General features: G+C 46.8%; 47 protein-coding genes and 3 tRNA genes. 12 read left to right on the forward strand and 38 right to left on the reverse strand.

The features are described 5' to 3' along the window. From KIT90_RS23780 to fkpA, 9 genes are all read right to left on the reverse strand, one after another. Nucleotides 1–109 (reverse strand): GTP-binding protein (locus KIT90_RS23780; RefSeq protein WP_005595135.1); only part of this gene is annotated, 109 nt, incomplete at its 3' end. Nucleotides 110–264: 155 nt separating this feature from the next. Further along, on the reverse strand, nucleotides 265–2,364 hold the full coding sequence (fusA, locus tag KIT90_RS23785) for an elongation factor G (protein ID WP_005438392.1): 2,100 nt from the start codon (nucleotides 2,362–2,364) through the stop codon (nucleotides 265–267). A 137-nt stretch (nucleotides 2,365–2,501) separates the two neighbouring features. Continuing rightward, complete coding sequence (rpsG, locus tag KIT90_RS23790) at nucleotides 2,502–2,972, reverse strand: 30S ribosomal protein S7 (RefSeq protein WP_005438390.1); 471 nt, start codon at nucleotides 2,970–2,972, stop codon at nucleotides 2,502–2,504. A 100-nt stretch (nucleotides 2,973–3,072) separates the two neighbouring features. Next, nucleotides 3,073–3,447: a 30S ribosomal protein S12 gene (gene rpsL / locus KIT90_RS23795; RefSeq protein ID WP_004399892.1), complete on the reverse strand. Its 375-nt coding sequence runs from the start codon at nucleotides 3,445–3,447 to the stop codon at nucleotides 3,073–3,075. A 178-nt stretch (nucleotides 3,448–3,625) separates the two neighbouring features. Beyond that, complete coding sequence (gene tusB, locus KIT90_RS23800) at nucleotides 3,626–3,901, reverse strand: sulfurtransferase complex subunit TusB (protein ID WP_005438388.1); 276 nt, start codon at nucleotides 3,899–3,901, stop codon at nucleotides 3,626–3,628. A 7-nt stretch (nucleotides 3,902–3,908) separates the two neighbouring features. Next, nucleotides 3,909–4,265, reverse strand: coding sequence for a sulfurtransferase complex subunit TusC (tusC, locus tag KIT90_RS23805; protein WP_005438386.1), 357 nt, complete (start codon nucleotides 4,263–4,265; stop codon nucleotides 3,909–3,911). Further along, complete coding sequence (gene tusD / locus KIT90_RS23810) at nucleotides 4,262–4,657, reverse strand: sulfurtransferase complex subunit TusD (RefSeq protein WP_005438379.1); 396 nt, start codon at nucleotides 4,655–4,657, stop codon at nucleotides 4,262–4,264. The genes tusC and tusD overlap by 4 nt, the downstream gene beginning before the upstream one ends. Nucleotides 4,658–4,659: 2 nt before the next feature. Further along, entirely contained in the window at nucleotides 4,660–5,376 is a 717-nt protein-coding gene (locus KIT90_RS23815) for a transcriptional regulator (RefSeq protein ID WP_005438378.1), read from the reverse strand. Between the two features lie 144 nt (nucleotides 5,377–5,520). Further along, nucleotides 5,521–6,303: an FKBP-type peptidyl-prolyl cis-trans isomerase gene (gene fkpA, locus KIT90_RS23820; RefSeq protein WP_009705500.1), complete on the reverse strand. Its 783-nt coding sequence runs from the start codon at nucleotides 6,301–6,303 to the stop codon at nucleotides 5,521–5,523. Between the two features lie 128 nt (nucleotides 6,304–6,431). Between fkpA and KIT90_RS23825 the strand changes: the two genes are divergently transcribed. Beyond that, on the forward strand, nucleotides 6,432–7,418 hold the full coding sequence (locus KIT90_RS23825) for a WD40 repeat domain-containing protein (RefSeq protein ID WP_285379074.1): 987 nt from the start codon (nucleotides 6,432–6,434) through the stop codon (nucleotides 7,416–7,418). Next, nucleotides 7,415–7,642 carry a SlyX family protein gene (locus KIT90_RS23830; RefSeq protein WP_005438375.1) on the forward strand — a complete coding sequence of 76 codons (228 nt, stop codon included), beginning with the start codon at nucleotides 7,415–7,417 and terminating at the stop codon, nucleotides 7,640–7,642. The genes KIT90_RS23825 and KIT90_RS23830 overlap by 4 nt, the downstream gene beginning before the upstream one ends. An 80-nt stretch (nucleotides 7,643–7,722) precedes the next feature. On the opposite strand, the gene KIT90_RS23835 is transcribed toward KIT90_RS23830, so the two are convergent. From KIT90_RS23835 to kefG, 5 genes are all read right to left on the reverse strand, one after another. Continuing rightward, complete coding sequence (locus tag KIT90_RS23835) at nucleotides 7,723–8,664, reverse strand: isoaspartyl peptidase/L-asparaginase family protein (RefSeq protein ID WP_285379075.1); 942 nt, start codon at nucleotides 8,662–8,664, stop codon at nucleotides 7,723–7,725. 130 nt (nucleotides 8,665–8,794) lie between these two features. Further along, on the reverse strand, nucleotides 8,795–9,364 hold the full coding sequence (gene slyD / locus KIT90_RS23840) for a peptidylprolyl isomerase (RefSeq protein ID WP_285379077.1): 570 nt from the start codon (nucleotides 9,362–9,364) through the stop codon (nucleotides 8,795–8,797). 88 nt (nucleotides 9,365–9,452) lie between these two features. Further along, the gene (locus KIT90_RS23845) at nucleotides 9,453–9,653 is read right to left on the reverse strand and encodes a YheV family putative zinc ribbon protein (protein ID WP_033005797.1); all 201 of its coding nucleotides are present in this window, start codon (nucleotides 9,651–9,653) and stop codon (nucleotides 9,453–9,455) included. A 35-nt stretch (nucleotides 9,654–9,688) separates the two neighbouring features. Beyond that, nucleotides 9,689–11,485 carry a glutathione-regulated potassium-efflux system protein KefB gene (gene kefB, locus KIT90_RS23850; RefSeq protein ID WP_009705496.1) on the reverse strand — a complete coding sequence of 599 codons (1,797 nt, stop codon included), beginning with the start codon at nucleotides 11,483–11,485 and terminating at the stop codon, nucleotides 9,689–9,691. Further along, on the reverse strand, nucleotides 11,469–12,056 hold the full coding sequence (gene kefG, locus KIT90_RS23855; RefSeq protein ID WP_005438364.1) for a glutathione-regulated potassium-efflux system ancillary protein KefG: 588 nt from the start codon (nucleotides 12,054–12,056) through the stop codon (nucleotides 11,469–11,471). The genes kefB and kefG overlap by 17 nt, the downstream gene beginning before the upstream one ends. A 177-nt stretch (nucleotides 12,057–12,233) precedes the next feature. Here kefG and KIT90_RS23860 point away from each other — a divergent pair, with 177 nt between their 5' ends. From KIT90_RS23860 to crp, 6 genes are all read left to right on the forward strand, one after another. Next, a complete protein-coding gene (locus KIT90_RS23860) occupies nucleotides 12,234–14,153 on the forward strand; it encodes an ABC transporter ATP-binding protein (RefSeq protein ID WP_285379081.1) in 1,920 nt (639 codons plus the stop codon). Continuing rightward, complete coding sequence (locus tag KIT90_RS23865) at nucleotides 14,150–14,629, forward strand: TIGR02444 family protein (RefSeq protein ID WP_009705493.1); 480 nt, start codon at nucleotides 14,150–14,152, stop codon at nucleotides 14,627–14,629. Before KIT90_RS23860 ends, KIT90_RS23865 begins: the two co-directional genes overlap by 4 nt. A gap of 100 nt (nucleotides 14,630–14,729) precedes the next feature. Next, complete coding sequence (locus KIT90_RS23870) at nucleotides 14,730–15,737, forward strand: hydrolase (RefSeq protein WP_285379083.1); 1,008 nt, start codon at nucleotides 14,730–14,732, stop codon at nucleotides 15,735–15,737. Nucleotides 15,738–15,802: 65 nt separating this feature from the next. Further along, nucleotides 15,803–16,015: a YheU family protein gene (locus tag KIT90_RS23875; RefSeq protein WP_005432763.1), complete on the forward strand. Its 213-nt coding sequence runs from the start codon at nucleotides 15,803–15,805 to the stop codon at nucleotides 16,013–16,015. 124 nt (nucleotides 16,016–16,139) lie between these two features. Beyond that, complete coding sequence (locus tag KIT90_RS23880; RefSeq protein WP_005438358.1) at nucleotides 16,140–17,009, forward strand: phosphoribulokinase; 870 nt, start codon at nucleotides 16,140–16,142, stop codon at nucleotides 17,007–17,009. 239 nt (nucleotides 17,010–17,248) lie between these two features. Further along, the gene (gene crp, locus KIT90_RS23885) at nucleotides 17,249–17,881 is read left to right on the forward strand and encodes a cAMP-activated global transcriptional regulator CRP (RefSeq protein WP_005381432.1); all 633 of its coding nucleotides are present in this window, start codon (nucleotides 17,249–17,251) and stop codon (nucleotides 17,879–17,881) included. A 225-nt stretch (nucleotides 17,882–18,106) separates the two neighbouring features. Here the strand turns inward: crp and KIT90_RS23890 are convergent, their stop codons facing one another. From KIT90_RS23890 to KIT90_RS23915, 6 genes are all read right to left on the reverse strand, one after another. Continuing rightward, nucleotides 18,107–18,898: a DUF1338 domain-containing protein gene (locus KIT90_RS23890; RefSeq protein ID WP_285379085.1), complete on the reverse strand. Its 792-nt coding sequence runs from the start codon at nucleotides 18,896–18,898 to the stop codon at nucleotides 18,107–18,109. 264 nt (nucleotides 18,899–19,162) lie between these two features. Next, nucleotides 19,163–20,620, reverse strand: a complete 1,458-nt coding sequence (gene astD, locus KIT90_RS23895) for a succinylglutamate-semialdehyde dehydrogenase (RefSeq protein ID WP_045412730.1) — start codon at nucleotides 20,618–20,620, stop codon at nucleotides 19,163–19,165. 28 nt (nucleotides 20,621–20,648) lie between these two features. Next, a complete protein-coding gene (gene astA / locus KIT90_RS23900) occupies nucleotides 20,649–21,668 on the reverse strand; it encodes an arginine N-succinyltransferase (RefSeq protein ID WP_045482611.1) in 1,020 nt (339 codons plus the stop codon). Between the two features lie 108 nt (nucleotides 21,669–21,776). Next, complete coding sequence (locus KIT90_RS23905; RefSeq protein WP_017190934.1) at nucleotides 21,777–22,988, reverse strand: aspartate aminotransferase family protein; 1,212 nt, start codon at nucleotides 22,986–22,988, stop codon at nucleotides 21,777–21,779. Nucleotides 22,989–23,349: 361 nt separating this feature from the next. Next, nucleotides 23,350–23,937, reverse strand: coding sequence for an aminodeoxychorismate/anthranilate synthase component II (locus KIT90_RS23910; protein ID WP_180826062.1), 588 nt, complete (start codon nucleotides 23,935–23,937; stop codon nucleotides 23,350–23,352). 189 nt (nucleotides 23,938–24,126) lie between these two features. Beyond that, a complete protein-coding gene (locus KIT90_RS23915; protein WP_285379086.1) occupies nucleotides 24,127–27,075 on the reverse strand; it encodes an ExeM/NucH family extracellular endonuclease in 2,949 nt (982 codons plus the stop codon). A 528-nt stretch (nucleotides 27,076–27,603) separates the two neighbouring features. Here KIT90_RS23915 and KIT90_RS23920 point away from each other — a divergent pair. Continuing rightward, nucleotides 27,604–27,978: a hypothetical protein gene (locus KIT90_RS23920; protein WP_041060829.1), complete on the forward strand. Its 375-nt coding sequence runs from the start codon at nucleotides 27,604–27,606 to the stop codon at nucleotides 27,976–27,978. 62 nt (nucleotides 27,979–28,040) lie between these two features. Here the strand turns inward: KIT90_RS23920 and trpS are convergent, their stop codons facing one another. From trpS to nsrR, 5 genes are all read right to left on the reverse strand, one after another. After that, entirely contained in the window at nucleotides 28,041–29,078 is a 1,038-nt protein-coding gene (gene trpS / locus KIT90_RS23925) for a tryptophan--tRNA ligase (RefSeq protein ID WP_005432761.1), read from the reverse strand. A gap of 116 nt (nucleotides 29,079–29,194) precedes the next feature. Then, nucleotides 29,195–29,881 (reverse strand): phosphoglycolate phosphatase, encoded by a 687-nt coding sequence (locus KIT90_RS23930; protein WP_285379087.1) that lies wholly within the window; start codon nucleotides 29,879–29,881, stop codon nucleotides 29,195–29,197. 122 nt (nucleotides 29,882–30,003) lie between these two features. Beyond that, complete coding sequence (rlmB, locus tag KIT90_RS23935; protein WP_285379088.1) at nucleotides 30,004–30,747, reverse strand: 23S rRNA (guanosine(2251)-2'-O)-methyltransferase RlmB; 744 nt, start codon at nucleotides 30,745–30,747, stop codon at nucleotides 30,004–30,006. Between the two features lie 72 nt (nucleotides 30,748–30,819). Next, nucleotides 30,820–33,306, reverse strand: coding sequence for a ribonuclease R (gene rnr / locus KIT90_RS23940; protein WP_009703491.1), 2,487 nt, complete (start codon nucleotides 33,304–33,306; stop codon nucleotides 30,820–30,822). Nucleotides 33,307–33,423: 117 nt separating this feature from the next. After that, complete coding sequence (nsrR, locus tag KIT90_RS23945; RefSeq protein ID WP_005451426.1) at nucleotides 33,424–33,849, reverse strand: nitric oxide-sensing transcriptional repressor NsrR; 426 nt, start codon at nucleotides 33,847–33,849, stop codon at nucleotides 33,424–33,426. Nucleotides 33,850–33,960: 111 nt separating this feature from the next. Here nsrR and hmpA point away from each other — a divergent pair, with 111 nt between their 5' ends. Further along, a complete protein-coding gene (gene hmpA / locus KIT90_RS23950) occupies nucleotides 33,961–35,145 on the forward strand; it encodes an NO-inducible flavohemoprotein (RefSeq protein WP_005451424.1) in 1,185 nt (394 codons plus the stop codon). Nucleotides 35,146–35,251: 106 nt separating this feature from the next. Here the strand turns inward: hmpA and KIT90_RS23955 are convergent, their stop codons facing one another. Further along, on the reverse strand, nucleotides 35,252–35,887 hold the full coding sequence (locus KIT90_RS23955; RefSeq protein WP_005451422.1) for a tetratricopeptide repeat protein: 636 nt from the start codon (nucleotides 35,885–35,887) through the stop codon (nucleotides 35,252–35,254). Nucleotides 35,888–36,117: 230 nt separating this feature from the next. Continuing rightward, entirely contained in the window at nucleotides 36,118–37,434 is a 1,317-nt protein-coding gene (locus KIT90_RS23960; RefSeq protein ID WP_005451418.1) for an adenylosuccinate synthase, read from the reverse strand. 173 nt (nucleotides 37,435–37,607) lie between these two features. Between KIT90_RS23960 and KIT90_RS23965 the strand changes: the two genes are divergently transcribed. Then, nucleotides 37,608–37,793, forward strand: a complete 186-nt coding sequence (locus KIT90_RS23965; protein ID WP_005432777.1) for a DUF2065 domain-containing protein — start codon at nucleotides 37,608–37,610, stop codon at nucleotides 37,791–37,793. A gap of 113 nt (nucleotides 37,794–37,906) precedes the next feature. On the opposite strand, the gene hflC is transcribed toward KIT90_RS23965, so the two are convergent. From hflC to tsaE, 8 genes are all read right to left on the reverse strand, one after another. Then, entirely contained in the window at nucleotides 37,907–38,887 is a 981-nt protein-coding gene (gene hflC / locus KIT90_RS23970; protein WP_005438334.1) for a protease modulator HflC, read from the reverse strand. 2 nt (nucleotides 38,888–38,889) lie between these two features. Next, the gene (gene hflK / locus KIT90_RS23975; RefSeq protein ID WP_045412746.1) at nucleotides 38,890–40,095 is read right to left on the reverse strand and encodes an FtsH protease activity modulator HflK; all 1,206 of its coding nucleotides are present in this window, start codon (nucleotides 40,093–40,095) and stop codon (nucleotides 38,890–38,892) included. A gap of 45 nt (nucleotides 40,096–40,140) precedes the next feature. Next, the gene (hflX, locus tag KIT90_RS23980; protein WP_005438331.1) at nucleotides 40,141–41,430 is read right to left on the reverse strand and encodes a ribosome rescue GTPase HflX; all 1,290 of its coding nucleotides are present in this window, start codon (nucleotides 41,428–41,430) and stop codon (nucleotides 40,141–40,143) included. 38 nt (nucleotides 41,431–41,468) lie between these two features. Next, entirely contained in the window at nucleotides 41,469–41,732 is a 264-nt protein-coding gene (hfq, locus tag KIT90_RS23985) for an RNA chaperone Hfq (protein WP_005438329.1), read from the reverse strand. A 192-nt stretch (nucleotides 41,733–41,924) separates the two neighbouring features. Further along, on the reverse strand, nucleotides 41,925–42,857 hold the full coding sequence (gene miaA / locus KIT90_RS23990) for a tRNA (adenosine(37)-N6)-dimethylallyltransferase MiaA (protein WP_285379089.1): 933 nt from the start codon (nucleotides 42,855–42,857) through the stop codon (nucleotides 41,925–41,927). Then, nucleotides 42,854–44,872: a DNA mismatch repair endonuclease MutL gene (mutL, locus tag KIT90_RS23995; protein WP_285379090.1), complete on the reverse strand. Its 2,019-nt coding sequence runs from the start codon at nucleotides 44,870–44,872 to the stop codon at nucleotides 42,854–42,856. The genes miaA and mutL overlap by 4 nt, the downstream gene beginning before the upstream one ends. Nucleotides 44,873–44,890: 18 nt before the next feature. Continuing rightward, on the reverse strand, nucleotides 44,891–46,615 hold the full coding sequence (locus KIT90_RS24000; protein ID WP_285379091.1) for a LysM peptidoglycan-binding domain-containing protein: 1,725 nt from the start codon (nucleotides 46,613–46,615) through the stop codon (nucleotides 44,891–44,893). Further along, entirely contained in the window at nucleotides 46,609–47,073 is a 465-nt protein-coding gene (gene tsaE, locus KIT90_RS24005; RefSeq protein WP_005438321.1) for a tRNA (adenosine(37)-N6)-threonylcarbamoyltransferase complex ATPase subunit type 1 TsaE, read from the reverse strand. Before tsaE ends, KIT90_RS24000 begins: the two co-directional genes overlap by 7 nt. 284 nt (nucleotides 47,074–47,357) lie before the next feature. Here tsaE and queG point away from each other — a divergent pair, with 284 nt between their 5' ends. Beyond that, nucleotides 47,358–48,485 (forward strand): tRNA epoxyqueuosine(34) reductase QueG, encoded by a 1,128-nt coding sequence (gene queG, locus KIT90_RS24010; RefSeq protein ID WP_285379094.1) that lies wholly within the window; start codon nucleotides 47,358–47,360, stop codon nucleotides 48,483–48,485. Nucleotides 48,486–49,013: 528 nt separating this feature from the next. On the opposite strand, the gene KIT90_RS24015 is transcribed toward queG, so the two are convergent. The 3 genes from KIT90_RS24015 to KIT90_RS24025 form a co-directional block, all read right to left on the reverse strand. Further along, nucleotides 49,014–49,090 (reverse strand) — tRNA-Met (locus KIT90_RS24015). 155 nt (nucleotides 49,091–49,245) lie between these two features. Then, a tRNA-Gly gene (locus KIT90_RS24020) sits at nucleotides 49,246–49,321 on the reverse strand. Nucleotides 49,322–49,356: 35 nt separating this feature from the next. Next, a tRNA-Gly gene (locus KIT90_RS24025) sits at nucleotides 49,357–49,432 on the reverse strand. Between the last annotated feature and the right edge of the window lie 70 nt (nucleotides 49,433–49,502).

The following is a 49,502-nucleotide window of genomic DNA, read 5'->3' on the forward strand; positions in this document are numbered from 1 at the left end:
CAAGTGTTGTACAGATAGCTGCAGTTAGAGTAGTTTTACCGTGGTCAACGTGGCCGATAGTACCAACGTTTACGTGCGGTTTTACACGTTCAAATTTTTCTTTAGACACAATCGTGTTCCTTCCTAGTTATGATTCGCCGTGATCATTATTGATCCCGACGCGCCAGAAATTGTTATTTTATGCGCCAACGCCTGTTAGCGCAATATTTGGACGCATTGATCTTTAAAAAAAGCTGGACTTTTTTTCAGCTCAAAGCGTTTTAATTAGTAACCACGGTCTGCAATGATTTTATCTGCGAAGTTTTTCGGTACTTCAGCGTACTCGTTAAACTCCATAGAGTAAGACGCACGGCCTTGAGTTGCAGAACGTAGGTCCGTTGCGTAACCAAACATCTCAGATAGTGGTACTTGAGCGCGGATGATCTTAATACCAGCCACACCATCGTCCATACCTTCGATCATACCGCGACGGCGGTTAAGGTCACCAACAACATCACCCATCCAATCTTCAGGAGTAGTTACTTCAACATTCATCATTGGCTCAAGAAGAACAGGCTGTGCTTCTAATGAACCCTTCTTGAATGCCATCGAGCCAGCGATCTTAAACGCCATCTCGTTAGAGTCAACATCGTGGTAAGAACCATCAAACAGAGTGGCTTTAATATCTAATACAGGATAACCCGCTAGAACACCGCTGTTCATTTGCTCTTCGATACCTTTCGCTACCGAGTTGATGTATTCCTTAGGAACAACACCACCCACAATTTCGTCAACAAAGACAAAACCTTCACCAGGTTCAGATGGCTCCAGTTTGATCCATACGTGACCATACTGACCACGACCACCAGATTGACGTACAAATTTACCTTCAACTTCCGCGTTGCCACGGATTGTTTCACGGTACGCAACCTGAGGTTTACCAACATTACAGTCAACGCTGAATTCACGTTTCATACGATCAACGATGATATCTAGGTGAAGCTCACCCATACCAGAGATCAGTGTCTGACCTGTTTCGTCGTCCGTTTTTACGCGGAATGATGGATCTTCTGCCGCTAGTTTACCCAGTGCAATACCCATCTTCTCTTGATCGGCAACAGAGCGAGGCTCTACCGCGATCTGAATTACCGGTTCAGGGAACTCCATGCGCTCTAGAATCACTTTGTGGTTCTGGTCACATAGCGTGTCACCTGTTGTAACGTCTTTCAGACCGATAGCAGCTGCGATATCACCAGCGCGAACTTCTTTTACTTCTTCACGCTTGTTCGCATGCATCTGTACGATACGACCGAAACGCTCTTTCTTGTCTTTTACTGAGTTGTAAACAGCATCACCTGAGTTCACAACACCTGAGTAAACGCGCATGAAAGTTAGCGTGCCCACGAATGGGTCAGTCGCGATCTTGAATGCTAGTGCTGAGAACGGTTCGTTGTCGTCTGCGTGACGCTCAACTTCGTTCTCTCTTTCGTCGATGCCTTTAATTGCAGGAACATCAACTGGCGACGGCAAGAATTCGATCACTGCGTCTAGTACTGCTTGAACACCTTTGTTTTTGAACGCACTACCACAAGTAGCCAGTACGATTTCGTTGTTTAGTGTACGAGTACGTAGAGCTTGTTTGATCTCAGCTTCAGACAGTTCACCTTCTTCAAGGTACTTGTCCATTAGCTCTTCAGTTGCTTCCGCTGCCGCTTCAACTAGGTTGTTGCGCCATTCTTCAGCAAGCTCTTGCATGTCTGCTGGAATTTCGTCGTATGTGAACGACATGCCTTGGTCGGCTTCATTCCAGTTGATCATTTTCATCTTGATAAGGTCGATAACACCACGGAAATCATCTTCTGCACCAACGTTCAGTTGGATTGGAACAGGATTCGCACCAAGACGGTTTTTAATTTGGTCCACAACGCGTAGGAAGTCAGCACCTGCACGGTCCATCTTGTTTACAAATACCATACGTGGAACGTGGTACTTGTCAGCTTGACGCCATACAGTTTCAGACTGAGGTTCAACACCAGATGAACCACAGAACACAACAACTGCACCATCAAGTACGCGCAGAGAACGCTCTACTTCGATAGTAAAGTCAACGTGTCCAGGGGTGTCGATGATGTTAACGCGGTGCTCTTGGAATTGTGCTTCCATACCACGCCAGAAGGTAGTAGTCGCCGCAGACGTGATTGTGATACCACGTTCTTGCTCCTGCTCCATCCAGTCCATGGTTGCTGCGCCATCGTGAACTTCACCGATTTTATGAGACAGACCAGTGTAGAACAGAATACGTTCAGTAGTGGTTGTTTTACCTGCATCTACGTGAGCACAGATACCGATGTTACGGTAGCGCTCAATAGGAGTTTTGCGAGCCACGATTGAATCCTCTTACTTAGAGATAGGGACTATTGCTATAGCTAAAAAATGCTATCCCCTAGATATAGCAATAGTTCCTAGCATATGCATAGGAACTAAAGAAGTGCTGCAAGGAACCTTGCAGCACTGAAAAGGTATTACCAACGGTAATGAGCGAACGCTTTGTTTGCGTCAGCCATGCGGTGAACGTCTTCACGTTTCTTAACCGCAGTACCTTTGTTCTCAGACGCGTCTAGCATTTCAGCAGCTAGGCGTTGAGCCATAGATTTTTCACCACGCTTACGCGCAGCTTCAACCAACCAACGCATAGCAAGTGCGTTACGGCGAACCGGACGAACTTCTACAGGTACTTGGTAAGTTGAACCACCTACACGGCGAGATTTAACTTCTACCGCTGGGCGAACATTTTCAAGAGCTTCTTCAAAAATAGCTAAGTGGTCTTTACCAGACTTTTCAGCCATAGAATCTAGTGCAGTGTAAACAATTTTCTCTGCAGTAGATTTTTTACCGTCAACCATTAGGATGTTAACGAATTTTGCCAGCAGTTCAGATTTGAACTTTGGATCTGGAAGGATCTTACGCTGACCAATGACGCGACGACGTGGCATGGATTTTCTCCGTTGTCTTCTTCAGGTTTTATCCAAAACTTTTCAGTTTTTTCAAAAAATTAAAAATAATTTAGTGTTTGGCCTTACTTAACGGAATCCATTAAGACTTAGGACGCTTCACACCGTACTTAGAACGACCTTGTTTACGGTCGTTAACGCCAGCACAGTCAAGTGCACCGCGAACAGTGTGGTAACGTACACCCGGAAGGTCTTTTACACGACCGCCACGGATTAGTACAACACTGTGCTCTTGAAGGTTGTGACCTTCACCGCCGATGTACGATGTAACTTCGAAGCCGTTTGTCAGACGTACACGACAAACTTTACGAAGTGCTGAGTTAGGTTTTTTAGGTGTAGTAGTGTAAACACGAGTACATACACCACGTTTTTGTGGGCACGCTTCTAGTGCAGGCACGTTGCTTTTAACAACTTGCTTTGCACGTGGCTTACGTACCAACTGGTTAATAGTTGCCATTAACTAGCTCCTGATTTACTTGAAAGTAAGCTTTGTGAAAAATCTATCCCTAACAGCGGTTGGCAGTTAGGGACGCAAAATTCTATGCAGCAGTGAGAGGTGTGTCAAGAAATATACGGATCTTTTTTGTTCAATTAGGGGAATTAGTCCGTAAAGCTCAATCGACAGGAAAGAAGGGTTAATCCCAAGTCAGAGATTTGGCTTGTTTTGCTGTTAGTTCAACAAAGCCAGCATAGCCAATCACCTCAATAGATGGGCTGATACGATTGCTCATACCGCGGGCTTCAATATCGCTTTGCAGCGCAAACACTGATGGACCTTTTACCTTGCTGAACGCCTTATGCTGAGGGTTCGCAGCGTACACGGCATCTTCAATCAACAAGACATCATCTTGCTCACTGTACAGTGCCATTGCATCGTCTAACGCAGCTACGGATTTGATGATATGTAACATGGCTTCCTCAGAATGACAGCAGTTTGCCCGCTTGTTGCAGTTTAGCTTTTAGTTGCTCAGTATTTAGAGCCTCTGCATCAATGACTAAATCAGCTTGAGCCAAGCCACGCTCGGCAAGCGAATCGGCACAAACAAACACTTGCTCAATGTCGTACAAGTCGAACAACTTCAGCATTGGTGCGTAGTCTTTGCTTAAGATGCCATTAGGCTCTTGTCCAAGCAGTAACTGATACACACCATCGCCAACAAATAGAACGGTGATATCTTCACAGTACGCAGATGCCGCTAGCAGCGCATCCACACCTTCACGTCCTGCATTGCTACCATGAGGTGCGCTACGAAATAGGTAAGTTAGCTGACTCAAAACTGCACCACTCTATCTTGGGTTAACATGGCTTCGGCTAAGCTCCCCAAACCGGCTTGCTCGAACCCTGTAGCTAGGTTGTTCTGTTCAAGACCGTGTTGATTCGCTTCATCTTCGCTGATGATACCGCGACGCAATGCCGCTGCCACGCACGTTTCCAAACGAACATCGTGCTGCTGTGCGAGTGATTGCCATGCTTTGGTTAGGTCAAACTCGTCGTTGGCAGGCACACTCAGAGCCGTACCATTGGTGACGCCATCTTGGTAAAAGAACACACTCACCAGAGTATGTCCTTGTTCAATTACCGCTTGAGCGAATTGGTATGCGCTGCGTGCCGATTGACTGCCGTAAACTGGACCATTCACGACCAGCGTGTAAGTTAATCCACTCACGCTTATTCGTCCTCAGTTTTACGCTGACGAATGTAAAGGTAAACGGTGTGTTTAGAAATGTTCAGACGGTCTGCGACGCGGTTGATGGCGTCTTTGATGTCGAAGATGCCTTTGTCGTACAACTCCATCACGATCTGACGGTTTTTGGTGTTGTTCGATACCGATTTGTCAGCGTTGATCTCTTCAATCGTGCGCTCAACCGTTTGGTCTACGAGTTCTTCAACATCGCTTGCGAAGTTAACAGAAGACGCCGCTTCTTTCGCTTCTTGCGTTGGCATGAACGATTGCAGCACTTGAGAGAAAGGCGCATCAAGGTTGACGTTGATACAAAGCAGGCCAATCACGCGGTTTTCGCCGTTACGAATAGCAACGGTGATCGACTTCATTAATACGCCGCCTTTTGCGCGGGTAAAGTACGAACGCGAGAAATTGCGCTCAGAGCCTTCGATGTCTTTCAACATCTTAAGCGCTAAATCTGTGATAGGAGAGCCCACCTGACGACCAGTGTTCTCGCCGTTAGCGATTTTGATTGCAGAGGTATTGAGATCTTCGAGTGAGTGAAGAACGATTTCACAGAAAGGACCGATCAGACTGGCAATGCCGTCCACGACCGCTTCGTAAGATCTCAAGATGATTTTATCGTGCTCGGTAAATGGCATCACGTTGACAGATTCCATTTCGAGCAACATTTCCGCATTTATTGTTTCTGTAGTTGTCATAAGCCTTCGAGCGAAAAATCAACAAATTGGTGTAAGTTTATCAGAAAATTTGAAAGGCAACCTAGCAAACTCACCAACTAGTGACCTAGAACAAAAAAGGTCCGTAAAACGGACCTTTTTTCATCAAGTTATCGCTAATTGTAATTATTGAGCAGCGTTGTCGTTCTCAATTTTTAGTAGCTCAACTTCGAATACTAGCGTTGAGTTAGCAGGGATGCTTGGTGTGTCTTGATCGCCGTATGCTAGCTCTGGCGGGATAACGAATTTGAACTTAGAACCCACAGGCATTAGCTGAACACCTTCAGTCCAACCTGGGATTACGCGGTTTAGTGGGAATGTTGCTGGTTCGCCACGATCGTATGAGCTGTCGAATTGAGTACCGTCAATCAGAGTACCTTTGTAGTGTACTTGAACAGTATCAGTGTCTTTTGGCTTCTCGCCTTCAGCTGGAGTCTCAACTTGGTATAGAAGACCAGAATCTGTCTTCACTACGCCTTCTTGTTTCTCGAACTCAGCACGGAAATCATCGCCAGCTTTCTTCGCTTCAGCTGCTTTTTCAGCCGCTTGCTTTTGCATAGTTTCAGCAACGCGCTTGTCTAGAGATTCTAGAGCTGCACGAGTTTCTTCTTCGTTTAGCGCTGCTTTGTCTTTAAATACGTCTTCGATACCTTTAAGAACTAGGTCTTTGTTTAGGTCGATGCCAATCTCGCTTGGTTTCTCAATGCTAGTGCTTAGGTAGTTAGCAAATGAAACACCGATCGCGTAAGCCGCTTTGTCATCGTCGTTTTTAAAGTGAACTGCTTTACCAGTTTCTGCTTGAACTTGTTCTGCTTGAGGTGCTGCTTCTGGTTTTGTTTCTTCTTTTTGACAACCTACCGCTAGCATTACTGTTGCAGCAAGTAGCGACACTTTTAAAACTGATTTCATTAAATTCTCCCAATAATGGCTTAGCCACTGGTTGTTGTGCACAAATCTTCTATGAGACTAGTGAAGACAATCGTTATACCAATATACTAGCTATATGTCTTAAGACACAAACCGGATTATTAGATGTGATGCAAAGAATTTCTCATTTATTCCTATATTTAATTGTCATCACCACGTTAAATGGATGCTTTTTTACCGATCGCGATGTTCAACGTTGGTCACTCGAACCACAAGGTTCCACCAGCTTTGCGCTCAGTCGAGATGGTCGATTCGCGCTGCTGTACTCCAAAGAGCACCAGTTGGTTCTTTGGGATTTGGAGCAAAACAAACAACTCGCAAAGCTGGGTGAACTCGATCAAGCTGCCAATGTGGTCTCCCATATTCGCATTTCGGACAATGGTCGCTATGCAGTCACAGCGAGCCAAATGAACTTCGCTGTGTGGGATCTCGGATGGACTCAAGCCGAAGGACTTTGGTCTATCGATGACGCGCTGATTCGAGACGTTGATATCACCAGTAACGGAGAACAAGTGTTGCTTGGCTTGTCCAACGGTAAAGCGATTCACGTCAACTTAGTCACTGGTCGCAGGCTAGAGTTCCTTGCGCACCAAGAAAAAGTCAATTCTGTCGCTATCTCACCCAACGGTCGCTTCGCCTTAACGGGTGGTAATGACTACAAAGCGTATCTGTGGGATACCGAAGCCGGGCTAGTATTGCGTACCTTTGAACACGACCAGCGCGTTGTTCGAGTTGCCTTGCAGAGAGATGGAAAACTGGCCATGACTTCAGACGGTGGCAACCAAGCCATTATCTGGAATTTAGAGACGGGTGAAGAAGTGACACAGCTAAGCAGTTGGTCTCGTCAGTTGATCTTCTCGACGGCGCGCTTCTCCGATGATGGTAACTGGTTAGTAACTGGCACGCCTTCCGGTCGTGTGATGGTATGGGATACTCACACGGGTAAACGAGTGGATAGATTTGAAGTCGAGCCGAAAAAAGATACTCGCCCTCCTCGTGCGGTCGTGTATGATGCAGCCTTTGATTCCAAGCAACGTATAATTACTGCCACTTCTGCGGGCATTGCCCAAGCTTGGCAGCTAGAGAACGGATCATGACAGAAAAACTTATTCAGCAATTGGAAGCTCGCATTAATGACTTAGAGTGTCAGCTTGCGTTCCAAGAACAGACAATTGAAGATCTGAACGGTGCCTTGTCACAGCAGCAACTGCAAATCACCAAGATGCTCGATCAAATGAAATACGTGGTAGGTAAAGTGAAGAATATGGATTCGTCGAATTTGGCCGATCCATCAGAAGAAACACCGCCACCGCACTACTGATTCATCCGAATCCCAGTGCAGTAACTAACACAAAGCCCAGACTCTTATCTGGGCTTTGTTGTCTTTAAGAAAGCGAATCGCTACTCGTCCGAGTAAATGTTTACGCTCAACTCACCTTGAGTGTTGATCCCTGCTCGGTACATACCAGAACTGTTCATCGCAAAGTGCAACTCACCTTGTGCATCAATGGCGATTAGACCGCCCTCTCCGCCCATCTCTTTAAGTTCACCTTGGATGATATGTTCACAAGCCGTGTGGACGTTTTCTTGCAAATAACGCATGCGCGCTGCGACATCTTCCGCCACTCGTTTACGAATAAAGAACTCGCCGACACCTGTCGTGGAAACCGCAACAACGCCATTCTCTGCCACCGTGCCGCACCCAATCAGAGCGGAATCTCCCACTCGTCCGTATTTCTTGTTGGTCACACCGCCAGTGCTGGTTGCTGCCGCTAAGTTACCGTGTTGGTCAAATGCCACAGCGCCGACGGTACCGTGTTTACGATCATCTGGGTAACGAGACTCGGAAAGGGCAAACAAGCCTTTCTCACGCATAGAAATCAGTTGTTCATAACGACGATCAGTGAAGAAGTAATCTTGCTCGGTGTACTCATGGCCTTGTTCGAAAGCAAATTTCTCAGCGCCCTCGCCGACTAACAGCACATGGTTGCTGTTTTTCATTACATCACGAGCAAGCTCAATAGGGTTCTTAATATGACGAACACCGGCAACAGCACCTGCTGCTTGGTTTCGACCATCCATCACAGACGCGTCCATTTCTACCATTTCATTATGAGTAAGAACCGAGCCTTTGCCTGCATTGAAATTAGGGGAGTCTTCAAGAACTTTAACCGCAGCAACCACAGCATCCAACGCTTCGCCGCCTTTTTCTAGAATTTGATGGCCCGCTTTTACCGCAGCTTCTAAATCCGCCAAGATGGATTGTTGCAGTTCATCACTCATCTGTTCACGTAAGATAGTGCCCGCACCACCATGAATCGCAATCGAGAAGGGTTTCGTCATCACTTTGTCCAACTGTTATTCCTTGTATGATTTGCACTACACCCTAGATAAACAAAAAGCGCAAGTTGAAACCTCAACTTGCGCTTTTCAAAGCTTTTCTAGATTAGGTTATCTAGTGAAGAGCGTGCGATTAGTGAGAACCGCAACCGCCGCCGCCACAACATTCGTGGTCGTCGCCTTTCTCTTCGCCACCACAGCAGCCGCCTTCTTTGTCGTCACCGCCACAGCAGCCACCACCTTGGTGGATGTGACCGTGCTCGATCTCTTCAGCTGTTGCTTCACGAGTAGCCATTACTTCTACTTCGAAAGTTAGAGTTTGGCCAGCTAGCATGTGGTTGCCATCTACAACAACTTCGTCGCCGTCTACTTCAGTTACTTCTACAGGGATTGGACCTTGGTCAGTATCTGCTAGGAAACGCATGCCAACTTCGATTTGGTCAACGCCTTGGAATACGTCTGCAGGAACACGTTGCACTAGTGCATCGTTGTGGTCGCCGTACGCATCTTCAGGAGCTACTGTTACTGAGAACTTGTCGCCAGCCACTTTGCCTTCTAGTTCGCTTTCAAGACCAGTGATCAGGTTGTTGTGACCGTGTAGGTAATCAAGAGGCGCGTCAGCTGTTGATTGATCAACAACAACACCGTCTTCCAACATTACTTTGTATGCAAGGCTTGCAACAACGTTCTTTTCAATTTTCATACTAACTCCAGGGAGATTAATTGACCTAACCAGAATGGGGTTAAGTACCGAGATGGTAGTATTATGGGGATCAATTAACGAAGTTCAATTACTCAGGCTTAAAAATCCCAATCATTTCTTGTTCTGAGTGTTTATTTTTTTCTACAGATTGCGGTTTACGCTGCTCGGTAAAATCACAGTCAACACACTCAACCAGTTCGATGTTATTCTCGATCCACCAGCGTAAGGTATCCTGCTGGCTGCATTTCGGGCAGCTTGCACCCGCGATAAAACGTTTCTTGGCTTTCACTTTTATTCCTTTTCCCGCTTGATGCTACGCGGGTACTACTTCCAATGATTTGGCGACTGTTGGTCGCTTTCCATTTCGCGACCAAAGATTTCTTCTAGTTCTTTACGTGCTTCTTTCGAGCGTTGAGCAAGTTCTTTGTCCTCATTGTGCTGAGGTAACAAGTCCTTGAGCATAGCATTATCTAACTTACGAAAGTGTGCTTCTGCCCGCTTTGCTTGATACGGGTGCATGCCTAATTCTACGAGCGCTTGGCGACCTAGATCTAAGGCGCCTAAAAAGGTTTCACGTGAGTAATTCTGCACGCCGTGATTCATCAACTGATACGCTTCCACACGGCTGCGAGCACGGGCGAGGATTTTTAATTTCGGGAAGTACTCACGACAAATGTCGACAATCGCCATCACCTCATCTGGTGAGTCGGTACAGATCACTAAGGCTTCCGCTTTATCTGCACCTGCGGCACGTAACAAATCAATCTGAGTCGCATCACCATAAAACACCTTATAGCCGTATTTACGCAGCAAGTGGATTTGGCTCGCGTCACTTTCTAGTACCGTTACTTTGATCTTGTTGGCGTACATCAAGCGTCCAACAATCTGACCAAAACGGCCAAAGCCTGCGATGATCACTCGTGGTCGACGATCAACAACATTGCTGGCCACGCTCTCTTCTTCTTGGTTCAGAGTATGAGCAAACCATTTTTTCTGTCCCATGAGCAGCAGTGGTGTCGTCACCATCGACAAACTCACCACGACCAGTAAGAAGGAAACTTGCTCTTTAGTTAAGATACCTTCTTGGCTTGCTGCGGTGAAAATCACAAACGCAAACTCACCACCTTGGCTCAAAATCGCCGCCATACGACTACGTGATTTAGCACGGACTCGAGCAGTGCGAGCTAAGACATACAGCACCAAACCTTTGACGACAACAAGAGCAATCACGGCACTAATAATCGCAAACGGTTGAAGTGCTAATAAGCCCAAATTAACCGCCATACCAACCGCAATAAAGAACAAGCCAAGCAGCAGACCTTTAAAAGGTTCAATCGCGATTTCTAGCTCATGACGGTATTCACTTTCTGCCAGTAACACGCCCGCAAGGAAAGTACCAAGTGCCATCGATAACCCCAGTTTCTGCATCGCAACAGAGATACCAAGTACCACTAGAAGAGCGGCAACGGTGAAGAGTTCACGCACACCACTCATTACCACAAAACGGAACAGTGGACGTAAAAGGAAATGGCCGCCCACTAATAACGCAGCCACACTGCCTAGTACCCAAATGGCATCTAACCAATCACCACCGCCTTGCCCACCAGCAAGTAATGGCAACATAGCGAGCATCGGGATGACCGCAATGTCTTGGAACAACAGCACCGCAAAGCCTGACTGCCCGGTTTCCGTGCCGGCTTGCCCCTGCTCTTCTATCACTTTGAGTGCAATTGCCGTCGACGAGAGCGCCAAACCCATACCAATGACGAGACTGACTTGCATGCTCAATCCAAACAAGCTGACGATACTGCCGATTACTGCCGTGGTCACGATGACTTGAGCGCCACCTAAGCCGAGTATCGGCCCACGCATTTGCCATAATTTTTTGGGGTTCAGTTCCAAGCCAATTAAGAACAGCAGCAACACCACCCCGAGTTCAGCAAAATGGAGAATCGCATCCACATCGCTGATCAACCCCAGCCCCCAAGGGCCAATTAAAACTCCTGCAATCAGGTAACCGAGTACCGATCCCAAACCAAGTCGCTGAGCAATCGGTACGGCAACAACGGCGGCAGAAAGAAAAACGACGCTACTTTGAAGAAACTCACTGGTCATCGCCATGTTGGCCTCCTTGCTCTCCCCACTCTCTCAGGGGATGATTGAGCCATTGACGATACTGCTCTGCATGCTGATAACGTTCGATATCCGAGACATTACGCGACCAGTACAACACTAAAGGTTCCATCCAGTGCATTTGACATAGTGCCGCGGTCAACTCAAACGGTTGTAGAATTTGCTCAAGTGGGTACTTGTTGTAACCCATAGGACTGAACGCATCCTCTTTACCGCCAGTAGTAATCACACTGCGCCAATACTTACCCTCTAATGCACAACCATCGCCAAACGCAAAACCTTTGCCTAACACACGATCCATCCACTCTTTTAGCAATGCTGGGCAGGAATACATATAGAGGGGATGATGAAAAACGATCACATCGTGTTCCGCCAACAAGTGGTGTTCATAGTTAACATCGATAAAGAAATCAGGGTATGCACCATAAAGATCGTGCACCGTGACATGATCAAGCGATTCGATTTTTTTAATCATCACTTGATTCGCAATGGAGTTTTGCGGCTCTGGGTGAGCATAAATAACCAGAACTCTTGGGGGAATAGACGCTGCAACAGCCAAATGGTCGTCCTTGTGTTGATTTCCTAGTAAAAATTATCGTTATCAGATTGTTATACTTTTTTGTATAGCATAATGCAATTAAAGCTCAGAGATCGACTTTTCCCGCCAATACCCCTACTATTCATCGCGAGATCAACGACCAAGAAACGCGCACTGCGCAAAGTGAATTAAAACTCTATGATTACCTTCTCTGATATTCAGTTACTGCGTGGCGGTAAACCTCTTTTAGACCAAGCTTCTGCAACCATTCACCCAGGCGATAAAGTGGGTCTGGTTGGTAAAAATGGCTGTGGTAAATCGACTCTATTCGCACTACTGAAAGACGAATTGTCGATTGATGCAGGCTCATTTAGTCAGCCGCAGCATTGGGAGTTGGCATGGGTAGCACAGGAAACCCCTGCACTAGACCGCAGCGCAATTGAATACGTTATTGATGGTGACCGAGAGTTCCGTGATCTTGAAGCCCAACTGGCGATCGCCGAGGAGAAAGACAACGGCACCTTAGTTGCAGAGATCCACGGCAAAATTGAAACCATTGGCGGTTACAGCATTCGCGCTCGCGCTGCCGAACTGCTTGACGGTCTGGGCTTTAGCCAAGAGCAAATGAGCTGGAACCTGACCCAGTTCTCGGGTGGTTGGCGTATGCGCCTTAACTTGGCTCAAGCGCTATTGTGTCGTTCTGATCTACTGCTACTCGACGAACCAACCAACCACTTGGATTTGGACGCGGTAATGTGGTTAGAGCGTTGGCTACAAAACTACCCTGGCACATTGATTCTGATCTCGCACGACCGTGACTTCTTGGACCCGATCGTTGGTCGTATCGTTCACATCGAAAACCAGCAGCTGAACGAATACACGGGTAACTACTCGTCATTCGAAAACCAACGCGCACAAAAAATGGTGCTGCAACAAGCGATGTTTGAGAAGCAACAGAAACAGATGTCGCACATGCAAAGCTACATCGACCGCTTCCGTTACAAAGCATCAAAAGCGCGCCAAGCACAAAGCCGAATTAAAGCGCTGGAGCGTATGGAGAAGGTACTGCCAGCGCAGTTCGATAACCCATTTAGTTTCCAGTTCCGCGATCCTGCAGCCCTACCAAACCCAATCATGATGATGGATGAAGTATCGGCAGGCTACGGTGAAAACCTGATCCTAGAGAAGATCCGCCTTAACCTAGTACCGGGCAGCCGCATTGGTCTACTTGGTCGTAACGGCGCGGGTAAATCAACTTTGATCAAATTGCTGTCTGGTGAACTAAAAGCACAAGGCGGCGATCTGACTTACTCGCAAGGCGTGAAGATCGGTTACTTCGCTCAGCACCAACTAGAAACACTGCACCCAGAAGAAACACCGCTGCAGCACATGATGCAAATCGCACCAGATCAAACCGAGCAGCAGCTACGTGATTACCTAGGTAGCTTTGGTTTCCAAGGTGATAAAGCGCTTGAGAAAGTTGCACCGTTTTCAGGTGGTGAGAAAGCACGTTTGGTATTGGCATTAATTGTGTGGCAGAAACCGAACCTATTGCTACTCGATGAGCCAACCAACCACTTGGACTTGGACATGCGCCAAGCACTGACCATGGCACTGCAAACATTCGAAGGTGCGATGGTGATTGTTTCGCACGATCGCTACCTATTGCGTGCAACCACAGATGATTTGTACCTTGTGCACGATCGCCAAGTGGCACCATTCGACGGTGACTTGAGTGATTACTACAAGTGGTTGACCGAGCAACAAAAAGCCGAGCGTAAAGAAGCACAAGCGGCTCAGCCAGTTAAAGATAACGCCAACAGTGCAGCGGCGAAAAAAGAGCAAAAGCGACGCGAAGCAGAATTTCGTAAGCAGACCGCACCAATTCGCAAAACGCTGACACAGTTAGAAAACAAAATGGATAAGTTAGGTGAAGCTCTAGCGAAAGCAGAAGAGCAATTAGCGGATAACTCGCTGTATGAAGCCGAAAACAAGGCTAAACTTAACGAAGTGTTGGCGCTTCAAGCTTCTAGCAAAGCAGATCTTGAAGAAGTAGAAATGGAATGGATGTCTGCCCAAGAAACACTCGAGCAGATGGAACTAGAGTTTAATCAATGACAAACGAGCACGCAGAATACACTCTTACCCTAGAACACCTTTGGCAGTTCAGTCTGCAATTTTATGGTGTGCGAGAAGTGAAGGAAGCGTGCTTATCATTGCAAAACAACTACCACGGCAACGTGAACCTATTACTGCTGCTCAGATGGCTCGATGAGCAGCAGGTGATTTTCCAAGAGCAAGACTGGCACTTGGTGCAAGGCTGTCTTGGTCGAAGCGAAACCCTCCTCCACTCTTACCGCGAACTTCGTCGCCACCTCAAAGCGCAAGTCAACGACGCACTTTATCGTGAAGCATTGCAGTTCGAATTACAGCTCGAAAAGCAGCAGCAATCAGACTTAGTTGACTGTGTTAACTCACTTCAATTAGTCAAAAACGATGGTGACCCACTGACGCTGAGATACTGTCGCCAGCTAGGTGGAGAGCATTTGCAACAGGCATTCTCAATTCCCGTTCCGAACATTCACCATCCATAAATCCGTCATAAACCAGTAAAATATCTATACTAAAGCTATAAAGGATTATATTAATAAGTTCTTCAGCGAACATTGAAGGACCATATAAGAGCAGTTAGGTATGACACAATTTTTCGCAGCCGCCGGGATTAAGAACCCGCATCTTCAGACGCTATTACCGCGCTTTATCCGCAAGAAAGCGTTGTTTACGCCTATTTGGCAAACACTCGATACACCAGATGGTGACTTCCTCGATTTGGCATGGTCACAACAGCCAGATTCCGAAGCCGCACGCAACAAACCTATCTTCGTCCTATTCCATGGCTTGGAAGGCTGCTTCTATAGCCCATATGCGAACGGTTTGATGAACGCCTTCTCTAAATCGGGCTGGCTGTCAGTGATGATGCACTTTCGTGGTTGCAGCGGTAAACCAAACAAGAAAGCCCGCGCCTATCATTCCGGCGAAGTGACCGATGCTCGCTTCTTCCTTGAACAGCTCAATCAGCAGTTTCCCAACAACCCAAAAGTCGCGGTCGGTATTTCTCTTGGCGGGAACATGTTGGCGAACTACTTAGCTCAGTACAAAGATGATCCTATCTTAAGTGCCGCAACCATTGTGTCTGCGCCACTGGATTTGGCCGCGTGTGCTAACCGTATTGAACAAGGCTTCTCCAAGGTCTACAAGCGCTACCTACTCTCTTCGCTCAAGCGCAATGCACTGCAGAAACACGACTTAATCCAAGGTGAACTCGCCTTGTCGTATAACTCTATCAAACGCGTGACTCGCTTATACGAATTCGACGATCTGATCACTGCCCCTTTGCATGGCTTCAAAGACGCGCAAGATTATTACGACCAGTGTTCAGGCTTAAGCAAGCTGCAACAGATCACCTTACCAACCCTGATCATCCACGCCAAAGACGATCCGTTTATGACCGAAGAGGTGATCCCCAAATTCGTGTTGCCAGACAACATCGATTACCGACTTTATGAACATGGTGGTCACGTTGGCTTCCTGACAGGCACCGCATTAAAACCTAAGTTCTGGTTGGAAGAAGCCTTGCCTTCATATTACGAAAGTATCGCCGCAGACTACCTTTCTGCTGTATCCGTACCGCGAACACAGTAAACTATTAAGCGTGTCAGACATAAGGCTTCTGCACGCACTAAACATCATAAAAGTTTGAGGTATTTATGATCATTCCATGGCAAGACATTGCGCCAGAGACATTAGAAAACCTGATCCGCGAATTCGTGCTACGTGAAGGCACCGACTACGGCTCAGTCGAAGTTTCACTGCAGAGTAAAATCGATCAGGTCAAATCCCAATTAGAGAAAGGCGAAGCGGTCATCGTATTTTCTGAGCTTCATGAAACGGTTGATATCCAACTAAAAGCAAAGTTTTAGACCCTTCACATTTTACCGTATCCCACTCGATGACAAGGGCTTGTTACGTGCTATAGTGGGTTATCGACCGTGCAGCATACGTGTGCTGCACTTTACAGGTAAGTAATTTTCGACAAGGTTTGTCATGTCAGCGAAACACCCAATCATTGCGGTTACTGGTTCGTCCGGTGCCGGCACAACCACCACTTCAGAAGCCTTCCGTAAGATGTTCAATATGATGAACGTCAAACCAGCGTGGGTTGAAGGTGACAGCTTCCACCGCTTTACACGTCCAGAGATGGATGTCGAAATCCGCAAAGCGCGTGAGCAAGGCAAGCACATCAGCTACTTTGGTCCACAAGCCAATGACTTTCCGGGGCTAGAAGAGTTCTTCCGCAAGTTTGGTGAAGATGGCACTGGCAGCGTGCGCCGCTATCTGCACACTTTTGATGAAGCCGTTCCATACAACCAAATGCCGGGAACCTTTACGCCTTGGCAAGATCTGCCAGAAAACAGCGATGTGCTGTTCTATGAAGGTTTACACGGTGGCGTGGTAGATGGCGATGTCAATGTGGCGCGTCACGTCGATTTTCTAATTGGTATGGTACCGATTGTGAACTTGGAGTGGATTCAAAAGTTCGTTCGTGACACACGCGATCGTGGTCACTCAAGAGAAGCGGTGATGGATTCGATCGTGCGCTCGATGGACGATTACCTAAACTACATTACCCCGCAATTTTCTCGTACACATATCAACTTCCAGCGCGTACCGACCGTCGATACTTCTAACCCACTTAACGCCAAAGGCATTCCAAGTTTGGATGAAAGTTTTGTGGTGATCCGCCTACGCGGTATCAAGAATGTCGACTTCCCGTATTTGCTGGCGATGATTGATGGCTCGTTCATGTCTCGGCATAACACCATTGTGGTTCCTGGCGGCAAGATGAGCTTTGCAATGGAGCTCATAGTAAGGCCGATTCTGCAACAACTCATCGAAACAGGGAAAATTGGCTAAAAACCTCCCTACTGGAGTGTTTACTTTTCATACCGTGATCATGTGCACAGTTTTGCTTACAAAATCTCAATCATGGCACGATTAAAATCAAGAAATCGTTTTCGAAAAAGGATACTATTTCTAACCGAAACACAAGAGAGCTTGCAGCATATAAAAAGTGCTCTTATTCTAGTAGGCCAATTCAGGCTTAGCTAAAATATGGATAGCGCAAGCGTACCCTGCAGAGGAAGTGAGATATTATGGTTCTAGGTAAACCTCAAACCGACCCAACATTAGAGTGGTTTCTTTCACACTGTCATATTCATAAGTACCCATCAAAAAGCACGCTAATTCACGCGGGCGAAAAAGCAGAGACTTTGTACTACATCGTTAAAGGTTCTGTTGCGGTTCTTATCAAAGACGAAGAAGGTAAGGAAATGATCCTTTCTTACCTAAACCAGGGCGACTTCATTGGTGAACTTGGTCTATTCGAAGAAGACCAAGAGCGTACAGCTTGGGTTCGCGCTAAATCTCCTTGTGAAGTGGCTGAGATTTCTTTCAAGAAATTCCGTCAACTTATCCAAGTTAACCCAGACATCCTAATGCGCCTTTCTGCGCAGATGGCTCGTCGTCTACAAGTTACTAGCCAAAAAGTGGGTGACCTAGCGTTCCTAGACGTAACTGGTCGTATCGCTCAGACTCTTCTGAACCTTGCTAAACAGCCAGATGCGATGACGCACCCAGACGGCATGCAAATCAAGATCACTCGTCAAGAAATCGGTCAAATCGTTGGCTGTTCTCGTGAGACAGTAGGTCGTATCTTGAAGATGCTAGAAGAGCAGAACCTAATTTCTGCGCACGGTAAAACTATCGTTGTTTACGGGACTCGTTAATCTCGATTAACGTTTAAAAAATTTAAAAGCCACCAAATGCAAGTTTGGTGGCTTTTTCTTTTTTGGGAATCGAAAACGGAAAGAAAAGAATCGAGAGTCGAGAACACTGCGTTCCGAGAGCGGACTTCGTCCTTCGGGATTAAGCCCTCTCAGATTCCGAGAGTTAAAACCTCTCGAAGCGAAGCGTTCCCGCATCTAGAGGGCGTAGCACGTTCTCGATTCTTTCTACCCGTTGGTGCTTTCGAAGATCTTATCTGCCGATGCAGCCACAAATCCTGGGTACAACTCACCGTTATCCATTGGGTAGCGCTTAGCAAACTCGTAGAAACCTCCAGGAATCACCTCAACGCCTTCAGTAAAGGTCACTGGCACTTTGTCTGCCATGGTCGATGATTGCTCTAATAGCACCTCTGGCGTGCCTTTTACTTCACCGCCATTCTCGTTGATGGTAAAGCCTACGGTGCGCAGGTGGTCGTTCACTTGCTTTACTTCTTCATGCTGATTGAGTTGATTCACACTCACTGTGAAGTGGTTCGCTCCGTAACCGTGCGCGGCAAGCCAAGAAGCGTATTCACTCTCTTTCGCCAAGGTTTGGAAGTCAGCATAGCTAAGACCCCACAAACGTCCGCCGTATAAGAAATCACTGCCAGTCAGTTTAGAAGCATCAACCTGTTCTACCAATTTATGAACAATGGCTTGTAGCTCTGGTGAGCACTCATCCACTTTCAACTCACTGATGAAGACTTTTGGCTGTTTCGGATCTGGGTGCTCAAAATGTTTTGCCACCAGCTTTTTGCTTTCAAATACGTAGTCACCACAGGCTTTGTAACCCACCGCTAGGAATGGCTTCGCTAACGTTTCAATGCCTAGGGGAGCGACATTAAACGTACGTAGCGCAATATGGTCATTAATCAGAGGCTCATCTTCTTGAAGAAGTTGATGGACTTTAGCAGCGGAAGGGCAAAGACGTTGAATGTAGTCTTGCCATAGCGATTCAAATAACACATCGGGCGTCATAACGACTCCTTGTTATGAAATGTAGAGTTAGGGGTAAGAGGAAGTTGACCGCTCGTTCACAGCCCTAAAGCTGTCCAGAATCACGAACGAGCGGCCATCAACCTGTGACGGTATGTGTGGCATAAGTGCCAGTCAGTCAACACGCTCTGGAGAGTCTTAAGCTCGCCTTTGGCGTTTGCCAGCGCGCTTACCAGAATCCTAACTTGGTAAATAGCTCCGGCAGAGAGAAGCGGCGATACTTTGTCACCGCTTCGAATTTCTCAATTACAGGCTTACACCCGGGCTCAATGTGGCAGGCAAGACCGTCTCTTGTCCTTCCATTGATGCCATTGGGTACGCACAGTAGTCTGCTGCGTAGTAAGCACTTGGACGTAGGTTACCCGACGCACCCGGACCACCAAATGGTGCATCACCACTTGCGCCCGTTAGCTGACGGTTGCGGTTCACGATGCCAGCACGAATGTGGTCCACGAAGTATTCCCACTCTTGGTCATCGGTTGAAACCAGACCCGCAGAGAGACCAAAGCGCGTATCGTTCGCCAGCTCTACTGCTTTCTCTAGCCCTTCGTAGCGCACCACTTGCAGAAGTGGACCGAAGTACTCTTCATCTGGCAATTCGGCAATGTTCGTCACATCGATGATGCCTGGAGAAACAAACGCCGCTTCACCTGCTTTTGCTTCAATCAAGCTTTCGCCACCCAGTGCTTGCAAGTTCGCTTGTGCATCAAGAATGAACTTGGCTGCCGCAAGCGAAATTTGCGGTCCCATGAAAGGCGCAGGCTCTGCAAATGGTTGGTCTACGCGAATATTGAGTGTCGCTTCCACCAGCTTAGTAATGACTGCATCACCCTTGTCGCCAAATGGAATGTATAGACGACGAGCACAGGTACAGCGTTGTCCTGCACTGATGAAGGCAGATTGGATAATGGTATAAACCGTTGCGTCTAGGTCGCCGTAGTTGTCCGAGATAACCATCGGGTTGTTGCCACCCATTTCAAGCGCCAGCATTTTGCCCGGCTGACCAGCAAACTGACGATGGAGAACATGACCTGTGTTTGCACTACCGGTGAACAGCACGCCATCAATGCCTTTCGCATCCGCTAGCGCAATACCAGTTTCTTTCGCGCCTTGGACTAGGTTAATCACACCTTTTGGTAGACCGACCTCTTCCCACAGCTTCATAGCGAGTTCACCTGTCCATGGCGTTTGCTCAGACGGTTTGAAGACCACGGTGTTACCAGCCAATAGTGCTGGCACGATGTGACCATTTGGCAGGTGACCTGGGAAGTTATAGGGACCAAACACTGCCATCACGCCTAGTGGACGATGACGCAATACAATTTGGTTGCCCGCGGCTTCACGTGTCGCTTCACCCGTACGGTCGTGGTAAGCACGAATAGAAATCGCGATTTTACCTGCCATTGCAGCCGCTTCGGTGCGTGTTTCCCAGATTGGCTTGCCGGTTTCTTTGGCAATCACTTCAGCGATTTTTTCGCTGTTCTCTTTTACTTTCTCTGCAAAAGCCAACACGATCGCTTCGCGCTCTGCAAATGGGCGCTTCTTCCAATCAACAAACGCTTCACGCGCCGCAGATACCGCTTGGTTAACCTGCTCTGCTGTTGCACCGTTGCCTTGCCAGATCACCTCTTGGTTGTAAGGCGACAGAGACGTAAATGCTTCACCCTGGCCTTGTACCCATTCACCTGCAATCCAATGTGTCATTGTTTCTATCCTTAAATTCTGTCGTCAGTTACTGCGGAAGAAGGCGAACAAAATCCCCTTCCTCAACCAAGAGTGCATCCGCCAATTCTGGAGCAAGCACTACGCTTTGCGTTTCTGCGTCATACGCCGCTTTTGCAGCTGCAGCACGGAAGTTCTCGAATGACGAGTTACACATCAAGAAGTCTTGTGTGCTGGTGTGCTCCGAGATTTTGACTTGCGCGCGGAATGAGTGGCGTACCGATTCGATATTACGTAAGTCACATTCCACCGTTGGACCACCATCGAAAATGTCAACGTATCCACGGTTGGTAAAACCTTCACGCTCAAGCAGCTTCAATGCTGGACGTGTGTTGTCGTGCACTTTACCAATCACAGCTTGCGCTTCTGGGCTCAATAGGTTGATGTAGATTGGCAACTTCGGCATCAGGTCGGCGATAAAGCCTTTCTTACCGATACCAGTTAGGTAATCCGCAAGCGTAAAATCGATAGAGAAGAAATGCTCTTGAAGCCACTGCCAGAATGGCGAATTACCTTCCTCGTCTGAAACACCACGCATTTCAGCAAAGATGGTTTCCGAGAAACGTTCTGGGTGCTCTGCCATCATTAAGAAACGACACTTGGACATCAGACGCCCGTTCAAGCCACCACGGAATTTCTCACGTAGGAACAAGGTACAGATTTCGCTGTTACCCGTGTAGTTGTTACCAAAAGTCAGTAGCTTAACCACGTTGTTTACGCCAAGCTTTGGTGACGAGTGCACCACTTTACTGATGTGGTAAGAATAAAAAGGCACATCCCAGCCAATCGAAGCTTCAATACCTGTGGTACCTGCCACCTCACCAGTTTCAGATTCAAAGCCCACCATTAGGTAGCCTTCATCACCGGCTTCCTTCACGTCAGGTTTGCCAAAACTGTATTCTGAGTGTTTGATTCGATTGGTTAACAGTTCTTCGTTAACCGGTAGAGATGTAAATCCATGACCTGACTCAACCGCACAGGTGTGCAGCGCGTCATAATCCGACATTGCGATAGGGCGAACTACTAGCATCAATACTCCCTCCAGATGCAAGAAGATCCTAACTATATTGTAGGAACAATACCCCCATCAGAGATCCTTGATGGGGGTGTCTAGGTTGACGATAAGCGGAGATCGCGCTTAAACCAGCGTTGCGATCGCTTTATCTAGCTTCGCCAAACCTTCTTCGATTTCTTGTTGTGTGATAACGAGTGATGGTGTGAAACGTACGACATTGGCACCCGCAACCAATACCATGAGACCTTGTTTACCCGCAGCAACCAGTACGTCACGCGCACGACCTTGCCACTCTTCATTCAGTGCCGCACCAAGCAGTAGACCTTTACCGCGCACTTCAGAGAAGATGTTGTATTTCGCGTTGATCTTCTCCAGACCTTCACGGAACATGGCTTCACGCTCTAGTACGCCAGCCAATACTTCTGGTTTTGTCACTTCTTCAACAACCGCTTCTGCAACCGCACACGCTAGTGGGTTACCGCCGTAAGTTGAACCGTGCGTGCCCACTTTCATGTGCTCAGCCAGTTTTGCTGTCGTTAGCATGGCACCGATAGGGAAACCGCCACCCAGTGATTTCGCTGTGCTTAGAATGTCTGGCGTGATGCCTAGACCTTGGTATGCATAGAAATGACCAGTACGACCGTTACCAGTTTGCACTTCATCGAAGATCAACAGTGCGTTGTGCTTGTCACACAGCTCACGAACCGCTTGAGCGAATTCAGGAGTTGGTGGAATGATGCCGCCCTCACCTTGTAGAGGCTCCATCATTACCGCACAAGTGCGCTCCGACATGTGTGCTTGTAGTGCTTCGATATCGTTGTAAGGAAGATGTGTCACATCGCCTGGCTTAGGACCGAAACCGTCTGAGTAAGCCGCTTGACCGCCTACCGTTACCGTGAAGAAAGTACGACCGTGGAAACCTTGTTTGAATGCGATGATTTCAGATTTCTCAGTACCATGAACGTCTGCTGCGTAACGACGTGCTAGCTTTAGTGCCGCTTCGTTCGCTTCTGCACCAGAGTTAGCAAAGAACACGCGCTCAGCAAAGCTGACTTCTGTTAGCTTCTTCGCCAATCGCAGCGCTGGCTCGTTAGTCATAACATTACTTAGGTGCCAAAGCTTGTTACCTTGCTCAGTCAATGCGTTCACCATAACTGGGTGACAATGACCAAGACAGCTCACCGCAATACCACCAGCAAAGTCGATGTATTCATTTCCGTTCTGATCCCAAATGCGTGAACCTTCACCTTTTACAGGGATCATTTCCATCGGGTTATAGCAAGGTACCATTACCTCATCGAATAAACCGCGCTCTACTTTGTTTTCCGTTGTCATTGCACATTCCTTCTTGATACCGCATGCCTAGCAGATAAGCGAATTTAACCGGCACTCTTTGCCAGCAAATAATGTTTTGCATTTAAGCTATTGCGGCATTGTATTTACATTTAATTAACCATTTCAATAGTGATTTATTCTTTTCGCTTTAGAGCGCAACCACCCATACTCACTATCTATGATTATTTATGCACCAAGAAACGCAAATAGAGAAGCGATTTTTTATAAAAGTTATGTATGACAAGGGTTAGAAAGAAAGGAGAAAAATGAATAGCCGCCACCAAATAGACGGAACGCATAGTTTTGCATTCCCATTCTTAGGCGAAAAACATGAAGAATTTGTTAAGAAAGGTGATCGCGATCAGATCGCTTTGCGCGCAAGAAAGTTTGCAAGCAGCTCGTGACCTTGTTCTGTCTTAATCGATTCAGGATGAAACTGTACAGCGTCAATTGGCAGGGTTTTATGCTGATAACCCATGATTTCGTCCATGGCTCCGTCAGGCAGTTCAGTCCAAGCGGTCAATTCAAACACATCAGGTAATGTGCCGTTTTTCACCACCAGAGAATGGTAGCGGGTTACCGTCAGTGGGTTATTAAGATTTTTAAACACACTGCGACCGTTGTGACGAATTGGAGAGGTCTTGCCGTGCATCACTTGTCGAGCACGTACCACTTCCCCTCCAAACACCTGCGCAATCGCCTGATGGCCAAGGCAAACGCCCAAGATAGGTAACTTACCAGCAAAGTGTTCAATAGCTTGTAGAGAGATACCCGCTTCGTTAGGAGTGCATGGCCCTGGAGAGATCACCAAATGAGTTGGGTTGAGCGCCTCAATGCCTTGGATGTCGATTTCATCGTTACGCACCACCTTTACGTCTGCACCAAGCTCGCAAAAGTATTGGTAAAGGTTGTAGGTAAAAGAGTCGTAGTTATCGATGATCAACAACATAAAGGGTCGGTTGCTCCAATCCGTTTTGGCAATGCTTACGTAGTGAATCGCCACGTTCGTGACAATCAAGGGCGGTATTTTGCTATACCAAGCAAGAAAGGCAAGTTTTTGCTGAATAAAAAGGCCAGCATAGGCTGGCCTTTGGTCTTTACAGCTATTTAGGAACTGTTTGTCAGGAAATAAATTCGCTTAGCGGCGACGGCGGAATAAGCCTAGACCTAGCAACGCAATTAGCGCGCCAAAGCCAAATGAACCACCATCATCATCGTCTGATGGGGTAGTGCTCGACGGCTCTAACGTAACATCGCGAGAATCACTGAACTTAACGGTGTTGCCCGTAGAGTCTGTCATTTTCTCTTCTAGAACGTACTGGCCTTCCGTTGGTGCTTTGTCGAATTCCACACTCACGCTACGAGCATCAATGTCTGTTTGTGTCAGAGTTGCACTCGCTTCGTAACCATCAGCATCAGACGTTGACGACGCCGCTTGAGTTGCTTCCGTTAGGCTTACCGTCACGATATCACCGACAACTGCGTTTGGTGGCAGACGAACTTCCACTGCTAGGTTTTCACCTGAGCTTGGTAGATCGATGTCTGTATCTGGGAAATCAATCGCGATGATCACAGGATCGTGGTCAGACGCCGAGAACGCATCTTTGTACTTCGGCATATCACCTGTGTACTTGCTGCTGTATTCGAACAAGTTACTTTCTAGTGAGTTGATGTGCCAATCTTCAATCGCCACCACTTTTTGTGCCAAGCTGTTGCTCACCAACGCGTGGTCTAGGTTACCTAGCTCACCAGAGTAGGTGTATGAGAAAGTGTCTGCGCCGTGAAGTACCGTGTTCAGGTTATGGTAACCGTAGCCTTTTTCAATTTTGGTCTTCTCGACTTGAAGCTCACCACCACCAATGGTTGTGTAAGCAGCTGTGTAGATGTCACGGCCGTATTTCTCTTTCGAGTAATCGGTCAGTGTAAGCAGAGGATCTTCCATGCCGTAGGCGTTTAGGTCACCCATCACTAGCACGTCACCTTCAATGCCTTTCAGAGCATCACCCACAACGTTAGCAGCAGAAACACGGAAGTTGTTACAGTTACCTTGCAGATCCGCTGGCTCAGAGTCTTCTACGCCCGCAATCCACTCTTCAATACACTCAGAACCTTTCGATTTGAAGTGGTTAACAACAACAGACAGATCTTTACCTGTCTCTTTCACCGTGAAGGTTTGTAGCAAGCTATGACGTTGGTATTTGTCGTAAGCTGGGTTGCCTTCCGCATCGTCACCACGCGTAATGGTGTTTTCTTCGATGTGCTGTTCCGGCGTCACAATCACTTTCGCAGCTTCTTTTGGCGTCACTTCGTTTGCACGGTATAGGATCGCCACCATGATCGCATCGCTACCAAAGTATTCGTCTTGGTATTTGTCTTGATCCGCGATTTCAACGTAAGTGTAATGATCTTCTGTGTCTTCGATTTCAGCATTCAATGCGTCAACCAAGTTCTTCACTGCACTGCTGTCGCCAAAGCCGTTGTTCTCGACTTCCATCAAACCAATGATGTCAGCGTCCATCTTGTTCATCGCCGCAACGATTTTCGCTTGTTGGATCAGGAACTCGTCTAGGTTAGTCGCACCGCGGTTTTGTCCGGTTGGGTTTTCATGGCCACTGTCAGCCACAGAGTTGAAGTAGTTTAGTACGTTGAAGCTGGCGATACGCAAATCTGAATCCGCAATCGCTGGAGCATCTTTACGAGCCACGTCGAAGCCTTCACCTGAAGTCACGAAGTTGGTGTTATCGACTTCATTGGTCGCAATCAGGCGGTATTCGTTGTAGCTGTAAGCCACGACGCCCTGCAGACCCTCTACTCGCGAACCAAGGCGAATGTGCTGCTCAGAAGAGCCATCTTGGTCTGCATCTTTTGCAAAATCTGGGTAGTAAGGGATTTGGCCGTTTGGTGCTTTGCCATCAGATTCTAGGTATACGCGGTTCGCTGCGTTGTCTTTTGCTAGCTCAACGGCTGCATCGCTCTCTGCTGCGTGCAATTGAGTCGGCTTAAACAATGGCGCTTCATGAGACAACATCATGTTGTTGCGACGTGAATCGTAGTCGTAAGAGAAGTTGCGAGTTACAAACAGGTCACTTGCCGAAGTTAGTTCAACTTGCATGCCTTCATGACGCTCTAGCGCATCACGTAGTGTTTCACCTTCTTTGATAACAAGATCGGTAACTCGAGGAATATCCGATGTGCCTGTTTTCACATAGCTGTTAGCATCAGAAGCTAGCTGAGTATTGCTGTAGTACTCTTGAACTTTACCTTTCACACAAACAACGTCACCAGCTTTTAGCTCCGTGTCTGCCGCATCGGTATGAATGAACAAACCTTCCGAGGTCTTGTCGTTGTTGTCACTTTCTAGTGCTTGTAGGTAGAAACCTTTGGTTAAGCCAGTGGTAACAGCAGTCACGACACCAGTTACGAAATGATCTTCGTCAGTAATGTATGGGTAACCATCAATGAAAGGAGACGTATCGCCTTCACCTTGAATATCTTGGATGGTAGTGAAGTTAGGTTGTTGACCATCTACTTCACAAGCGAATGGTGCTGGTGGCTCAGTCGCATTCAACTCACCAAGGCCGTCAATGTTGTCTTTCTCAAATGCCGTCCACTGAGATGCATCATAAGTAGCAGAAGGGGTTAGTGCATCACTGTTACGAACTAATGTGGTGTCTTTACCAAAGTCTACGTCACCCATCACACCGATGATATCGTGCACTTCACCATCTTTAATCAGTGCAATTGGGTCGTCACCGTTAAAGTTCGTGACGCTTTTCTCCGTATGATCTGCAACGGCTTTGATGGCGTCACTCGCGTCACCATGAGCTAATACATACACTTGATTAGCTTGTAGCGTCACTTGGCTAAGATCGAGTGTGCTACCCCAAGTACCACCACCGTTTGATGATTTCGCTAGCTCGTAACCAGTTAGCGTTACCGCTGCATCGCCTGTGTTCGCGATCTCTACTGCTTTGTTGTATGAACCACCTTCTACATACTGAGAGATGATAATTTCTGCGTTAGCGTTAGCACTAAGTGCGCTAGCAATCGTCAGTGCCAGTAAAGAGGGTTTGATTAACGTATCCATTGTCGTACCTGATATTTATTTAAATGCAAACTAAGCCCTAAGCAGAGCCCACCATTTGCGCCTACTATCAGGTTTATTTATGAAATAAATAAGAAAGACCAGTAAAAGCCGTGAAATAAATCACATGTGGATACGTAAAATTATGCCAGGGCTGTTCATTTAAACAGTTTTTGTAACAAATACAGTAACTAAACCAATAAAGGGCTAGAATTAGACTTATTACTCAGTTTTATATTTCTCAACATGTTATGTGAATATCTGGATATTTATTTTGAATTCACTTGATTCTAGTAACCCAAACCAAATATTAATTAATGCTAATTTAGAATAACAAAACTTATTATTTCCTTCCTTTTTACCGTGTGAATCAAAATAAGCTTTCTGGCTATTTAAGCCTGTTAAGTTCAAATTTTTATAAATCAAACATCATTTTCACCACGCAATACTAGCCAAATCCATAATCACTCGTTATAAAACCCGCAAGAGACAGAGAACAAGGTCTCCAATAACGACTATCAGGATAAGAAAATGAAACGATTTCAGCAGATTGCGCTAGCCTTTTCGGCTTCAATGTTAATGGCGGGGTGTCAATTGACCTCGAGTGAGCCCATCGAGCCAAGTACCTCTGAACATCTGGTCGAAGTGGCTAAGCAAGAACTCAGTGAGTTCGAAATGTTTAAAGTAAGTGACAATGGCTTAATCACCTATACCGCCCGATTGCCTGGCCCTGGCTACTATTGGAAACCCGCAAGGATAAAAGAAATCAGTTATGAAATATCATGTATTGAGTTGAGCTATTTCGTCGATCGCGGGCTCGTCGTAAAGTCCGAGTTCTTGGGAAAAAGAGGACGTGTGGAGTATTACGATATGGAACGCTGCGAACAAGACACTCCATTCCAGTAATACAAGTATAAAAAAAGCTCCACCGATGGTGGAGCTTTTCAATTCTGAATGCTCTTTAGCAACTATGGGCGAGCAACAAAACCTACTGCTTCGTACGCTTTCTTCAACGTTTCAGCCGCACGTGCCGATGCTTTCTCAGCGCCTTGCTTCATCACTTCGTTCATGTAAGCGCGGTCAGCACGGATACGGTGGTATTCAGCTTGAATAGGCTCAAGCATAGTAACTAGAGCTTCACCAACGTCTTTCTTGAATGGACCGTACATTTCAACGCCTTGGTATTTCGCTTCAATCTCTTCAAAGCTCATACCTGTTGCCGCAGAGTACAGACCCATTAGGTTAGAGATACCTGCCTTGTTGTCCCAATCGTGAGCGATACGAGGTGGTGTTTCTGTGTCAGTTTGCGCTTTGTTGATCTTCTTAATGATCGACTTAGGCTCTTCCAACAGCGTGATAACGTTCTTACGGTTGTCATCAGATTTAGACATCTTCTTCGTTGCGTCTTGAAGGCTCATTACACGCGCGTTTACCGTCGGAATGTAAGGCTCTGGCACTTGGAAGATTGGCTGCTCTGGTGAGTAGATGTTGTTAAAGCGGTTAGCAATATCACGCGCTAGCTCTAGGTGTTGCTTCTGGTCGCTACCTACAGGCACTTGGTGCGCGCCGTAAAGCAGGATGTCTGCCGCCATCAGTACTGGGTAGTCAAACAGACCCACGTTTACATCACCAAACTGGCTTGAGCTGTCGTTTGAGTAACGTGCAGATTTGTCTTTAAACTGCGTCATTCGACCCAGTTCACCCATTTGAGTGTAACAGTTAAGAAGCCAACCAAGTTGAGCATGCTCTGGTACGTGTGACTGAACAAATAGCGTGCTCTTCTTCGGGTCAACACCAACTGCCAGACAGATCGCCAGTGCGTCTAGAGTCGCTTCATGCAGCGCTTTAGGGTCCTGACGAACCGTAATAGCGTGAAGGTCTACCACACAGTATTGGCAATCATAATCGTCTTGCATCTGCTGCCATTGACGTAGAGCACCCAAGTAGTTACCGATACTTAGTTCACCTGAAGGTTGAACACCACTCAATACAATGGGTTTGCTCATTAGAATGATTCCTTTGACTTCTTAATCTAATTAAATGAAAAAAACCGTGCATTAATAGGTGCACGGTTTACTCAGTGTACTCATTAACGAGTATTTTGGAAGCTCTTTTGTAGCCGTTATGCAGAAACCGCTACAACGTCCAATAATTCTGCCAAACTGTCAGCGACGAAATCTGGATTTGATGCAGAAATAGGTTCACCGTGGTTGTAACCATATGTCAGACCAAATGAGGCGCAACCTGCGTTCTTCGCTGCAAGAATGTCGTTTTTCGAGTCGCCAACCATCAGCATTTCACTAGGTTGGATTTGGTGTTTTTCCATCAGCCAGTTCAGTGCGACTGGGTTTGGTTTTTTCTGTGGGAATGCATCACCGCCAAGAACATCAACGAAGTATTTTGCGATGTCGTGCTTTTCCAAAACGTCAGGCACAAACTTTGAAGGTTTGTTGGTCACCAACGCCATAACAAAACCCGCTTTGTGCAGCTCTGCTAGTGTCTCTTTTACCGTTGGGTAGAGGTGACTTAGCTTGTGACCGCTTTGCTCGTAGTAATCATCAAACAGTACACGCGCTTTTGCACGAAGCTCTTCGCTCAACTCTGGATTGATAGTCAAGCTTTGGCTTAGTGAGCGTCCAATCAGCACGTCTGCACCGTTACCGACATAGTCACGAACCTGCTCTTCTGAAACAGATGGAAAACCAAGTGCTTGAACGGCTTGGTCTGCCGCAACCGCTAGATCCGGCACGCTATCAAGCAAAGTACCGTCTAGGTCAAAGGCAATGAATTTAATGTCTTGTTGAGTCATAACTTCCCTGAAGATTTTTATTTATAAATCGGTGAAAACGACAAAGGATGGCACCCCATCCTTTGTTTTTATCATTATGTCTGACTTTGCAGTAACTGTTTGTTTATTAACTTGTTTAGCAATTACTTTACAGCAATACGCTGACGAACCGCTTCAAACAAACAAATACCTGACGCCACTGATACGTTCAAACTTGAAACGCTGCCAGCCATTGGGATCTTAATCAAATCGTCACAGGTTTCGCGAGTTAGACGACGCATACCGTCACCTTCTGCACCCATTACGATAGCAAGAGGACCCGTCAGTTTTGCTTGGTAGATGTCGTGCGTTGCTTCACCCGCAGTACCAACAAACCAGATACCTTGCTCTTGCAGTGTACGCATAGTACGAGCCAAGTTGGTCACTCGGATCAATGGCACGACTTCAGCTGCACCACAAGCCACTTTGCTTACGGTTGCGTTCATCGGTGCAGAACGATCTTTCGGTACGATGATCGCCGCTACGCCAGCTGCGTCTGCATTACGTAGGCAAGCACCTAGGTTGTGTGGATCCGTCACGCCATCCAATACCAATAGTAGCGGTGATTCATGCTGCGCTAGGATGCCATCAATGTCATTTTCGTTAAGCTGTTTCGCTGCTTTAACACGAGCAATGATGCCTTGGTGATTAGCACCGTGTGCTTTGTCGTCTAGCGTTTTACGAGTCATTTGTTGAATCGAAACACCACAAACCTGAAGATCATTCAGGATTGGCATTAGACGATCGTCTTGGCGGCCTTTTAGGACGTATGCTTCGATAAAACGCTCTGGTTCGCGTTCTAATACGGCTTTCACTGCGTGAATACCGTAAATAAATTCGTTACTCATTGTTTAACCTGTTGTTCTGGTCGTCTTGCCTTCACCAATCTACTCCTTTTCGGACTAGATTGGCGCTTCAGCCTACTCAGCGTCGCTCTTAGTACGCTTAGTCTTTCTCGGCTTACTATGTGGCTTTTTCTTGCGTGCTTTCTTCGGCTTTTTCGTACCTTCAGCGTCACCGCGTTTCGCGCTACCTTTGCGAGCACTGCCTGCTTCCGCAGGTTCTGGGTGCTTGGTCGGTTCAATCATCGGCTTCGCGCGAGTACCGCCTTTGGTTGCCGCACGCTTTTTCTCTTTTGCTTTGCGTTTGGCATCTGCTGCGCGTTTCTTCGCAGTCTTACCTTTGCCGCGTAGCTTACGGCTTGTTTCGATTAATTCAAAGTCAATTTGCTTGTCATTTAAGTTAACCGCAAGCACTTTCACTTTCACCGCATCGCCTAGGCGATAGATGTTACCGAAGCTTTCACCGATAAGTCTTTGACCAATCGGATCAAATTGGTAGTAGTCGTTCGCGAGCGTCGAAATGTGCACCAAACCATCAATATGCAGCTCAGTCAGACGAACAAAGAAACCAAAGCTGGTTACGTTAGCAATAACACCATCCAACTCGTCGCCAACATGGTCTTGCATGTATTCACACTTCAACCAATCAGCCACTTCACGAGTTGCGTCGTCTGCACGGCGCTCTGTCATCGAACATTGCTCACCGTAGAAGTCCATGTCGTCAAACGAGTAGTGGTAACCGCCAGTTGGTGTCCAACGATCTTGGTTGCGACCTTCTTCTTTAGCAATCAGGTACTTGATTGCGCGGTGCAACAGCAGGTCTGGGTAACGACGAATTGGCGACGTGAAGTGTGCGTAACGTTTCAGCGCTAGACCAAAGTGACCGGCATTGTCTGCGTTGTAGACCGCTTGCTTCATTGAGCGCAGCAACATGGTTTGAATCAGTTCTTTATCCTGACGTTCTGCGATCTGTTTTACCAAATCAGCGTAGTCGGTTGGTGATGGCTCTAGACCACCTTTAAGATCCAGACCTAGCTCACTGAGGAAGTCACGGAAACCTTGCAGGCGCAGTTCACCCGGAGATTCGTGAACACGGTACAACGCTGGCTCTTTTGCTTTCTCAACGTAAGACGCTGAAGCGATGTTCGCTAAGATCATACATTCTTCGATGATCTTATGTGCGTCGTTACGAATTACCGGCTCGATGCTTTCAATCTTACGATCCGCATTGAAGATAAACTTAGCTTCAACGGTTTCGAATTCAATCGCACCACGGTTATCACGCGCTTCTTTAAGTACTTTGTACATCGCGTGCAGCTCTTCAAGGTGAGGAACGACAGCGTGATAACGCATGCGCAGCTCTTCATCCCCTTCTAGAATCGCACCCACTTTGTTGTAAGTCAGACGCGCATGCGAGTTCATCACAGCTTCGTAGTGTTTATAGCCTGATAGCTTACCGGTGTCAGAGATGGTCATCTCACATACCATACACAAGCGATCAACCTGAGGGTTAAGTGAACACAAACCGTTTGATAGCACTTCAGGTAGCATTGGCACAACTTGCGATGGGAAGTATACCGAGTTACCACGGTTGATGGCTTCTTTGTCCAGCGCAGAGTCTGTACGCACGTAGTAACTTACGTCAGCAATTGCGACCCATAGGCGCCAACCGCCACTCTTTTTCTTCTCACAGTAAACAGCATCATCAAAGTCACGAGCGTCTTCGCCATCAATGGTTACTAGCGGCAAGTCACGTAGATCGACACGGCCTTCTTTTGCTTCTTCTGGAACTTCTTCGCCCAGATTTTCGATCTGTTTATCGACGGCTGCTGGCCAATCGTGTGGAATTTGGTGGGTACGGATTGCTATTTGCGTTTCCATGCCCGGCGCCATGTTCTCACCAAGAACTTCAACCACTTTACCCATCATGCCACGTGAGCGAGAGCCGCGATCAGTAATCTCAATAACGACCACGTTACCCATACGAGCACCTGCTTTGTGCTCATTTGGGATCAGAATATCTTGGCTAATGCGAGAGTCATCTGGCACAACGTATGAGTAGCCGTATTCAAGGAAGAAACGCCCCACGATCTGCGTGTTACGCTCTTCTAAAACACGAACAAGACGACCTTCACGACGACCACGCTTGCTGTTGTCAGTTGGTTGCACCAACACGTAGTCACCGTGGATGATGTGCTTCATCTGGTGATGCGGCAGTACAATGTCATTATCCTTGCCGACACTGCCTTCTGGACGAACCCAACCATGGCCATCTTTGTGACCAATTACGTAACCTTTCACCATCTCAAGTTTTTCTGGCAACGCGTAACACTGACGGCGCGTAAATACGAGCTGACCATCACGCTCCATTGCGCGCAGTCGACGGCGTAAACCTTCGTAATGCTCTTCACCTTCAAGTTTTAGCGCTTCAAACAAATCATTGCGATTCATCGGTACGCCCGCTTCTTCTAGAAACTCAAGAATGAACTCTCGGCTTGGGATTGGATTTTCGTAATTTTTGGATTCACGATCTGCGAAAGGATCGTTTGGAATATTGTCTGACATAGGCACGCCTATCTAGCAAGGAAGGTATAGAGCTAGTATATCCGAGTCTCTCGATAAGCTACAGAAATTGCTTTAAAAAAGAGTGTCAGTGAGAAGATTTATAGAACGTTAAAAAGGCTAAGGACGGGTAAGTAAGATCAGCAGTTCAGAATTATCACTTAATAGCTCTTCAATCGTGCAGCCATCTAATTCAGCCAAAAACGCCATTTTCGCTTTCGCTAGCTTTTCTTTTAGACGACATGCCGGCGTGATATGGCAAAATTCCACAGAACAATTCACCAAATCTAATGGCTCTAAATCACGCACCACACCACCGACAGTGATTTCTTGCGGCGCTTTCATCAAACGAATACCACCATTTTTACCGCGCACCGTATGCACATAACCAAGCTGACCAAGACGGTTAATCACTTTCACCATATGGTTACGTGATACACCAAATAAATCAGTCACTTCGGTAATATTTGTCAGCTCATCTTTTGGCAATGAAGCCAAGTAAATCAAGGTTCTGAGCGCATAATCGGTAAAGCTAGTTAACTGCATGTTGCTATCCTCTGTAGTAGCAAAATTGTAATTCTTTTCTTGATCGAAAGATACATTTGAGATACAACTTTAAACATGCATTACAAATACAACTTTAAATAGGAAGCCATTATGCTCAGCAACCAAACCATTGATATCGTGAAAGCAACCGCACCACTTCTTGCTGAAACCGGTCCGAAGTTAACGGCACACTTTTACGATCGTATGTTCACCCATAACCCTGAGTTGAAAGACATTTTCAACATGAGTAATCAGCGTAATGGTGACCAACGTGAAGCTCTATTTAATGCAATCTGCGCTTACGCAACCAACATCGATAACCTACCAGCACTGCTTGGTGCAGTAGAAAAAATCGCCCATAAACACACCAGTTTTATGATCACCAAAGATCAGTACCAAATCGTTGGTACACATCTACTTGCGACGATCGACGAGTTGTTCTCTCCGGGTCAGGAAGTGATTGATGCATGGGCAGAAGCTTATGGCGTGCTGGCCAATGTATTTATTCAGCGTGAAGAGCAAATCTACCAAGAGAATGCAGCACTGCAAGGTGGCTGGCGTGGCCTGCGTGAATTTGAGTTGGTGGGCAAGCAGCTTGAGAGCGAAAACATCTGTAGCTTTGTTTTCAAACCAACCGATGGTGAAGTGGTTTCTGAGTACAAACCTGGTCAATACCTAGGTATCTACATCAACAGTGATAAGTTCGAAAACCAAGAGATTCGCCAATACAGCCTATCCTCTGCGGTTCAAGAGAACACTTACCGTATCTCGGTAAAACGTGAAGAAGGCGGTAAAGTATCGAACTTCCTTCACGATGAGTTGAGCATCGGCGATAAGGTGCAACTTGCGGCACCTGCGGGTGATTTCTTTATGGATGTGGACGCGGCTACACCGGTTGTTTTGGTATCAGCGGGCGTTGGTCTAACTCCGACTCTATCAATGCTTGAGAGCCTTTCTGAGCACCAAGCACCAGTCACATGGGTACATGCTACAGAAAACGGTCAACAACACGCATTCAAACAGCACGTAAACCAGCTCGTAAATGCTAAAGAGAACATGAACTCGTTGATTTGGTACAACCAACCAACAGCAGAAGACAAGATTGGTGAAGACTTCCACTTCACCGGTTTCGTCAACTTAACTGAAATTGAAGCAGCCCTTAAGCAAGACAACGTACAAGTCTACTTCTGTGGTCCTGTTGGCTTTATGCAGCACGTCGCGAAACAATTACTTGAGCTTGGCGTAGCGCAAGAGCAGTTCCATTACGAGTGCTTTGGTCCACACAAAGTCGTTTAATCGCCTGCAATTACGCTTCGGGAAAAACAACAAAGCCCACATGATGTGGGCTTTGTTGTATGTATTGGCAGAGCTTTATGAAGTTACTGGTGTTTTAAAAGTACACCTACCAGAAGGTGTCGCGGCGCTTAGCGCGCGCAATAATGTTTTGTGGCATGCGTTGCTCAAGACCGTTTCTCAGCATCGCAATACGTTTGTGCTTTCTTTGATCGGCAGTCACCGAATTATAAAGCCAACGGTAGGCATCTTCGTAATCCAAAGGGCTACCGTAATCACGCAGCAATAGCTCAGCAAGATGAATACGCGCATTTAAGTTGCCCATTGCCGCCGCTTCTCGCAGGTATGGGATTGCACGTTCTTTATCTTGTTGGACTAAAGTACCGCGAGAGTAATAGCGACCTAGCTGCTCTAGTGCAGCTGGCAAGCCTTGGTGGGCTGCGTTTTCCATGTAGTACAGACCGAGCTCTACGTCTTGCTCTACACATACGCCCCACGCCAACATATCGCCATAAAGGAATTCATAAGACGGCAAGTTAATGCGCGTCGCACGTGCCACGATATCTTCCACTAGCTGGCAGTTATCAGCGCGCACGCGTTCTAAGTGCTTATTCTGCTCAATAAGCTTAATAAGCTCTGCTTCGGTGTAGATGGGGACAGGCGCCCCTACATCGGCAACATCTGCCCAAGCCGATGTCGCACTCAGCATCAATAACAGTGAAGCAGCCACTGTTCGTAACTTCATAAATGTACTCTTTAAGGTATCTAAGAAACCAAAGATCAGCCAAGGATCTCCTCTGCTTGATAACCTTATCGGCAAAGGTCAGTTAAGCTTTAGGCAATTTTTGCCTCCTACTTAAGCTTAACGGCAAATATTTGCCACGGCGAGTCGCATTTTTCGGCAGTGAACCCAACTCACAGATACAAAAAAACCGGCTATAAAAGCCGGTTTTTATAATCTCTAACGAGTATCGATTAAGCTTCGAATGGGTGAACCTTAATGATAGTTTCGTTACGGTCAGGACCTGTAGAGATGATGTCTACTGGCACGCCAGTTAGCTCTTCGATACGCTTGATGTAATCTAGAGCAGCTTGGGGTAGCTCTTCGATTGATTTCGCACCGAATGTGTTCTCAGACCAACCTGGCATTGTTTCGTAGATAGGCGTTGCTTTTTCGAATGCTTCAGCAGCCATCGGAGAAACTTCTAGCGTAGAGCCATCTTCCATCTTGTAACCAGTACAGATTTTTAGCTCTTCTAGACCATCTAGTACGTCTAGTTTAGTTAGACAGAAACCAGATACAGAGTTGATTTGGATTGCACGACGCATAGCAACAGCATCGAACCAACCAGTACGGCGTAAACGACCTGTTGTCGCACCGAACTCGTGACCAACTTCACCTAGGTGTTTACCTACTGGATCTTGCTTGTCTAGACCGTCGTATAGCTCAGTCGGGAATGGACCTGCACCAACGCGAGTACAGTAAGCTTTCGCGATACCAAGGATGTAACCGATGTGACGAGGACCGAAACCAGAACCTGCAGCAACACCACCAGCAGTCGTGTTAGAAGAAGTTACATACGGGTAAGTACCGTGGTCGATATCAAGTAGAGTACCTTGTGCACCTTCGAACATGATCTTGTCGCCGCGCTTACGTGCTGCGTCTAGTTCGTCAGTTACGTCGATAACCATTGAAGTTAGTAGTTCAGCGTAGCCTTTCGCTTGCTCAAGTACTTCTTCGTAGCTTACTGGCTCAGCTTTGTAGAAGTTAACTAGTTGGAAGTTATGGAATTCCATTACTTCTTTTAGTTTCTCTGCAAAAGTAGCCATATCGAATAGGTCGCCAACGCGTAGACCGCGACGAGCAACTTTATCTTCGTATGCTGGACCGATACCACGACCCGTTGTACCGATAGCTTTTTTACCGCGAGCGATTTCGCGAGCTTGGTCCATTGCAACGTGGTAAGGAAGAATTAGAGGACATGCTTCAGAAATGAAAAGACGTTCGCGTACTGGAATGCCGCGCTCTTCAAGAGGTTTCATTTCTTTAATTAGAGCTTCAGGCGATAGTACAACACCGTTACCGATAACGCATTTTACGTTATCGCGAAGGATACCTGATGGAATTAAGTGAAGAACGGTTTTTTCACCGTCAATTACAAGTGTGTGACCTGCGTTGTGACCGCCTTGGTAGCGTACCACGTATTTTGCATCTTCAGTTAAAAGGTCTACAATTTTACCTTTACCTTCGTCACCCCATTGGGTGCCTAGAACGACTACGTTATTTCCCATCTTTCCAAGTCTGATTGCTAGTTAAAAATGGATTCTAGCACCGAATCACTCTTCTTGCAGTCATTTTTGTTCACAGAGTTGATACTAGAATGCAAACATCACCGATGTTGTTCATTTCGAAATCACTACATCACTGATAATATTTACCTTTCTTAAATCCACAAGGAATCGCAATGTCTGAGTCAATTTGGCTAGCGATAGGGCTAGTATTGATTGTTGAAGGGATTGGCCCTCTGGTCGCCCCAAATGGCTGGCGCAACATGGTTGCCCAACTGAGCGAGCAACCCGATAACCATCTGCGTCGCATCGGCGGTTGCTTGGTCGTAGCCGGCGCTGTGATCGCTATCATGATGAGTTAATCACTCTATCACCCCAACTCTGACCTATCTGGCCGTTAGCAATAAGCGCAGCAAGAAATAGATACAAAAAAGGCTCCATAACGGAGCCTTTTCAATTTGCTTGAACGCGGAGCTTATTTCGCTTCTGCGCCTTTCGCATTGTTCATGTATTGGAAGAATTCACTCTTCGGATCCAGAACAAGGATGTCACTCTTAGAGCTGAACGATTTCTCGTAAGCTTTTAGAGAACGTAGGAAGCTGAAGAACTCAGGATCTTTGTTGTACGCATCTGCGTAGATCTTCGCAGCTTCTGCATCCGCTTCACCTCGTGTTACACGAGCTGTTTTGTCTGCTTCAGCAAGAATCGTTGCTACTTCAAGCTCAGCTTGTGCGCGGATTACTTCTGCTTTCTCACGACCTTGAGAACGGTGTTTACGAGCTACCGACTCACGCTCTGCACGCATACGACGGTAGATAGATTCACTGATCTCATCTGGTAGGTTGATCTTCTTCATACGGAAGTCAACGATACGAACACCCAAGTCTTTCATTGCGCTGTCGCGCGTGTCTTTCAACACTTCAGACATGATTAGGTCACGTTCGCCATCGATTTCCAATGCTTCTCGAGCTGCCTCTGTGCTCACTTCATCACTGCTTGCGTCTTCTGGAAGTACGTCGTTATTACGTGGACCAGATACGATTTGCTTGATTTCACGAGAACCGATTTCTGCACGTAGAACGTCTGTTACTTTACGCTCAAGAAGCGCTTCAGCAGTCAGCGTGTTACCGCCGCCAGTTGCCAAGTAGTAACGACCGAAATCTTCAATACGCCACTTCACGTAGGTATCGATGATTACGTCTTTTTTCTCAGACGTTACGAAACGGTCAGCACGGCCGTCCATTGTTTGGATACGCGCATCAAGTGTTTTTACGCGGTCAAACAAAGGCATTTTGAAGTGCAGGCCCGGCTCGTAAATACGAGTGATGTCGTTGTTGTCTTTCAAGACACGACCAAATCGAACCACAATACCGCGGTCACCTTCAGGAATCACAAACAGTGACATCAGCATTAATGCCAGTGCGATTACCAGTACAGGGATCATTAACTTACGCATTCTTAGTATCTCCCTTGACGTGTACCAGTTGAACGAGACTGCGAGCTCGAAGTGTCTTCTTGCGTACGCTCAGATTCCAATTGGATATGGTCGTACGTTGAAGTCGATTTCGATTTACGTTTAGTGTCTGTTTGACCATCTTGACCAGCCAACTTATCAATTGGAAGGTAAAGAAGGTTGCCGCTAGATTCAGAGTCAATCAGCACTTTAGATGTGCTTGAGTAAACTTCTTCCATCGCGTCTAGGTACAGACGGTCACGAGTTACACCCGGTGCCGCTTGGTATTCAGGCAGTAGTTTTTCAAACTGAGCTACTTGACCAAGTGCTTCGTTAGTTACACGCTCGTTGTAACCTTGCGCTTCTTTCTTCAAACGCTCTGCACGACCAGTTGCTTTAGGCAAGATTTCGTTCTTGTAAGCTTCTGCTTCACGGATGAAACGCTCTTCATCCTCACGTGCTGCGATTGCGTCATCAAACGCATCTTTAACTTGCTCTGGTGGACGTGCAGACTGGAAGTTGACGTCAACAATCACGATGCCCATATCGTAGCTATCGATGATTTGGTTCAGAGTTTCTTGTGTTGTTTGACGGATTTGCTGACGACCACTTGTTAGGATGCTATCCATCAGTGAGTCACCAATTACCGCACGTAGCGCAGAATCCGTTGCTTGACGCAAGCTGTCGTCCGCATTGGTTACGCGATATAGGTATTTGTATGGGTCAGCAACACGGTATTGAACGTCCATCGCTACCGTTACTACGTTTTCATCTTTAGTCAGCATTAAACCAGATGCACGTAGCGAACGAATCGCTTGCACGTTAACCGCTTCGTATTCGTCGATAAAACGAGGACGCCAGTTCAGACCTGGGTCTACGATACGGTCGTATTTACCTAAACGCAGCACAACACCGCGCTCTGCTTCACCGATGGTGTAAAAGCCAGCGAAGAACCACACCGCAATCGCGATAACTGCAATGACACCAAAGCCAATCGCACTACCACCACCGCCGATAGGTGAACCACCACCGCCGCCTTTTTTACCAAATTTGCCACCCAGCTTTTGACTCAGTTTGCTGAACACTTCATCTAAATCTGGCGGACCTTGATCTCGGCCACCAGGACGCTGGCCACCACGATTATTATTACCCCAAGGGTCATTATCGCGGCCATTGTTGCCGTTGTTATTTCCAGGCTCATTCCACGCCATTAGAAAGCTCCATCATTTGATATGACGTTATACTGTAGCAGTCCTTTAAGTGACTATAAAGTCGACTAAAACTGCCCCTTCTCTTTTTTCAAGTCTAGACCAATCTACCTGTTGCATTCGAATATTGATCAACAAGTTACCTTCCTGGTCATATTCCTCACGTTGAATACACTTCATTTGGAAGAATGTACTACGGAATCGTCCTTGATACTGTGGAGGAATTCGCAACTGATGCTCAACCATTTGCGACGCTAAACGCTCGGTCAGCGCGTCAAACAGAAGATCAATGCCTAATCCGTCCATCGCGGAAACCCAGACCGTACGAGGCACGCCTTCCTCATCACGTTCTATACGTGGTTTCTGCTCTTCTAGATTGTCAATCTTGTTCATTACTACGAGTGTCGGCACTTCATGTGCGTCGATCTCTTCTAAAACTTCATGAACAGCTTGAATATTCTCACGAAAACGCTCGTCACTGGCATCAACAACATGTAACAAAATGTCAGCTTCTTGCGTTTCCTGCAAGGTTGCTTTGAAGGCCGCAACCAAATCGTGAGGCAGGTGTCGGATAAAACCAACGGTATCTGCAAGTATCGCAGGTCCTACGTCTGCTAACTCTATCTTACGTAAAGTTGGGTCAAGAGTAGCAAACAATTGATCTGCCGCGTAAACGCCAGCTTCTGTAATACGGTTGAAGAGTGTCGACTTACCCGCATTGGTGTAGCCCACGAGAGAAATCGTTGGGATCTCTGCTCTGTTTCGGGCACGGCGCCCTTGTTCACGCTGCTTCGCGACTTTTTCAAGACGACGAAGGATAGCTTTGATTCTGTCACGCAATAAACGACGGTCGGTTTCTAACTGGGTTTCACCTGGCCCACGTAGACCGATGCCGCCTTTCTGCCTTTCAAGGTGCGTCCAACCGCGAATTAAACGAGTAGAAATATGACGAAGTTGGGCTAGCTCTACTTGCAGCTTACCTTCGTGTGTTCGTGCTCGTTGAGCAAAGATATCGAGGATGAGACCGGTGCGGTCGAGGACTCGACATTTGCACAGCGCTTCGAGGTTACGTTCTTGGGCAGGAGAGAGGGAGTGATTAAAAATCACAATTTCAGCACCAGTTAATTGTACCGCAGTAGCAATTTCTTGTGCCTTACCCTCTCCGACATAGTATTTCGGGTGTGGGGATTGACGACTGCCAGTCACAACTTGCAGCGCCTCTACCCCAGCGGAAGAAACCAGCATTTCAAATTCAGCCAGATCTTCCCATTCACCTTCTTGCGTGAAGTTGATATGAACAAGTACGGCTCGCTCACCGGATTCATAACGGTCAAACAAGCAATCAACTCCTTATTTTTGCAATACTAAATGAAGAATTAATCTTCAGATTTCTCTTGTGGACGATCACCTTGAGGACGATCACCACTGTGGTGGCTCACTGGGCGAGCCGGAACAACGGTAGAGATTGCGTGCTTGTACACCATTTGATTTACAGTGTTTTTCAGCAGGATCACGAATTGATCGAAAGATTCGATCTGACCTTGTAGTTTAATACCGTTCACAAGGTAGATAGATACCGGGATACGCTCACGACGTAGCGCATTTAGGAATGGGTCTTGTAGAGATTGCCCCTTAGCCATTTTATTTTCCTTATTTAATTTGTAGTTGTAATTATTTAGCTAGTGGTGCAATGCAAAAGATACTGCTTTTGCATCTGAGCTAAACGAATCAAAATGCACCCTAAGTAATTAGCAGCATAGTATAAAAACCGCCAATAACAGATCCTTTGAGAGTGCGTTCACGCAAAAACGATCACATTATACACAGCTATCTCAATCAGATGCTATTGCTTCTGACATAGTTTCAAGTGCCTGTTCAATGTTATCGCTATCCAACCAAGTTAAATCATTCCAGCTGCGTAACCAGGTGATTTGACGCTTGGCCAATTGACGAGTTGCACAGATGCCACGAAAAACGGCTTCGTCGCGGGTGCAGTCCCCGTCTAAGTACTCCCACATCTGTCTGTAGCCCACGCAACGGATAGAAGGAAGATCAGGGTGAAGATCTTTGCGCGCATACAACGCTTTCATTTCTTCTTCAAAACCCGCTTCCATCATCTTATCGAAACGCAGCTCAATTCGACGGTGAAGTTCTGCCCTGTCCTTGGGAGCTATTGCAAACTGTTTGACTCGGTAAGGCAAGCTGTCGCCTTTCGTTTGAGTCAACTCAGTAAGAGTTTTACCTGAAATGCGGAATACTTCCAATGCCCTAGATAAACGTTGAGGATCGTTTGGATGAATTCTCGCAGCTGATACAGGATCAATCTCTTTCAGCTCATCGTGCAACACCGACCAACCTTTAGTCAATGCCTCTTGCTCAATTTGCTGACGAATTTCAGGATTTGCAGCAGGAAGAGGTGATAAGCCTTCAAGTAACGCTTTGTAGTACAGCATTGTTCCGCCGACTAATAACGGAATTTTTCCTTCTGCAACAATGTCATCCATTGCCTGTAGTGCATCACGACGGAAGTCCGCCGCAGAGTATGATTCGTTTGGATCAAGAATATCGATAAGACGATGCGGTGCTAGACTTAGCTCTCGCTCATCTGGTTTTGCTGTGCCGATATTCATGTCTTTGTAGATCAACGCCGAGTCCACGCTGATGATCTCAACTGGGTATCTCTGGCGAAGTCGAATCGCTAGCTCTGTTTTACCTGATGCTGTTGGCCCCATTAGAAATAGCGCCAAAGGTAGTTTGTCTGTCATGGTCTTAATTTGGCAATCGTGGCAGAGAAATCAACAGCAGACACAAATTTTGTATCTTCTAATGGCAATTGACCATGTCTTAGCTGTTCAAGTTCCGCAATAATTTGAATGGCTTCGGAAAGAGTATAGTGGCTCTTAACGGTGGTGACCTGCAAAGCAAGCCAATCTATCAGCTCTGATAGCAGCTGAACCGTTGCCACCTCTCCTCTCACGCGAGTTTGCGCGTAAGATAACAGATCTGGTATCAAATTTTGTAAGTTTTGTTGACGCAGTGGTGATGGCACACCCATGACCATCAAAGCTTTGTCATTTCGAGCTTTCAGTTGAATGCCCAACTGCGCAAAATCTTGCTGATAATCGCGCGCAAGCTCAACTAATTCCGGCTCTAACTTAACGGATAATGGAACCAACAGTGGCTGAGCTTTTAACGCTCCGTCACTTGGTGTGAGCTGACCTTTGGTCCGATAAAATTCAGCTCTTGGCAACGCGACCAAAGCTGCACCACTATCGCTGCTCATCAATACATACTGTTCGTCCACCACGGCTAAAGCTTTGCTGAGTGCCGTAACGGGAGAGAGTTCTGTCTCTGTTGGTACACTTACAGCCTCTCTGATCGTTTCAGTTTGAGGCTCAAAATCTGGCGTTTGAAGCAATTCATGATAAGCGCGCACTTCTTGTTTACTTGGCGCAGGCTCAGCATGACGTTGTTCTCTGTTAGAACTTGGTTTAGGCGCAGGTTTTGACTCAACCCAATCTGTTCGTCTGAAAGAGTCTGCCGGACGTGCTTCTCGCACAGAAGAATCACTTGGTGCCCTATCGCGAGGTTTCGCTTCATAGTCTGAACGCCCCGGATAAGCTGGAGTGTTATCAATCGCTTGATAGACTTGCTCTGGCACAGGAGAATTCACAGGCTCTGGCGCGCTGACTGGTTCTTGATTTGCCGTGCTCGCCTCAAAAGATTCAACAGGGTCGGCATGGTGGAACGCGGATTCGTTGACGTGGGGTTTATCAATCACCGAGCTTTGTGCCAGAGCATCTGCTAGAGCTTGATAAATAAAGTCATGCACTAAGCGGGCTTGATGGAAACGCACTTCATGCTTGGCTGGATGCACGTTAACATCCACTTGGTGCGGGTCGAGCTCAATAAACAAGACATACGCGGCGAACTGATCCGGCTTTAAGCTGGTTTCATAGCTTTGACGAATCGCGTGATTGATCAATTTGTCACGCATCATACGCCCATTCACGTAACAGTACTGTAAGTCGCTCTGCTGTCTCGCCCCTTCTGGCGTGGTGATCCAACCATGAAGCTTGAGACCTTGATGCTCCAATTCGATGCGTAGCATATTACGCACAAAAGCATTGCCACATACCGCAGCAATGCGCTTTTCAGTTTGAAGCTGGTTCTTTGCCGCGCGGTATTGGCGAATCATTTTGCCGTTGTGGCGAACATTGATAGTGACATCAAAGCGACTTAACGCAATGCGCTTTAGCAGCTCGTCGATGTGAGCAAATTCGGTTTTCTCAGTGCGGAGGAATTTACGGCGTGCGGGCGTGTTAAAGAACAGATCTAAGACTTCAACCGAGGTACCGATTGGGTGTGCCGTCGGCTGAAGCTTAACCTTCATGTCACGCCCTTCCGAGTAGGCACTCCACGCTTGTTCTTGCGCTGCCGGGCGAGAAGTCATGGTTAAGCGCGACACAGAGCTAATACTCGCTAACGCCTCACCGCGGAATCCCAAACTCATGATGGCTTCTAGATCGTCCAATGTGTGGATCTTAGAAGTAGCATGGCGACTCAACGCCAGACCTAACTCATCTTTCACAATCCCTTTGCCGTTATCGCGCACGCGAATCAGCTTGGCGCCACCTTTCTCGATATCAATATCAATACGAGTCGCGCCAGAGTCGAGACTGTTCTCTACCAGTTCTTTCACGACAGAGGCGGGTCTTTCAACCACTTCCCCTGCCGCGATTTGGTTTGCCAGTCGAGCTGGCAAAATCTTGATGGTCATGATGAGTTATCAGCTCACTTATTTGTTTGGAATGATCAGCACCTGCCCAACCGCTAGTTCATCAGAACGTAAGTTGTTCGCCTTACGAATACTTGACACGCTAACGCCATACTTCGATGCAATCTTACCTAGGTATTCACCGCGAGCAACCTTGTGCTTGCGGATTGGTTTGTCTTTCACTGCGACAGTGATCTTCAACTTCTGGCCAACCCAAACCGTATCTGATTTCAGATTGTTCTCACGGCGAATATCCGCAATTTTCACTTTATAGTGACTGGCAATCTTGCCAAGGAACTCTCCGGATTTAACCGTGTGTGTGATCGTCTCAGTTTCAACGGTATTTGGCTTGTTCGGAATAGAAACCGACGCTGCACCAGAACCAGGAATTTTCAGTTTTTGACCAACCGCCAAACCACTCGATTTAAGCTTGTTCGCACTCATGATCGCTTTGGTCGACGTACCGTATTTCTGAGCAATCACAGACAGCGATTCACCACGCTTCACAGTATGAATCGATGGCTTAGCAGAAGACGAGAACACCGTGCCTTCTGGCGGGTTGTCTTTCAGATATTGTACAACCGCTTTGGTGATAGCTCGTGCTAACTTGTCTTGGTGCGCACGTTGGAACAATAACTTCTCTTCCGTTGGGTTCGAGATAAAACCCGTTTCAACCAGAACTGAAGGGATTTGCGGAGAACGCAGAACCGCCAAGCTGGTATTGATTGGCTTCGAGTTATGCAAGCGAGCAACTTTACCCATTTCGCCAAGAATGTTGGTTGCTAGCTTGTAGCCTTCTTTCTGCGAATGGCTGAACTGAAGATCCAACAATGTTTGGTTCACGTTACGATCATTAGTGTTGCTAACAAACGCCGTACCCGACCCGCCAAGCAACTCAGATTGTCTCTCGTGGTTTTCAACCCAACGTGAAATTTCTGTGTTTGCACGACGCGTGTTCAATACGAATACCGAACCACCACGAGGTTTTGGAGAGGTGAACGCATCAGCGTGAATCGAAATCAGCAGGTGGGCATTGTTCTCACGCGCAATCGCCACACGGCGGTTGAGGTTAACAAAGTAGTCGCCAGTACGAGTCATACGAGTTTTGATACCGGGAACTGCATCTAACTGAGCCGAGATCTTACGAGAAATGCTCAGCACCGCATCCTTTTCATATTTACGACGCGATGGGCCGATTGAACCAGGATCTTCACCACCATGACCAGGGTCGATGACAATAAGAATTTCTTGTGCGCGCTTCACCGAGCTCATGTCTTTACTTGGTGTTGCTGGGGTACTTGGTTTTGATGTACTGGTTGCTGCTGTCGATGTCTTCGCGCCATGTGGTAAGTCAATAACCAAACGGTGGCCATATTGCCCAGTTGGCTTTAGCGTAAAGAGTTCAGCTTTAACGTTCTTCTTGAGCTCAAATACCAAACGGTATGTACCTTTGTTCGGTGGAGAACTCTTACGAACCCGCTTTAGAACCGGGCTGTCAGTTACGGTGACAGGCAATTTGGCTTGCATCGTGGTGTTTTTAATATCCACGACTAGGCGGTCTGGTCCAGACAGAGAAAAATAGGAATAATCTGCTTCCGAGCTCAAATCGATGACGACACGAGTCTCATCTGGTGAAGGCCAAACTCGGAAACTTTTTACGACGTTAGCAAATGCTAAATTGGGGATGATAAGGAGAAAAGTGGCGACAAACGCCGCCACTACTCTAAATTTAGGAAGACTCAACATAGCTCCAATCGACTGAGTAACTGCACACCATATTCATTGTTCGCCGTTAGTTCGGCTACACGCTGCTCGCCTTGGTAACGAATGTCCACATCAAGATCTGGTTGTGGCAGCATTCCTTGCCCTTTCTCTGGCCATTCCACCAAACAAATCGCATCATCCGTGAAGTAGTCTCGAATCCCCATGAATTCCAACTCTTCCGGATCCGCCAATCGGTAAAGATCAAAATGGTAAACTTGCCACTTATCTAGCTGATAAGGTTCAACCAAAGTATAGGTCGGGCTTTTTACATTTCCTTGATGGCCAAGAGCACGGACAAAACCACGACTGAAGGTTGTTTTACCCGCACCCAGATCACCGTGCAGATAAATGGTGGTTTGTTGAGAACAAAGCTGAGCCAATGCGGTACCTAGTGCTACCGTTTCATGCTCATCTTTAAGATTAAATTGTTTCGTGCTCATTGATGTTTCTCTAACTAATGATCGTTGACTATATAAAAATCAAAAGAACAGGAATAGTAAACTGTGTTGGTTTTGAGAGACAAGCTCTCAAATGTCATATATGCGAAAAAATGACCAAAAAAGACAAATCCTAATTACCTGATTCTATTGAATGCATAAGGAAAATTGCTCATGCCCACGTCAACTTTTGCTGACTTTGTTTCAAAATACTTATCTAGACTTTCTGGTAGCACCAATTCATAAGATCCGGTAAGATCCGCCCCCCTTTATCTCGGTGATAAAACATGAACTTCGAACAACTCGCTCAACAAATCAAAATTTGGGGTAAAGAGCTCGGCTTTCAAAAAGTCGGTATCTGCGATGTTGATCTTAGTGAACATGAAGCGGCTCTGCAAAAATGGCTTGATGCTGGCTATCACGGTTCAATGGATTGGATGGCTCGTCACGGCATGATGAGAGCCAGACCCAGTGAACTTCTACCGGGAACCGTACGTGTCATCAGCGTGCGCATGGACTATCTGCCACCTGAAGCTAAGTTCGCTTCCAATTTGGCAAACAAAAACCATGCTTACATCAGTCGCTACGCGCTTGGTCGTGATTATCACAAGTTGGTGAGAAAGCAGCTTAATAAACTTGGCAAACTTATTGAGCAAGAAGTCGGACAATATGGCTATCGCCCCTTTGTCGACTCAGCCCCTATCCTTGAACGCCCACTCGCTCAAAAAGCCGGGTTAGGCTGGACAGGTAAGCACTCACTCATTTTAGATAAAGACTGTGGTTCATGGTTCTTCCTTGGCGAATTACTTATCGACTTGCCATTACCTGTGGATGAACCAAGCGTCGATCAATGTGACAAGTGTAAAGCATGTATCACATCCTGCCCGACGCAAGCTATCGTTGACGATAAAATCGTAGATGCACGGCGCTGTATCTCTTATCTCACGATCGAATTTGATGGTGTTATCCCTGAAGAGTTCCGCAAACCGATGGGGAACCGTATCTACGGATGCGACGATTGTCAGTTAGTTTGTCCATGGAACCGATACGCGGAAGTCACCGTTCAAGAAGACTTTCACCGCCGTGATAGTTTTGAAGACCCAGATCTCGTTACTATGTTTGAATGGGATGAGGCAACCTTCCTAAAACAAATGGAAGGGTCTGCGATCCGCCGAATTGGCCACTTACAATGGTTGCGTAATATTTCTGTCGCACTTGGTAATGCAGAATATAGCCAAAAGGCCATTGACGCCTTAGAGAGCCGTCGTGGTGAAAGTGAATTACTAGATGAACATATCAATTGGGCTCTAGAGCAGCAATTCAGCCAATTCCCTACCAACGAATCAGACTCTATCGAGACGAAGAAGAAACGCTTAATCAGAATCGTCGAAAAAGGCCTTCCAAGAGACGCCTAACGCGTAGCTCATATGCAAGAGATTGAAAACACTTTTTACATGTTCAATTCATGACCTTGTTCTCAATTCTGAAATGTGGAAAAAAAGTCAAGACTCGAAAGATTTCAGGGAAGAGAAAAAAGTTAAACACAACCTGAAGAAATGATTAGGATCAAAAAAATACAAATTAATGATCCTGATTTAACGCACCCGATCCGCAATAAAATCAACTTTCCCCATAAATAACATGCACTTATGCCGCAAGGGGAAGTTTTTATTGTTGTCGAATAAAGAAAAGATCTTTCTTTGCAGCCCTTTAAACCCAAGCTGAAAACACTTTATCAACCAACTTATCCACAGAATGACGTCTGTGGATAACTCTGTTAATTAAAGGGCAGAAAGCACTCCGAACACCAGATAATTCGTTGCTCAGACAAGTCGTCTCATGTTTAAAACACAAACGAAATCGTCCGGCATCGACTGATGCGGATTAAAATATGATTTTCAGGGGTTCATGCTTCGCAGCATTATGAAAAGAGCGATATGAATTGGTTGCGGGAGCCGGATTTGAACCGACGACCTTCGGGTTATGAGCCCGACGAGCTACCAAGCTGCTCCATCCCGCGTCCATGTATCACTGCTTTAAGCAGTAATAAGAATTGGAACGACACACGAAGTTCCCTATCCATAACAGAAAGGCGTAACCTCAACCTTGGTAAGTTTGCTCTGTAAACGAGCGAGTGTCGCAATTCATCGTTAAGCACAATGAAAGCTATAAAACTGGAGCGACACACGAGGTTCGAACTCGTGACCTCAACCTTGGCAAGGTTGCGCTCTACCAACTGAGCTAGTGTCGCAATGTCACTGTTAAGCACAATGAGGGCTATCAAAGTGGAGCGACACACGAGGTTCGAACTCGTGACCTCAACCTTGGCAAGGTTGCGCTCTACCAACTGAGCTAGTGTCGCATATCACTGTTAAGCACAATGAGGGCTATCGCTTTCTACCTTGAGAAAAGTGGAGCGACACACGAGGTTC

Origin of the sequence: Vibrio sp. B172a, assembly GCF_030248355.1 — a bacterium.
Lineage (GTDB): Bacteria > Pseudomonadota > Gammaproteobacteria > Enterobacterales > Vibrionaceae > Vibrio > Vibrio owensii.

Excerpts from the sequence above, each read along its gene's own strand:
- rpsG (WP_005438390.1), bottom strand. The coding sequence starts at position 2,972 with ATGCCACGTCGTCGCGTCATTGGTCAGCGTAAGATCCTTCCAGATCCA.
- rpsL (WP_004399892.1), bottom strand. The coding sequence starts at position 3,447 with ATGGCAACTATTAACCAGTTGGTACGTAAGCCACGTGCAAAGCAAGTT.
- tusB (WP_005438388.1), bottom strand. The coding sequence starts at position 3,901 with ATGTTACATATCATCAAATCCGTAGCTGCGTTAGACGATGCAATGGCA.
- KIT90_RS23815 (WP_005438378.1), bottom strand. The coding sequence starts at position 5,376 with ATGACAACTACAGAAACAATAAATGCGGAAATGTTGCTCGAAATGGAA.
- fkpA (WP_009705500.1), bottom strand. The coding sequence starts at position 6,303 with ATGAAATCAGTTTTAAAAGTGTCGCTACTTGCTGCAACAGTAATGCTA.
- KIT90_RS23825 (WP_285379074.1), top strand. The coding sequence starts at position 6,432 with ATGCAAAGAATTTCTCATTTATTCCTATATTTAATTGTCATCACCACG.
- KIT90_RS23830 (WP_005438375.1), top strand. The coding sequence starts at position 7,415 with ATGACAGAAAAACTTATTCAGCAATTGGAAGCTCGCATTAATGACTTA.
- KIT90_RS23835 (WP_285379075.1), bottom strand. The coding sequence starts at position 8,664 with ATGACGAAACCCTTCTCGATTGCGATTCATGGTGGTGCGGGCACTATC.
- slyD (WP_285379077.1), bottom strand. The coding sequence starts at position 9,364 with ATGAAAATTGAAAAGAACGTTGTTGCAAGCCTTGCATACAAAGTAATG.
- kefB (WP_009705496.1), bottom strand. The coding sequence starts at position 11,485 with ATGGCGATGACCAGTGAGTTTCTTCAAAGTAGCGTCGTTTTTCTTTCT.
- KIT90_RS23860 (WP_285379081.1), top strand. The coding sequence starts at position 12,234 with ATGATTACCTTCTCTGATATTCAGTTACTGCGTGGCGGTAAACCTCTT.
- KIT90_RS23865 (WP_009705493.1), top strand. The coding sequence starts at position 14,150 with ATGACAAACGAGCACGCAGAATACACTCTTACCCTAGAACACCTTTGG.
- KIT90_RS23870 (WP_285379083.1), top strand. The coding sequence starts at position 14,730 with ATGACACAATTTTTCGCAGCCGCCGGGATTAAGAACCCGCATCTTCAG.
- KIT90_RS23875 (WP_005432763.1), top strand. The coding sequence starts at position 15,803 with ATGATCATTCCATGGCAAGACATTGCGCCAGAGACATTAGAAAACCTG.
- KIT90_RS23880 (WP_005438358.1), top strand. The coding sequence starts at position 16,140 with ATGTCAGCGAAACACCCAATCATTGCGGTTACTGGTTCGTCCGGTGCC.
- crp (WP_005381432.1), top strand. The coding sequence starts at position 17,249 with ATGGTTCTAGGTAAACCTCAAACCGACCCAACATTAGAGTGGTTTCTT.
- KIT90_RS23890 (WP_285379085.1), bottom strand. The coding sequence starts at position 18,898 with ATGACGCCCGATGTGTTATTTGAATCGCTATGGCAAGACTACATTCAA.
- astD (WP_045412730.1), bottom strand. The coding sequence starts at position 20,620 with ATGACACATTGGATTGCAGGTGAATGGGTACAAGGCCAGGGTGAAGCA.
- astA (WP_045482611.1), bottom strand. The coding sequence starts at position 21,668 with ATGCTAGTAGTTCGCCCTATCGCAATGTCGGATTATGACGCGCTGCAC.
- KIT90_RS23905 (WP_017190934.1), bottom strand. The coding sequence starts at position 22,988 with ATGACAACGGAAAACAAAGTAGAGCGCGGTTTATTCGATGAGGTAATG.
- KIT90_RS23910 (WP_180826062.1), bottom strand. The coding sequence starts at position 23,937 with ATGTTGTTGATCATCGATAACTACGACTCTTTTACCTACAACCTTTAC.
- KIT90_RS23915 (WP_285379086.1), bottom strand. The coding sequence starts at position 27,075 with ATGGATACGTTAATCAAACCCTCTTTACTGGCACTGACGATTGCTAGC.
- KIT90_RS23920 (WP_041060829.1), top strand. The coding sequence starts at position 27,604 with ATGAAACGATTTCAGCAGATTGCGCTAGCCTTTTCGGCTTCAATGTTA.
- trpS (WP_005432761.1), bottom strand. The coding sequence starts at position 29,078 with ATGAGCAAACCCATTGTATTGAGTGGTGTTCAACCTTCAGGTGAACTA.
- KIT90_RS23930 (WP_285379087.1), bottom strand. The coding sequence starts at position 29,881 with ATGACTCAACAAGACATTAAATTCATTGCCTTTGACCTAGACGGTACT.
- rlmB (WP_285379088.1), bottom strand. The coding sequence starts at position 30,747 with ATGAGTAACGAATTTATTTACGGTATTCACGCAGTGAAAGCCGTATTA.
- rnr (WP_009703491.1), bottom strand. The coding sequence starts at position 33,306 with ATGTCAGACAATATTCCAAACGATCCTTTCGCAGATCGTGAATCCAAA.
- nsrR (WP_005451426.1), bottom strand. The coding sequence starts at position 33,849 with ATGCAGTTAACTAGCTTTACCGATTATGCGCTCAGAACCTTGATTTAC.
- hmpA (WP_005451424.1), top strand. The coding sequence starts at position 33,961 with ATGCTCAGCAACCAAACCATTGATATCGTGAAAGCAACCGCACCACTT.
- KIT90_RS23955 (WP_005451422.1), bottom strand. The coding sequence starts at position 35,887 with ATGAAGTTACGAACAGTGGCTGCTTCACTGTTATTGATGCTGAGTGCG.
- KIT90_RS23960 (WP_005451418.1), bottom strand. The coding sequence starts at position 37,434 with ATGGGAAATAACGTAGTCGTTCTAGGCACCCAATGGGGTGACGAAGGT.
- KIT90_RS23965 (WP_005432777.1), top strand. The coding sequence starts at position 37,608 with ATGTCTGAGTCAATTTGGCTAGCGATAGGGCTAGTATTGATTGTTGAA.
- hflC (WP_005438334.1), bottom strand. The coding sequence starts at position 38,887 with ATGCGTAAGTTAATGATCCCTGTACTGGTAATCGCACTGGCATTAATG.
- hflK (WP_045412746.1), bottom strand. The coding sequence starts at position 40,095 with ATGGCGTGGAATGAGCCTGGAAATAACAACGGCAACAATGGCCGCGAT.
- hfq (WP_005438329.1), bottom strand. The coding sequence starts at position 41,732 with ATGGCTAAGGGGCAATCTCTACAAGACCCATTCCTAAATGCGCTACGT.
- miaA (WP_285379089.1), bottom strand. The coding sequence starts at position 42,857 with ATGACAGACAAACTACCTTTGGCGCTATTTCTAATGGGGCCAACAGCA.
- mutL (WP_285379090.1), bottom strand. The coding sequence starts at position 44,872 with ATGACCATCAAGATTTTGCCAGCTCGACTGGCAAACCAAATCGCGGCA.
- KIT90_RS24000 (WP_285379091.1), bottom strand. The coding sequence starts at position 46,615 with ATGTTGAGTCTTCCTAAATTTAGAGTAGTGGCGGCGTTTGTCGCCACT.
- tsaE (WP_005438321.1), bottom strand. The coding sequence starts at position 47,073 with ATGAGCACGAAACAATTTAATCTTAAAGATGAGCATGAAACGGTAGCA.
- queG (WP_285379094.1), top strand. The coding sequence starts at position 47,358 with ATGAACTTCGAACAACTCGCTCAACAAATCAAAATTTGGGGTAAAGAG.